Origin of the sequence: Pseudomonas sp. P135, assembly GCF_020312125.1 — a bacterium.
GTDB lineage: Bacteria > Pseudomonadota > Gammaproteobacteria > Pseudomonadales > Pseudomonadaceae > Aquipseudomonas > Aquipseudomonas fragariae.
The window spans coordinates 230,686-287,199 of the sequence record NZ_JAGPYR010000003.1 but is presented as its reverse complement, the minus strand read 5'-3'; the positions used below and the strand labels follow the sequence as shown (position 1 = coordinate 287,199).

Sequence of the window (56,514 nt, the reverse complement as noted above, 5' to 3'; positions counted from 1 at the left end):
GCAATGGATCGCCAGCAGATGGACTTCTTGTATGCGTGCCGTGACATTGGCGGGTACGCGGATCTCCACATCCTCGGGCAATAGCAGCGAGGCCATGCCGCCACCGTCGCGTCCCGTCAATGCTACGACAATCATTTCGCGATCATGTGCGGCCTGGATGGCCTGAATAATATTCGCCGAGTTGCCGCTGGTGGAAATGGCCAGCAACACATCGCCTGGCTGCCCCAGCGCGCGGATCTGTTTGGAGAAGATTTCGTTGTAGCTGTAATCGTTGGCGATCGAGGTGATCGTCGAGCTGTCGGTGGTCAGTGCAATCGCCGGCAGGCTCGGCCGCTCACGTTCGAAGCGGTTGAGCAGTTCCGAGGAAAAGTGCTGTGCATCGCCTGCTGATCCGCCGTTGCCGCACGCGAGCATCTTGCCCTCGTTGAGCAGGGCATTGACCATGACCTGACTGGCTTGCTCGATAAAGGGTGCTAGGACTTCCATCGCCTGTTGCTTGGTTTCGATGCTGGCCTGGAACAGCCGGCGAATTCGGGATTGCATGTCCATCAATGTGACCTTAATTAGAGCGTACGGCGGCGAGGCGGATGCGCCGGGTTCTCCCGGGAGCTATCCGGCACACAAGGTGTGCAGCCGGCAAAACAAATAGCGAAATCGGTGAGGGCTGTAGCGTATTGCATTCCTGGCTCAGGCTGGGCCGCTGCGCCAGCTCAGCTGTCAAAAGCGCTCTTGATCCAGTTCAGCGGTGCGGCATTGCCAGGCTCGCCTTCAATGGCGATCACGTCGAAACGGCAAGGATGATTGGCCCAGGCCGTTGCGTGCTGCAGAAAAAGCTGTGCGGCCGTGACGAGTTTCTCCTGCTTGCGAAAATCGACGCTTTCCATGGCGCCGCCCCAGCCTGAATGGCGCCGGTAGCGAACTTCGACGAATACTACTGTATCGCCGTCAAGCATGACTAGATCAAGCTCGCCGCGTTTGCATAACCAGTTTTGTTCAATCAGGCGCAGCCCCTGTCGTTGCAAAAACTGCAGGGCGAAGGCTTCAGCCTCGCGCCCTGCTTGCTGGCGGGTGCTGCGTTGCATCAAGGAGCCGTGTCCGGCAGGCGCTGGACCTTGCCGTCGACGAATTCGGCCCATGGCAGTTGGCGTTCGACGCGACGGCCAGGGTTCAGGCTGAGGCTGCCGGACAGCCCGTCAATGCGGCTGTCAGGCATTGCCTTGAGCTGGGCGAGGCGCGGTGCCAGACGATAGGCGTCGATACCCATCGCATACAGGCGACCCAGGCTGCCTGCGGCCTGCGGCCATTGCGCGGTGACCTGCTGGCGCAGCGGGTCTTCGGCGTTCAGCAGCCACGGCGTTTCGCAGAAGCGCACGCCATTCAGGTCCATGTATTGCGCGTGATCGTTGCTGTTGGTGAACAGGTGCGAAGTGGCGTAGACCGGAACGTCACCTGCGTACTGGAAGACCATGGTGGGTTTGATCTGCTGCGCTTGTTGCGGGGTCGCGGCGAGAAACATGAAGTCGATGTCCTGGCGACGGCTTGGCTGAGCGGCGATCTGAGTGCCGGCCGTGCTTTGCAGGCGTTGCGCGCGGCCTTCGCTGTTGCGCAGCTGGAACAGGTCGGCGACCTGCTGTGCCAGTTCTACGGGCTGATCAACGTGCTCTGCAGCGATCAGCGTGCCGCCCTTGGCCTGCCAGCTCTTGCGGAAGGCATCCAGCACGCGGTCGCCCCATTCGCCTTTCGGAACCATCGCTACGGCGCTGCGCTTGCCGTCCGCCCAGGCGCGACGTGCGACCTCGCGGGCTTCGTCTTCGGCGGCCAGGCCGAACTGATACAGCTGAGCAGGGCCTTCATTGCTGGTGTCGCTGTAGTTCAGCGCCAGGGTGGTGATAGGCAGCTGCTGACGGCTGTTCAGCTGTTTGACGAGGTTCTTTTCCAGCGGGCCGACGACCAGTTGCACACCAGCGGCCTGAGCCTGACGGTAAAACTCGTCCATCGAGGTGATTCGCGAGCTGTCGAAGACCTGAATGGCCGGCGGATTCTCGCCTGCTTGCTGAGCCTGGAAGTGCGCGGCCATGAAGCCTTCGCGCAACGCCTTGGCGACCGCGGCCAATTGACCATCCTGGGGCAGCAGCAGGGCGATTTTGGTAATCGGCTCGCTGGTCAGTGCACGCAGCTGCGCGAGGGCAGTAGGCAATTGCAGTGCAGCAGGGTGTTTCGGATTCTGCGCTTTCCAGTTGTCGATGGCAGCCTGTTGCTGCTCGAGCGTGCCTGCGCCCTTGATCGAGCGAGCCAGGTTCAGCCAGCCGCCCATATCGTCGGTGGCTGTGCTCTGCAGTTGCTCGGCAGGCAGGGCGGAGACCAGTGTCCAGATCGCGTCATTGTTGGCGCTGGCGTCTGTGCCTTGCAGCAGCGGGCCGGCGTAAACCCGCTCGTTGGCGGCTGCCAGAGCCTGACCATCGGCTTCCAGAGCGAGTGCCTTGACCATGTGAGTGCGAATCTGCTGCTCGACCGACAGTTCGCCAAGGCGCTGCATGCTTGGATGATTCAGGGCGGTCAGCGCTGCCTTGGGTTGATTGCGGCCCATCGCCAGCTCAGCGGACAGTGTGCTGGCGAAAACCTGCAAGCCGGGCTTGAGTTGATCGATTTGCACCTGTCCGAGGATTTGCGCGGCGCGCCCCGCGTCATTCTGGCGGCTGGCCAGATCGGCAGCACTCAAGCGCAGCGTTGCGGCCTGCTCGGGTGTTTTGGCGCTGGCGGCCTGCTCGAGCAATTGCTCGATACTGGCATCAGGGGTTCGAGGCAGCTCGCCAAGGCTGGACGAGGGCGAGCTGGCACAGGCTGCGAGGAGGGCAGCGAGGCAGAGGGCAGAGAGCAGCCGCAGACAAGCGATCATTGGTATGTTCCTGAAACTCGAGCGAATTAACGGGGGATTGTACCCAAGCGCTGGCCGGGGTGCGATGTCGAAGGTATTTAAAGCCGTGATATCAGTCGCGTTAAGGTCATCTGGCGGCCAAATCGTTCAATTCGAGAGGTGCGCCGCGCTTCTTGCTCGGGTCTGAACATGTTTTCATTCCTTTTTTGTCGGCATCCTGACGCGCGAACCGTTCCGCCGGGCCGCAGTCTGTACAATGCATTTTTTCCAAGTGCCTGTTTTAACCTGCGAGGTTTGCGTTTTGACTGTTCCGGTTGTTTCGAATTCCACTTCGGGTTCGCTTTATGTAGTGGCGACTCCTATCGGCAATCTGGACGACATGAGCGTGCGAGCCCTGAAGGTGTTGCGTGAGGTCGCGCTGATTGCGGCTGAAGACACGCGTCATTCCGCACGGCTGATGCAGCATTTCGGCATCTCTACGCCATTGGCGGCCTGTCACGAACATAATGAACGTGATGAGGGTAGTCGGTTCATCACGCGTCTGCTGGCCGGTGATGACGTCGCACTGATTTCCGATGCGGGCACGCCACTGATCTCCGATCCCGGTTACCACCTGGTGCGCCAGGCGCGCGCCGCGGGTGTGCCGGTCGTACCGGTGCCGGGCGCGTGCGCCTTGATCGCAGCGCTGTCTGCGGCCGGGCTGCCGTCGGATCGATTCATTTTCGAAGGCTTTCTTCCGGCCAAGTCTGCCGGTCGCAAGGCCAGGCTTGAGCGTGTCAGGGAAGAGCCGCGCACGCTGATCTATTATGAGGCGCCGCACCGCATCCTGGAGTGTCTGCAGGATATGGAACTGGTCTTCGGTGCTGACCGTCAGGCGTTGCTGGCGCGTGAAATAACCAAAACTTTCGAAACCCTCAAGGGTCTGCCTTTAGGTGAGCTGCGGGCGTTCGTCGAATCCGACAGTAATCAGCAGCGTGGCGAGTGCGTCGTGCTGGTGGCGGGCTGGACGCCGCCGGATGACGAGGACGTCATCGGTGATGAGGCCCGCAGGGTGCTGGATTTGCTGCTTGCCGAGATGCCGCTCAAGCGCGCCGCAGCGCTGGCTGCCGAAATAACCGGCGTGCGCAAGAACCTGCTGTATCAGGTGGCGCTGGAAAAACAGAAGGAGTAACACGCTGCTTTTGAAAGGGACAACCGGGACACGCATGCTATTAAAGCTTGTTCTTGATGGCGTGTGCCGCTAACCTTGTCGGCGGAGAGTCGATTGGACAGTCGCTGCCTCTTGTTGTTCCGCAACAAGGGGGGGAGGAAAGTCCGGGCTCCATAGGGCGGAGTGCCAGGTAACGCCTGGGAGGCGTGAGCCTACGGAAAGTGCCACAGAAAATAACCGCCTAAGCACTTCGGTGCCGGTAAGGGTGAAAAGGTGCGGTAAGAGCGCACCGCACGTCTGGTAACAGTTCGTGGCAAGGTAAACCCCACTCGGAGCAAGACCAAATAGGGTTCCTAGGCGTGGCCCGCGCTGGAACCGGGTAGGTTGCTAAAGACGTCCAGTGATGGCCGTCGTAGAGGAATGACTGTTCTCGACAGAACCCGGCTTACAGATCGACTCTCCACCTTTTTTCTTCCCCTTCGTTTCAAGCAGCAAAACCCCTCCGTAATACCAAAAAAATCTTACAGCTCATAAATTACATTAACTTCGAATCGCAACGATTTGAGTTGCGTGGGATTTATCCGTCGGATCCTTCGCAAAATTACCCTTTTATCCCCAATACCTCTCCTAAATCTCCGAAATGTAAGGGTTTTCCTTAAGACCGTGCCTTGACGGTGTGGTGGGCGCGTTCCTATAGTGTGCGCAAGTGGCAGAAAGTGGCACGAAGTGGGTTTTTTTAGCGCAAAAAGCTAATATTCGGAGAATGCGCCTGTGTTCCGTGGTGCCAATGCGATCAATCTCGATGCCAAGGGCCGTCTCGCTATGCCGAGCCGGTACCGTGACGAGTTGGATTCGCGTAGCGCCGGCCAACTTATCGTGACCATTGATGCCGTTGATCCATGCCTTTGCCTTTACCCGCTTTCCGAATGGGAGCTGATAGAGGCAAAACTTCGTGATCTGGCGACGTTTCGTGAAGAGAACCGTCGTCTGCAAAGGCTTCTGATTGGTAATGCTGTCGATCTGGAACTCGATGGCAGCGGGCGTTTTCTGGTGCCGCCACGTCTTCGCGAATACGCGAAGCTCGACAAGCGCGTGATGTTGGTGGGCCAGCTCAACAAGTTTCAACTGTGGGACGAGGACGCCTGGAACGCTCTTGCTGACGCTGACCTGGCTGCCATTCAAAAACCTGGCGCGATGCCCGACGAATTACGTGATTTGATCCTGTGACTATGAATAGCGGCTTTACCCACATCACCGTGCTGCTTGAAGAAGCCGTGGAGGCTCTCGCGGTGCGCGCCGATGGCTGCTATCTGGACGGCACGTTCGGACGTGGCGGGCATAGTCGTCTGATACTCAGCCAGCTGGGCCCCGATGGTCGGCTTCTGGGATTCGACAAGGACCCTCAAGCGATTGCCACCGGGCAAGCGCTAGCGGCCGAAGACGGCCGCTTTGTCATTGTGCAGCGCAGCTTTGCCGAATTGGGATCCGAAACTCAGGAACGCGGTTTGGCCGGCAAGGTCAGTGGCATTCTGCTGGATCTGGGTGTGTCGTCCCCGCAGCTGGATGATCCCGAGCGCGGTTTCAGCTTCATGAACGACGGTCCTCTGGATATGCGCATGGACCCCGCCCGTGGCGTAAGCGCCGCCGAGTTCATCGCAACTGCACCGGCTGAAGAAATTGCCCGCGTCTTCAAGGAATACGGCGAAGAGCGGTTTGCCAAGCGGATGGCCAATGCGGTCGTTGCGCGTCGCGAAGTCCAGCCTTTCGAGCGCACAGCCGATCTGGCAGAAGTGCTCAAGGTTGCCAACCCTGCCTGGGAAAAGGGCAAGAATCCGGCAACGCGTGCCTTTCAGGGCCTGCGTATTCACGTAAACAACGAACTGGGCGATCTGGAAGCCGGCCTCGAAGCGGCACTGGATGCGCTGGAAGTGGGTGGCCGCCTGGTCGTCATCAGCTTTCACTCGCTGGAAGACCGCATCGTCAAGCTGTTCATGCGCAAGCTCGCCAAGGGCGAAGCCGACAACATGCCGCGCAATCTGCCGATCCAGTTCAAACCGTTCGAACCGAAAATCAAAATTCACGGCAAGGCTCAATTCGCCTCGGATGCCGAAACCAAAGCCAACCCGCGCTCGCGCAGTGCTGTCATGCGTGTAGCGGAGAAGCTCAGGTGAGCCGTCTGTTTCTGAAGCCTCTGCCCGGCGGCAGTTTCATTATGCTGCTGCTGTTCATTGCTGTCCTGATTTCGGCGATTGGCGTTTCCTATAGTGCACATTGGAATCGTCAACTGCTCAACTCGCTGTATTCGGAAATGAGCGTGCGCGACAAGGCGCAGGCAGAGTGGGGCCGGCTGATTCTTGAGCAGAGCACCTGGACTGCGCACAGCCGTATCGAAACTCTGGCCACCGAACAGCTGAAGATGCGCATCCCGAGCGCTGCCGAAGTGCGGATGGTGGCGCCATGATGAAACTTGATGGCGCTCTTTATCCATGGCGCTTTCGCGTAGTCGTAGGGCTGCTGGTGTCCCTCGTGCTCGCCATTTGCTGGCGCATTGTCGACCTGCAGGTCATCGACCATACCTTTCTCAAGGAACAGGGCGATGCACGCAGCCTTCGGCATATCCCTATTCCGGCGCACCGTGGCCTGATCACCGACCGTAACGGCGAGCCGCTGGCGGTCAGTACTCCGGTGACGACGCTGTGGGCCAACCCGCGTGAAATGCAGCAGGACAAGTCCAAGTGGCCGATGCTGGCCGCAGCGCTGGGCCAGGATCTCAAGGCATTGACCGAGCGTCTGGACTCGCAGGCAAACAAGGAATTCATCTACCTGGTCCGTGGCCTCACGCCAGAACAGGGCCAGTCGGTCATCGATCTGAAAGTGCCCGGCGTTTACGGCATCGAAGAGTTCCGCCGCTTTTATCCGGCCGGCGATGTCACTGCACACATGGTCGGCTTTACCGACCTTGACGACCATGGCCGGGAAGGCGTCGAGCTGGCGTATGACGACTGGCTCGCCGGTGTGCCCGGCAAGCGTCAGGTCATCAAGGACCGGCGCGGTCGACTGATCAAGGATGTTCAGGTCACCAAGAATGCCAAGGCCGGAAAGACCTTGGCTTTGTCTATTGACCTGCGCCTGCAGTACCTGGCGACCCGTGAACTGCGCAATGCCATCGTCGAGAACGAGGCCAAGGCCGGCAGCATGGTGATCATGGACGTCAAGACCGGTGAGGTTCTGGCGATGGTCAACCAGCCCACCTATAACCCGAACAACCGTCGCACCATGGTGCCTGCCGCCATGCGCAACCGGGCCATCATCGACGTGTTCGAACCCGGTTCGACCATGAAGCCGATCTCCATGACCGCAGCGCTGGACAGTGGCCGCTGGAAGCCTACCGACAAGGTCGAGGTTTATCCGGGCACCCTGCAGATCGGCAAGTACACGATTCGTGACGTGACCAAGACCGAAGGCCCGATCCTCGATCTGACCGGCATTCTGATCAACTCCAGTAACGTCGGCATGAGCAAGGTTGCGTTTGATGTGGGCGGTGAGGCGATCTTCCGTGCCATGCAGCGCGTCGGTTTCGGTCAGTACACCGGCCTCGGCTTCCCTGGCGAGCGCGTCGGCAACCTGCCCAACTACCGCGAATGGCGCAAGGCCGAAACCGCCACGCTGTCCTATGGCTACGGTCTGTCGGTCACGGCCTTGCAGCTGGTGCATGCCTACGGCGCGCTGGCCAACAATGGCCGCATCGTGCCGTTGACCATCCTGAAAACAGATAAAGAGCCGGAGTCGACCCAGGCCATTCCGGAGAAAACCGCGAAGACCCTGCAAGGCATGTTGCAGCAGGTTATCGAGGACCCACGCGGCGTCTATCGCGCCCGTGTGCCGTCCTACCACGTTGGCGGCAAGAGTGGTACGGCGCGCAAGACGTCCATTGGCACCAAGGGCTATGCGGAAAATTCCTATCGCTCGCTGTTCGCCGGTTTCGGCCCGATGAGTAACCCGCGTTACGCCATCGTGGTTGTCATCGACGAACCGAGCAAGGGTGGTTACTACGGTGGTCTGGTTTCGGCCCCGGTATTCAGCAAGGTCATGTCCGGCACGTTGCGTCTGATGAACGTGACGCCGGACAACCTTGCGCCACCCGAACAAGTCAACGCCGCACCGGCAGCCAAAGGAGGGCGTGGTTGATGGCATTTAATCTGAGCAAGATTTTCGCTCACACCGACCGCGATGCGCTGATTCGCGAGTTGACCCTCGACAGCCGCAATGTGCGCCCGGGCGACCTGTTTCTGGCAGTGCCGGGCATCAAGGTCGATGGCCGCGCGCATATCGCCGACGCGCTCAAGCGTGGCGCAGCTGCCGTAGCCTATGAAGTCGAAGGGTCGACCGTGCTGCCGATCACCGACGTGCCGCTGATCCCGGTCAAGGGGCTCGCCGGGCAGTTGTCCGCTATCGCCGGTCGCTTCTATGGCGATCCGAGCCGCAGTCTGAATCTGGTCGGTGTTACCGGCACCAACGGCAAGACCAGCGTGACCCAACTGGTGGCCCAGGCGCTTGATGTCCTCGGCCAACGTTGCGGGATCGTCGGTACCTTGGGCACCGGTTTCTACGGCTCGCTGCAAAGCGGTCGCCACACCACGCCCGACCCGATTGCCGTGCAGGCGACGCTGACCGACCTGAGAAAGGCCGGTGCGCGCGCAGTGGCGATGGAAGTCTCGTCCCACGGTCTTGATCAGGGACGCGCTACGGCGCTGGCCTTTGATGTGGCGGTGCTGACTAATCTGTCCCGTGACCATCTGGATTATCACGGCACCATGGAGGCCTACGCTGCCGCCAAGGCGAAGCTGTTCGCATGGTCCGATCTGAAATGCCGGGTGATCAACCTGGATGACGACTTCGGTCGTGAACTGGCCGCGGTCAAACAAGAGTCGCGGTTGATCACCTACAGCCAGCTGGACAGTTCGGCCTACCTGTATTGCCGCGATGCGAAGTTCGATGACGATGGCGTGCGTGCCACGCTGGTCACGCCGCAGGGCGAGCATTTCCTGCGCAGCAGCCTGCTGGGTCGTTTCAATCTGAGCAATGTGCTGGCTGCGGTCGGCGCGCTGCTGGGCCTGGATTACGCGCTGGACGAAATTCTCAAGGCGCTGCCGAAACTCGAAGGCCCGGTCGGACGCATGCAGCGTCTGGGGGGTGCCGACAAGCCTCTGGTGGTCGTGGATTACGCGCACACTCCGGACGCGCTGGAAAAAGTACTCGAAGCACTGCGCCCGCACGCCAAGGGCCGCTTGTTGTGCCTGTTCGGCTGCGGCGGTGATCGTGACCGTGGCAAGCGTCCGTTGATGGCTGGAGTGGTCGAGCGTCTGGCCGACGGCGTATGGGTCACTGATGACAATCCGCGCTCCGAATCGCCTGTCAGTATTTTTGACGATATACGCCCTGGCTTCGTTGCTGCGGACAAGGTGCGTTTCATCGAAGGTCGCGGTCAGGCCATTGCCGAGCTGATTGCCAGCGCCAATGCCGATGACGTGGTGGTGCTTGCTGGCAAGGGCCACGAGGACTACCAGGAAATCAACGGTCAGCGGCAGCCGTTCTCCGATTTGCAAGAAGCCGCCAGTGCGCTTGCCGTATGGGAGCCTGCGAATGCTTAAGCCAATGACCTTCCGCGAACTGGTTGTACCACTCGACGCCCGTCTGGTCGGCGGCGACTGCAGCTTTGCCGGCGTGAGCACCGACAGTCGTGGCATCGAGCCTGGGCAACTGTTCGTGGCCCTGACCGGCCCGCGTTTCGACGGTCATGAATACCTCGACCAAGTGGCTGCCAAAGGTGCGGTCGGTGCGCTGGTCGAGCGCGAAGTGCAGGGCGCCGCCTTGCCGCAAATGGTCGTGCTGGATACCCGCAAGGCACTTGCCCAGCTGGGTGCCATGAATCGCAATGCGTTCGTCGACCGGCCGGTTGCTGCCGTCACCGGGTCGAGTGGCAAAACCACGGTCAAGGAGATGCTCGCGAGCATCCTGCGCACGCGCGGGCCTGTGCTGGCGACCCGAGGCAACCTGAACAACGAATTGGGCGTTCCACTGACGCTGCTGGAACTGGCTCCCGAATACACGTCCGCTGTGATCGAACTGGGTGCATCGCGGGTTGGCGAGATTGCCTACACCGTGAGCCTTGCCAAGCCGCACGTCGCCATGATTACCAACGCCGGCACCGCCCATGTTGGCGAGTTTGGCGGCCCGGACAGGATTGTCGAAGCCAAGGGCGAGATTCTGGAAGGTCTCGACGCGGGTGGCACTGCAGTCTTGAACCTGGAAGACAAGGCGTTTCCGATCTGGCGCAAGCGCGCCGGCAATCGCAATATCCTGACCTTCGCACTGACCGACTCTGCAGCGGATGTGTACGCCAGCGAGCTCAGCCGTGATGCTCGGGGCTGCCCGGCTTTCAACCTCAACAGCCCGCTCGGCACCGCCCGGGTTCAGCTGAACCTGCTCGGCACGCACAATGTGTCCAACGCCCTGGCCGCTGCGGCTGCCGGCTGCGCAATGGGTGTGCCGCTGGAAGGGATCGTTACCGGGCTGAACAACGTGCAGCCGGTCAAGGGCCGTGCCGTGGCGCAAATCGCCAGCAATGGCACGCGCGTCATTGATGATACTTACAACGCCAACCCTGCCTCGATCAACGCGGCCGTCGACATCCTCACCGGCTTCACCGGTCGTACCGTACTGGTGCTGGGCGATATCGGCGAGCTGGGCGACTGGGCCGAGCAGGGCCATCGCGAAGTCGGTGCCTATGCCGCTGGCAAGGTGTCGGCGCTGTATGCCGTCGGCCCGTTGATGACTCACGCCGTCAGCGCCTTTGGCGAGCACGCTTACCACTTTGCCAGTCAGGCTGAACTGATTGCGGCGCTGGGCGCCGAGCAGGACCCCGATACCACTTTACTGATCAAGGGCTCGCGTAGCGCTGCGATGGAACACGTCGTGGCTGCCTTGTGCGGTTCTAGCCTGGAGAAACATTAATGCTGCTGCTGTTGGCCGAGTTTTTACAACAGTTCTACAAAGGCTTCGCGGTCTTTCAGTACCTGTCATTGCGCGGGATTCTTGGCGTGCTCACTGCACTGACGCTGTCGCTGTGCCTGGGGCCGTGGATGATCCGCACCCTGCAGATGCGTCAGATCGGTCAGTCGGTGCGTAACGACGGTCCGCAGTCGCACCTGTCCAAGTCCGGCACGCCGACCATGGGCGGGGCGCTGATCCTGTCGTCCATTGGTATCAGTACGTTGCTGTGGGCTGACCTGAGCAACCGTTACGTGTGGGTCGTGTTGCTGGTGACCTTCCTGTTCGGCGCGATCGGTTGGGTCGATGACTACCGCAAGGTGATCGAAAAGAATTCGCGGGGCCTGCCGAGCCGCTGGAAGTATTTCTGGCAGTCGGTATTCGGCCTCTGTGCCGCGATCTTCCTTTACACGACTGCGCCGTCGGCAACCGAAACCACGCTGATCGTGCCGATGCTCAAGGATGTGCGCATCCCGCTGGGTATCGGTTTCATCGTACTGACCTATTTCGTGATCGTCGGCTCCAGCAACGCAGTCAACCTGACTGACGGCCTGGACGGTCTGGCGATCATGCCAACGGTGATGGTGGGCGGTGCTTTGGGCATTTTCTGCTACCTGTCGGGTAACGTTAAATTTGCTGAATACCTGCTGATTCCCTACGTGCCGGGGGCGGGCGAGCTGATTGTGTTTTCTGGCGCGCTGATTGGCGCCGGGCTGGGGTTCCTCTGGTTCAACACGTATCCGGCGCAGGTGTTCATGGGCGACGTCGGTGCGCTGGCACTCGGCGCGGCGCTGGGCACCATGGCGGTGATCGTTCGTCAGGAAATGGTCCTGTTCATCATGGGCGGCGTGTTCGTGATGGAAACCCTTTCAGTGGTCATTCAGGTTGCGTCTTTCAAACTTACCGGCCGCCGCGTATTCCGCATGGCGCCGATCCACCACCACTTTGAACTCAAAGGCTGGCCCGAGCCACGTGTGATCGTCCGTTTCTGGATCATCACCGTGATTCTGGTGCTCATTGGCCTTGCCACGCTGAAACTGAGGTAGAACGAGTGTCCCTGATCGTTTCCGACCGCTTCCGCATTGTCGTGGGTCTAGGCAAAAGCGGCATGTCCCTGGTTCGCTTCCTGGCGAACCAGGGCGTGTCCTTTGCCGTGGCCGACACGCGGGAGAATCCTCCTGAGCTGGCGACCTTGCGTCGCGACTATCCGCAGGTGGAAGTGCGTTGTGGCGAGCTGGACGTGGATTTCCTCTGCCGTGCCGATGAGCTGTATGTCAGCCCCGGTCTGGCCCTGGCCACCCCGGCCCTGCAGCAGGCGCACGCACGCGGCGTCAAACTGTCGGGTGACATCGAACTGTTCGCGCGTTACGCGAAGGCGCCGGTGATTGCCATTACCGGCTCGAATGCAAAAAGCACCGTGACCACGCTGGTCGGCGAGATGGCCGCTGCCGCTGGAAAGCGTGTGGCAGCGGGCGGCAATCTTGGCACTCCGGCGCTGGACCTGCTCAGCGACGATGTCGAGCTTTACGTGATGGAGCTTTCCAGCTTTCAGCTCGAAACCACCGACCAGCTCAATGCTGAAGTGGCGACCGTGCTGAATATCAGCGAAGACCACATGGACCGCTACACCGGCTTGCCTGCCTACCACCTGGCCAAGCACCGGATTTTCCGTGGCGCGCGGCAAGTGGTGGTCAATCGTCAGGATGCGCTGTCCCGTCCGCTGATTGGCGAAGGCCTGCCGTGCTGGACATTCGGCCTCAACAAGCCCGACTTCCATGGTTTCGGCCTGCGTGAAGAGAGCGGCGAAAAGTACCTGGCGTTCCAGTTTGAAAACCTCATGCCGGTGCGTGAGCTGAAAGTGCGCGGTGCGCACAATCAGGCTAACGCGCTTGCCGCCCTGGCGCTCGGGCATGCGGTCGGCCTGCCGTTCGACGCCATGCTCGCCAGCCTGCGTGAATTCACCGGCCTGGAGCATCGCTGCCAGTGGCTGCGCGAGCACGATGGCGTTCATTACTACAACGACTCCAAAGCCACCAATGTCGGTGCCGCACTGGCTGCCATCGAAGGGCTGGGCTCGGATATCGATGGCAAGCTGGTGCTGATCGCCGGCGGCGATGGCAAAGGCGCCGATTTCAGCGGTTTGCGTGCGCCAGTCGCCAGGCATTGCCGCGCGGCGGTCTTGCTCGGTCGCGATGCCGAACTGATTGCCCAGGCATTGGGCGACGCCGTCCCGCTGCTGCGTGTCGATACCGTCCAGGCGGCTGTCGAGCACAGCGCCAAACTGGCGCAGCGTGGCGATGCCGTATTGCTTTCTCCTGCATGCGCCAGTCTGGACATGTTCAAGAATTATGAAGAGCGCGGACGTGTGTTCGCGCAGGCAGTGGAGTGCTTGTCATGATCTTCGGTGTGATCAAGCCTTATCCATCGCCACTGATCAGCGGGCGCGGCATCGACCTCGATTTCCCGATGCTGGTCGGCTGCCTGGCGCTGCTCGGCCTTGGCCTGGTAATGATTACCTCGGCTTCTTCGGAAGTGGCCGCGGTGCAGTCGGGCAACACGCTGTACATGATGACCCGTCACCTGGTTTATCTGCTGATCGGCCTGGGTGCCTGCGGCGTGACCATGATGATTCCGGTGGCCACCTGGCAGCGCCTGGGCTGGATGATGCTGCTCGGTGCGTTCGGCCTGTTGCTGCTGGTACTGGTGCCGGGAATCGGGCGCGAGGTGAACGGTTCGATGCGCTGGATCGGCTTCGGCGCGTTCAACGTGCAGCCGTCGGAGATCGCCAAGGTGTTTGTAGTGATCTTCCTTGCCGGCTACCTGATCCGTCAGCAGCAGGAAGTTCGCGAAAGCTGGATGGGCTTTTTCAAGCCGTTCATCGTGCTGCTGCCGATGGCCGGTCTGCTGCTCATGGAGCCTGACTTCGGTGCCACCGTGGTCATGATGGGCGCGGCGGCGGCCATGCTGTTTCTTGGCGGGGTCGGCCTGTTCCGCTTCTCGCTGATGGTGGTACTGGCGGTCGCTTCTGTGGTGGTGCTGGTTCAGGCCCAACCTTACCGGATGGCGCGTCTGACCAACTTTACCGACCCGTGGGCCGACCAGTTCGGTTCAGGCTATCAATTGACCCAGGCGCTGATCGCCTTTGGTCGCGGCGAGTGGTTCGGCGTCGGGCTGGGCAACAGCGTGCAGAAGCAGTTCTATCTGCCGGAAGCGCACACCGACTTCGTGTTCTCGGTCCTTGCAGAAGAGCTGGGCGTCGTGGGTTCGCTGATCACCGTCGCGCTGTTCCTGTTCGTCAGTATTCGCGGCATGTACATCGGCATGTGGGCCGAGCGCGCCAAGCAGTTCTTCGGTGCCTACGTTGCCTACGGTCTGTCGTTCCTGTGGATCGGTCAGTTCCTGATCAACATCGGTGTGAACGTCGGCTTGCTGCCCACCAAGGGCCTGACCCTGCCGTTCCTCAGCTACGGTGGCAGCTCGTTGGTGATCTGCTGCGCGAGCCTCGGGCTGCTGCTGCGCATCGAGTGGGAATCGCGCAACAACATGGGCAGTGAAGAAGCCGAGTTCAAGGAAAGCGACTTCGCCGAGGAGACGCCCCATGGACGCTAATGTGCTGATCATGGCGGGCGGGACCGGCGGGCATGTATTCCCGGCGCTGGCCTGTGCCCGCGAGTTTCAGGCACGCGGCTACAAGGTCCATTGGCTGGGCACGCCGCGCGGTATCGAAAACGAACTGGTACCGCAAGCCGGTCTGACGCTGCACCTGATCAACGTCACCGGTCTGCGTGGCAAGGGCCGCTTGTCGCTGCTCAAGGCGCCTTTGATGTTGCTCAAGGCCCTGATGCAGGCACGCAAGGTCGTGCGTCAGGTGAAACCGGTCTGTGTGGTCGGCTTTGGTGGCTATGTCACCGGCCCCGGCGGTCTGGCGGCGAAGCTGGCTGGCGTACCGTTGATCATTCACGAGCAGAACGCCGTGGCCGGTACCGCCAACCGCAGTCTGGCGTCGTTCGCCAGCCGGGTGTGCGAAGCGTTCCCGAACACTTTTGCGGATTCGTCCAAGCGTCGCACCACCGGCAACCCGGTGCGTGTCGAGCTGTTTCTGGAAACACCGCGTCAGGCACTGGCCGGACGCAAGGCTCGTCTGCTGGTACTGGGCGGCAGCCTGGGCGCGGAGCCGTTGAACAAATTACTGCCCGAGGCGCTATCTCAGCTGCCTCAGGACATCCAGCCCGAAGTCTTTCATCAGTCGGGCAAGAATCATGACGCAGTCACCGCCGAGCGCTATCGCAACGTGGGCGTCGAGGCGCAGGTTGCGCCGTTCATCCAGAACATGGCCCAAGCCTATGGCTGGGCCGATCTGGTGGTCTGCCGCGCAGGCGCATTGACCATCAGCGAACTGGCCGCCGCCGGCCTGCCGTCGTTGCTGATACCGCTGCCCCACGCGATTGATGACCATCAGTCACGTAACGCTGACTATCTGGCTCGCGAAGGCGCAGCCTTCGTCATGCCGCAAGCGACAACTGGCGCCGCCGAGATGGCAGCACGCCTGAAAGAGGTTTTGATGCAACCCGAACAATTGAACAGCATGGCCCGCACTGCACGCAGCCTGGCCAAGCCTGATGCAACCCGCACCGTCGTCAACGTCTGCGTGGAGGTGGCCCATGGTTGAGAATCAACGCGCCATGCCACAACCTGAAATGCGCCGTATCCGTCGTATCCACTTCGTCGGTATCGGCGGCGTAGGCATGTGCGGGATCGCCGAGGTGTTGTTGAACCTGGGCTACGAAGTCTCGGGCTCCGACCTGAAGGGCTCGGCCGTGACCGAACGCCTGGAATCGTTCGGCGCACAGATTTTCATCGGCCATCGTGCCGAGAACACCATCGGTGCCGACGTGCTGGTAGTGTCCAGTGCCGTCAACACCTCCAACCCGGAAGTGGCCACTGCCCTGGAGCGCCGCATTCCGGTCGTACCGCGTGCCGAGATGCTCGCCGAGCTGATGCGTTATCGCCACGGCATCGCCGTTGCCGGTACGCATGGCAAGACCACCACCACCAGCCTGATCGCTTCGGTATTCGCTGCCGGCGGCCTGGACCCGACCTTCGTGATTGGCGGCCGTCTCAATGCGGCAGGCACCAATGCGCAGTTGGGCACCAGCCGCTACCTGATCGCCGAAGCCGATGAAAGCGACGCCAGCTTCCTGCACCTGCAGCCTCTGGTCGCAGTGGTCACCAATATCGACGCCGATCACATGGCGACCTACGAAGGCGACTTCAACAAACTGAAGAAGACCTTCGTCGAGTTCCTGCACAACCTGCCGTTCTACGGGCTGGCAGTCATGTGCATCGACGACCCGGTGGTGCGTGAGATTCTGCCGCTGGTCAAGCGTCCGACGCTGACCTACGGCTTCAGCGAGTCTGCCGATATACGCGCAATCAATGTGCGTCAGGACGGCATGCTGACCTTCTTCACCGTACTGCGCCGCGACCGCGAGCCGCTGGATGTGTCGGTGAACATGCCCGGCAATCACAACGTACTCAACTCGCTGGCGACCATTGCCATCGCCACTGATGAGGGTGTCAGCGACGAGGCCATCGTTCAGGGCCTTTCCGGGTTCCAGGGCGTCGGTCGGCGCTTCCAGGTTTACGGCGAGCTGCCGGTCGACGGTGGTCACGTGATGCTGGTCGATGACTACGGTCACCACCCGCGCGAAGTCGCAGCCGTGATTAACGCTGTGCGTGGCGGCTGGCCTGATCGTCGTCTGGTAATGGTTTACCAGCCACACCGTTTCAGCCGCACCCGTGACCTGTACGACGACTTCGTGCAGGTCCTGGCCGAAGCCAATGTTCTGTTGTTGATGGAAGTCTACCCGGCCGGTGAAGAGCCTGTTCCCGGTGCGGACAGCCGCAACCTGTGCCACAGCATTCGTCAGCGCGGCCAGCTGGACCCGATCTACATCGAACGCGGTGTAGAGCTGGCGCCGCTGGTCAAGCCGTTGCTGCGTGCCGGCGACATCCTGTTGTGTCAGGGCGCCGGTGACATCGCTGGTCTCGCACCGCAGTTACTCAAGAGCCCGCTGTTCGCCGGTGCCAAAGTGGCCTCCACCGAAGGGAAGCTGAAATGACAGCCGTTGCCCAGTCGTCCCTGCGCTCGACACTCGAGCCGAAAAGCTTCGGCCGTGTCGCCGTGCTCTTCGGTGGCAAGAGTGCCGAGCGTGCGGTCTCGCTGAACTCGGGTAATGCCGTGCTCGGCGCGTTGCTCGAGGCTGGTGTGGATGCGTTCGGCATCGATGTGGGCGATGACTTCCTGCAGCGACTGGTCAGCGAGAAAATCGACCGTGCCTTTATTGTTCTGCACGGACGCGGCGGTGAAGACGGCACCATGCAAGGCCTGCTGGAATGCCTGGAAATCCCTTATACCGGCAGTGGCGTACTGGCTTCTGCGCTGGCGATGGACAAGTTGCGCACCAAGCAGGTCTGGCAGAGTCTCGGCCTTGCTACACCGGCGCATGCCGTTCTTGAAAACGAGAGTGATTGTATTTGCGCGGCGACGGAACTGGGCTTGCCTTTGATCGTCAAACCGGCCCATGAAGGTTCAAGTATCGGTATGGCAAAGGTGAACAGCGTCGATGAATTGATCGCCGCCTGGAAAGCCGCCAGTACCTACGATTCGCAAGTATTAGTCGAACAATGGATTCAGGGACCTGAGTTCACTGTGGCGTCTCTGCGTGGCCAGGTGTTGCCTCCCATCGGCCTGGGCACTCCTCACAGTTTTTATGATTACGATGCCAAGTACCTGGCGTCCGATACCCAGTATCGGATTCCGTGCGGACTTGGCGATGCGCAGGAACAGGAACTCAAACAACTTGCAGCACGTGCTTGCGAAGCCATCGGCATTGCAGGGTGGGCGCGCACGGATGTCATGCAGGACGCACAAGGCAAGTTCTGGTTACTGGAAGTCAATACTGTACCGGGCATGACCGATCACAGTCTGGTGCCTATGGCGGCCCGTGCGGCAGGTCTGGATTTTCAACAACTGGTGTTGGCGATTCTGGCCGACAGCGTTCAGGCGAGGGGTTAAGGCATGTACGGCCCGTCGACACGTCCTCAGCCACCTGCACCCGGCCGCAACAAGCCGGTGCCGCGCGGCGCCAGCCGTATGGTGGCCAAGGAGCCCTTGTCGGCGCGCCTGCCCAAGGCCAACTTCAGTTTTCTGAAGCGTCTGCTCTGGCCTGTGCTGTTGGTGGTTCTGGGCTTCGGTACTTATGAGGCGGCACAGCGTCTGCTGCCGTACGCCGACCGCCCGATCACCCGCATCAACGTGCAGGGCGATTTGAGTTACATCAGCCAGCAGGCTGTGCAGCAGCGGATTGCGCCTTATGTGGCGTCGAGCTTTTTCAAGATCGATCTGGCGGCCATGCGCACCGAGCTTGAGCAGATGCCATGGATCGCGCACGCCGAGGTCCGTCGTGTATGGCCGGATCAGGTAGTGATTCGTCTTGAAGAGCAGTTGCCGGTTGCCCGTTGGGGCGATGAAGCGCTGCTGAATAACCAGGGGCAGGCTTTCACACCGCGTGAACTGTCCAATTACGAACATCTTCCCCAGTTGTTCGGCCCGCAGCGGGCCCAACAGCAGGTGATGCAGCAGTATCAGGTGTTGAGTCAGATGTTGCGCCCGCTGGGCTTCTCCATCGTGCGCCTGGAACTGCGCGAGCGTGGCAGCTGGTTCCTGACGACAGGTGCCGGTAGTGCTGGCCCGGGTATCGAATTGTTGCTTGGACGCGACCACCTTGTCGAAAAAATGCGCCGCTTCATCGCGATTTACGACAAAACGCTGAAAGACCAAATAACGAATATCGCGCGCGTCGACTTGCGTTACTCCAACGGCCTTGCGGTCGGTTGGCGCGAACAGGCAGCGCCGGCGACGGAAAAACCCGCCGTCGCGAAGAATTGATAAGAGGCAGGACCATGGCAAATGTGCAAAGCGGCAAAATGATCGTCGGGCTGGATATCGGTACCTCCAAGGTGGTGGCACTGGTAGGCGAAGTCGCGGCCGATGGCTTGCTGGAAATCGTGGGTATCGGTACCCATCCCTCCCGCGGCCTGAAAAAGGGCGTGGTGGTGAATATCGAATCGACCGTGCAGTCGATCCAGCGCGCAATCGAAGAAGCTCAGCTGATGGCCGGCTGCCGTATCCACTCGGCATTCGTGGGCGTTGCAGGCAGCCACATTCGCAGCCTGAACTCGCACGGCATCGTGGCGATTCGTGATCGCGAAGTCAGCTCTGCGGACCTGGAGCGTGTGCTCGATGCTGCTCAGGCGGTGGCCATTCCTGCCGACCAGCGCGTGTTGCACACCCTGCCTCAGGATTACGTGATCGATAACCAGGAAGGCGTGCGTGAGCCCCTGGGCATGTCCGGCGTACGTCTGGAAGCCAAGGTCCACGTGGTGACCTGTGCAGTGAACGCGGCGCAGAACATCGAGAAGTGCGTGCGTCGCTGCGGTCTGGAAGTCGACGACATCATCCTCGAGCAGCTGGCCTCGGCGTATTCCGTGCTGACCGATGACGAGAAAGAACTGGGTGTGTGCCTGGTGGACATCGGTGGCGGCACCACCGACATCGCGATCTTCACCGAGGGCGCCATTCGCCACACGGCGGTCATCCCGATTGCGGGTGACCAGGTGACCAACGACATCGCCATGGCGTTGCGCACTCCGACCCAGTACGCCGAAGAAATCAAGATTCGTTATGCCTGTGCGCTGGCCAAGCTGGCCGGTGCAGGCGAAACCATCAAAGTGCCGAGCGTGGGCGACCGTCCACCTCGCGAGCTGTCGCGTCAGGCCCTGGCCGAAGTGGTAGAGCCTCGTTACGACGAGCTGTTCACCCTGATCCAGGCCGAACTGCGCCGCAGCGGCTACGAAGATCTGATCCCGGCCGGCATCGTGCTGACCGGGGGCACAGCGAAAATGGAAGGTGCGGTCGAACTGGCCGAGGAAATCTTCCACATGCCGGTCCGCCTGGGCGTACCGCACAGCGTCAAAGGGCTCGCTGATGTCGTGCGCAACCCGATCTACTCAACCGGCGTAGGCCTGTTGATGTACGGGCTGCAAAAACAATCGGATGGCATTTCGCTGTCCGGGATTGTCGGCAACAGCAGTTACAGCGACGAAACCAAGGCACCGGTGCTTGAGCGTATCAAGCGTTGGGTGCAGGGCAATTTCTAGGTTTCAACGTTCAACGGTTTCACAGCTTCAGATTCAGGGCTTCACCAGCAATATCGGCAGGCAGTAGGCAAAACTAACTAGAAAGCGGAAGGAGAGAGAAAATGTTCGAACTCGTAGACAACGTCCCGCAAAGCCCGGTTATCAAGGTTATCGGCGTAGGCGGTGGTGGCGGCAACGCTGTCAATCACATGGTCAAGAGCAACATCGAAGGCGTGGAATTCATCTGCGCCAACACTGATGCTCAAGCGCTGAAAAACATCGGCGCGCGGACCATTCTGCAACTGGGCACCGGCGTGACCAAGGGCCTTGGCGCTGGCGCCAACCCTGAAGTCGGTCGTCAGGCCGCACTGGAAGATCGTGAGCGCATTGCAGAAGTTCTGCAGGGCACCAACATGGTTTTCATCACCACTGGCATGGGCGGCGGTACCGGTACCGGTGCAGCCCCGATCATTGCTGAAGTGGCCAAGGAAATGGGCATTCTGACGGTCGCAGTCGTGACCCGTCCGTTCCCGTTCGAAGGTCGCAAGCGTATGCAGATCGCCGATGAAGGCATCCGCATGCTGTCCGAAAGCGTCGACTCGTTGATCACCATCCCCAACGAGAAGCTGCTGACCATCCTCGGTAAAGACGCCAGCCTGCTGTCGGCTTTCGCCAAGGCTGACGATGTACTGGCCGGTGCCGTTCGCGGTATCTCCGACATCATCAAGCGTCCGGGCATGATCAACGTCGACTTCGCCGACGTGCGTACCGTGATGAGCGAAATGGGCATGGCGATGATGGGCACTGGCTGCGCCAGTGGTCCTAACCGTGCACGTGAAGCGACTGAAGCGGCCATCCGCAACCCGTTGCTCGAAGACGTCAACCTGCAGGGCGCTCGCGGCATCCTGGTCAACATCACTGCCGGTCCTGACCTGTCTCTGGGTGAGTACTCGGACGTGGGTAGCATCATCGAAGCGTTCGCTTCCGAGCACGCGATGGTCAAGGTCGGTACTGTTATCGATCCGGACATGCGTGACGAGTTGCACGTGACCGTGGTTGCCACCGGCCTGGGCGCGAAAATCGAGAAACCTGTCAAGGTCATCGACAACACGTTGCAGACCACCCAGCAGGCTCCTGCACAGCAGGCGTCCCGCCAGGAAGCACCGTCGGTCAACTACCGTGACCTGGATCGTCCTACCGTGATGCGCAATCAGGCACACGCAGGCGCTACAGCCGCGGCGAAGATGAATCCCAACGATGATCTTGATTACCTGGACATCCCGGCTTTCCTGCGTCGTCAGGCCGATTGATGAAATGTATCAGGGGTATTAGGGTGATTGGTGTTCAGCAAAGGCATGGTCTGCTATCATCGCCAGCCTTTGTTGATACCAGTTCGCAACTTGCGCTGAAGCGGCCCATGCCATGATTAAACAACGCACCCTGAAAAATATTATCCGTGCCACAGGTGTAGGCCTGCACTCCGGGGAGAAGGTTTACCTGACCCTCAAGCCCGCACCTGTGAATACCGGCATTGTGTTTTGCCGAGCTGACCTTGACCCCGTCGTGCAGATCCCTGCGCGTGCGGAAAACGTCGGTGACACCACTCTGTCGACCACTCTGGTCAATGGTGATGTCAAAGTCGACACGGTAGAACACTTGCTCTCGGCCATGGCTGGCCTTGGCATCGATAACGCCTACGTCGAGCTCTCTGCCTCCGAAGTTCCTATCATGGACGGCAGCGCAGGCCCTTTCGTATTCCTGATTCAATCGGCAGGCCTGGAAGAACAGGACGCGCCGAAGAAATTCATCCGTATCCTGCGTGAAGTCACGGTGGAGGAGGGCGGTAAACGCGCTACCTTCGTGCCTTTCGAAGGGTTCAAGGTCAGTTTCGAGATCGATTTCGATCACCCCGTCTTCCGTGACCGCACCCAGAGTGCAAGCGTGGACTTTTCCAGCACTTCCTTTGTGAAGGAAGTCAGCCGTGCCCGGACCTTCGGGTTCATGAGTGATATCGAGTACCTGCGCAAGCACAACCTCGCACTCGGCGGCAGCGTGGAAAACGCCATCGTGGTCGACAAGGACGGTGTACTGAACGAAGACGGCCTGCGTTACGAGGACGAATTCGTCAAACACAAAATCCTCGACGCCATCGGTGACCTCTACCTGCTGGGCAACAGCCTGATAGGTGAGTTCCGGGGTTTCAAATCGGGGCATGCACTGAACAACCGTCTGCTGCGCACGTTGATCGAGCAGAAAGACGCTTGGGAAGTGGTGACTTTCGAGGATGCCAGTACGGCACCAATTTCTTACATGCGCCCTGTCGCGGCCGTGTAAGCAAGCTTTACTCTCTTTCCTTTTGTTCTTTAAAGGCTGCCCTCGGGTGGCCTTTTTTTATGGGTTTATTCAGGGGAAGTCAGTGTTCGTGGAGGCCTTGCAGCGATCAGGCAGGGTTACTTCCTGTCCTTTGCATGGCTGGCCAGTCGTTCAAGTGCGGCACGCAGGCGTGGATCGGTGATGCCTTCGGCGGTGGCCTGAATGTTTTCGGCAGCCACTGCCGACAGGTCGATCGTGTGCGTGGCCGCCCCGCGTGGCGCTTCAGGCGGCTGCACCTTGAACACAATGCGGGTCAGGTTGATGAATTCGTCGAAGGCCATCATTTGCCGGTGCAGGCGTTTCTGCTGGTAGCGCAGGCGCGTGGCCCAGTGACCGTCCGTCACGATCAGCAACAAGGTGCCCTCGCGCCACGAGGCCACGCGACAATGCTCGCGAGCCGCAGGCTGCAGCTGGCTTTCGAGCAGGCGCTGCAGATGGCTGAGGCGTTCGGCGTGGCGAAATATAGCCTTCAGGGGCTTGGCTTCACGCAGCAGAACAGCGGGCGGGCGGGCGTTCAGAGGACGAAAGGCCATGGAGGGATGCCTGGGTAACAAGATGAACATCTTAACAGAAAGCGTTCTGACGGCTGCTTTTCAGGGCATTTCCGTGCTTTCATATGCAAATCAATGAGTAACTTCCCCGGATAACGGGTTGAAGTGCTTGAAAATGGCCCCATTGTAAACCTGCCCCGTCACAGCGCTGTGCCAGCATCGTGGAATAACGCCACTTTCCTCACCATCGTTTCCGGGTAGAATGCTCGTTCGCATGCGGCCATCTGGGCTGCACGGGCGACTCACGGGGCCGCCCTCCATTCCTATGTGTGGAAGATCCTGTCGATATGTTTGCGCCTTTGTTGAAAAAACTTTTTGGAAGCAAGAACGAGCGTGAAGTAAAACGCATGCTCAAGACGGTACAGATCGTCAATGCCTTCGAAGAGCAAATGGTGGCCCTTTCGGACGAGCAACTGCGCGCCAAGACCGAAGAGTTCAAGGCCCGCATAGCCAAAGGCGAGACCCTCGATCAATTGCTCCCGGAAGCCTTTGCTGTCGCTCGTGAAGCGGGCAAGCGCGTCATGGGCATGCGCCACTTCGACGTCCAGTTGATCGGCGGCATGACCCTGCACGAAGGTCAGATCGCGGAAATGCGTACCGGTGAAGGTAAAACCCTGGTCGGTACGCTGGCTGTCTACCTCAACGCATTGTCCGGCAAGGGCGTTCACGTGGTTACCGTGAACGACTACCTCGCTCGCCGCGATGCCAACTGGATGCGTCCGCTGTACGAATTCCTCGGCCTGACCGTAGGCATCGTCACGCCATTCCAGCCGCCAGAAGAGAAGCGCGCCGCCTACGCTGCCGATATCACGTACGGCACCAACAACGAATACGGTTTCGATTACCTGCGCGACAACATGGCGTTCAGCATGGACGACAAGTTCCAGCGTGAACTCAATTTTGCCGTGATCGACGAAGTCGACTCGATTCTGATCGACGAAGCGCGTACGCCGCTGATCATCTCCGGTCAGGCTGAAGACAGCTCCAAGCTGTACACCGAAATCAACCGCCTGATCCCCAAGCTCGAGCAGCATATCGAGGAAGTGGAAGGCGAAGTCACCAAGCCGGGTCATTTCACCGTTGACGAGAAAACCCGTCAGGTCGAACTGAACGAAGCCGGTCACCAGTTCATCGAGGAAATGCTCACCGAAGTCGGCCTGCTGGCCGAAGGCGAGAGCCTCTACTCGGCGCATAACCTGGGCCTGCTGACTCACGTCTATGCCGGTCTGCGTGCGCACAAGCTGTTCAACCGCAACGTCGAATACATCGTTTCGGACGGTCAGGTGCTGCTGGTCGACGAACACACCGGCCGGACCATGCCGGGCCGTCGTCTGTCCGAAGGTCTGCACCAGGCCATCGAAGCCAAGGAAGGTCTGAACATCCAGGCTGAAAGCCAGACTCTGGCATCGACCACGTTCCAGAACTACTTCCGTCTGTACAACAAGCTGTCCGGCATGACCGGTACCGCCGACACCGAAGCGTTCGAATTCCACCAGATCTACAACCTGGCCGTCATGGTCATCCCGCCGAACAAGCCTTTGGCGCGTAAGGACTTCAACGACCTGGTCTATCTGACGGCGGAAGAGAAGTACGCCGCCATCGTCACCGACATCAAGGCCTGCATCGCGGAAAACCGTCCGGTACTGGTCGGTACGGCGACCATCGAAACTTCCGAGCACATGTCCAATCTGCTCAACAAGGAAGGCATCGAGCACAAGGTTCTGAACGCCAAGTTCCACGAAAAGGAAGCGGAAATCATTGCGCAGGCCGGTCGTCCGGGTGCGTTGACCATCGCCACCAACATGGCCGGTCGTGGTACCGACATCCTGCTGGGCGGCAATTGGGAAGTCGAGGTCGCCAATCTGGAAGACCCGACTCCCGAGCAGATCGCACAGATCAAGGCTGACTGGCAGAAGCGCCATCAGCAGGTGATCGAAGCGGGCGGCCTGCATGTCATCGCTTCCGAGCGTCACGAATCGCGTCGTATCGACAACCAGCTGCGCGGTCGTGCCGGCCGTCAGGGCGACACCGGCTCCAGCCGTTTCTACCTGTCGCTCGAAGACAGCCTGATGCGCATCTTTGCCTCTGACCGGGTGAAGAACTTCATGAAGGCGCTGGGTATGCAGTCCGGCGAGGCCATCGAGCATCGCATGGTGACCAACGCCATCGAAAAAGCGCAGCGCAAGGTGGAAGGTCGCAACTTCGACATCCGCAAACAGTTGCTTGAATTCGATGACGTGGCCAACGAGCAGCGTAAAGTGATTTATCACATGCGTAACACGTTGTTGGCTGCCGAGAACATTGGCGAGACCATTGCCGACTTCCGCGAGGAAGTGCTCAACAACCTGATCAGCCAGCACATTCCGCCACAGTCGCTGCCGGAGCAGTGGAATGTTGCAGGCCTGGAATCGGCGCTCAATACCGACTTCGCGGTTCAACTGCCGATCCAGCAGTGGCTCGACGAAGACGACAAGCTGCACGAAGACAGCCTGCGCGAAAAAATCATGGCGCAGTTGCTGGTGGCGTACAACGAGAAGGAAGACCAGGCCAGCGCCGAAGCGCTGCGCTCCTTCGAGAAGCAGATCCTCCTGCGCGTGCTGGACGACCTGTGGAAAGATCACCTGTCGACCATGGACCACCTGCGTCACGGTATCCACCTGCGCGGCTACGCTCAGAAGAACCCGAAGCAGGAATACAAGCGCGAGTCCTTCACGCTGTTCCAGGAACTGCTCGACTCGATCAAGCGCGACACCATCCGTGTGCTCTCGCATGTTCAGGTTCGTCGCGAAGATCCAGAGGAAGAAGAGGCACGCCTGCGTCAGGACGCCGAAGAGCTGGCCAGTCGCATGCAGTTCGAACACGCGCCTGCCCCGGGCATCGAGCAACCGCTGCTCGACGAAGAGGGTGGCGAAGCGCCTGTTGCCGTTGCATCCGAGCCGGTTCGCAACGACCAGAAGCTGGGTCGCAACGAGCTGTGCTGGTGTGGTTCGGGCAAGAAATTCAAGCACTGTCACGGCCAGATCAACTAAGCCTTTGACTGTGTAATACCTGCGCCGCGACCGGCTTGCCCGTCGCGGCGTTTTTTCATTGAGCGCCGTACCGATGCGGACGGCGCCACACTCCATGAGGAGCACCCCGATGGCTGTTGGTCTTGGTCCTTTGCCTGCGTTGCACCCGGTTCCCGGTTTTGAACTTGGCATTTCTTCTGCCGGCATCAAACGCCCGGGGCGCAAGGATGTTGTGGTCATGCGCTGTGCCGAAGGCTCCAGCGTTGCCGGTGTTTTCACCTTGAATGCGTTCTGCGCAGCGCCGGTCATTCTGGCCAAACAGCGCGTCCAGGGCACTGTGCGTTATCTGCTGACCAACACCGGCAATGCCAATGCGGGCACGGGCGAACCGGGTCTGGTGGCGGCGCGGCGTACCTGCGAGAAGCTGGCGCAACTGACTGGCGTCGATGCTTCGGCGGTGCTGCCCTACTCGACGGGCGTGATCGGCGAGCCGTTGCCGGTGGAAAAGATCGAAGGCGCCCTGCAAGCCGCGCTGGATGATCTGTCTGTGGATAACTGGGCCGCTGCGGCGACCGGGATCATGACCACCGACACCCTGCCCAAAGGCGCCAGCCGTCAGTTCAGCCATGACGGCGTGACCGTCACTGTGACCGGCATCAGCAAGGGCGCAGGCATGATTCGCCCGAACATGGCGACCATGCTCGGTTACATCGCCACCGACGCCAAAGTGGCGCAGAGCGTGCTTCAGGACCTGATTCGTGACGGCGCCAACAAGTCGTTCAACCGCATCACCATCGATGGCGACACCTCGACCAACGATTGCTGCATGCTGATCGCCACCGGTCAGGCTGACCTGCCGGAAATTACCGAGGCCAAAGGTCCGTTGTTCGAGGCGTTGAAGAAAGCCGTGTTCGACGTGTGCATGGAGGTCGCTCAGGCCATCGTGCGTGACGGTGAAGGTGCGACCAAGTTCGTGACCGTGGAAGTCAACGGTGGCGGCAATCATCAGGAATGCCTGGACGTAGGTTATGCCGTGGCCCACTCGCCGCTGATCAAGACCGCGCTGTTCGCCTCCGACCCGAACTGGGGACGTATCCTGGCGGCGGTCGGCCGTGCCGGTGTGCCGGATCTTGACGTGAGCAAGATCGACGTATTCCTGAGTGGCGTATGCATCGCCAGCCAGGGCTGCCGCGCCACGACCTACACCGAAGAGCAGGGCTCGGCGGTGATGGCCGAAGAAGAAATCACTATCCGTATCGAGCTGGGCCGCGGCGATTGCAGCGAAACGATCTGGACCACCGATCTTTCTCACGAGTACGTGAAGATCAATGCGGAATACCGCACCTGATTCAATGCCCGGCGCGCCGGCATCCTGTCTTCGCGCCGGGCTCAATGGAGCTGAACCATGAGCCTGCATCTGATTATCGGCGACAAACGCTACTCCTCCTGGTCGCTGCGTCCCTGGCTGGTGCTGGAAATGACCGGTGCTCCGTTCACCGATCAGGTTATCCGCCTCAACCAGCCTGACACCCGCGCGAACATTCTCAAGTATTCACCGACCGGCAAGGTCCCTGCGTTGCAGTGCGAGCACGGCACGATCATCGATTCGCTGGCCATTTGCGAATACCTGGTCGAGCGTTTTCCGGACGCTGACCTGTGGCCGAGCGACACCGCCGCGCGTGCCCAGGCGCGTTCTGCCTGCGCGCAGATGCACAGCGGTTTTGTCAGCCTGCGTTCGAACATGCCGATGGACCTGCGTCAGGATCAGGCACTGGAAGTGATTCCGGTCAATACCCAGAACGACATCGACCGTATCGTCGAGCTGTGGGCCGAATGCCGCAATGCGGCGGCCGAAAGCGGTCCGTTTCTGTTCGGCAAGCCGAGCATTGCCGATGCGTTCTTCGCGCCGGTGGCGATTCGTCTGCGCAGCTATCGTGTCGAGTTGCCCGCAGAAGCGCTGGCTTACATCGAAACCATCTACCAATGGCCTGCCTTCAAACGCTGGCAGCAGGCCGGTCTGGAGGAGTCCTGATCGTGAAACGAGTGCATGTGGCCGCCGCCGTCATTCGTGGTGCTGACGGCAGCGTATTGATTGCCCGACGTGCCGATACCCAGCATCAAGGTGGCCTCTGGGAGTTTCCCGGCGGTAAGGTCGAGGAGGGCGAGACCGTCCAGGCGGCGCTCACACGTGAACTGCAGGAAGAGCTGGGTATCCTGGTGACGGCTGCGCGTCCGCTGATCAAGGTCTGCCACGACTATCCGGACAAGCAGGTGCTCCTGGACGTCTGGGAAGTCTCGGCCTTCACTGGCCAGGCGCATGGCGCCGAAGGGCAGCCGCTGGTCTGGGCCACCCCGCGCGAGCTGGCCAATTATGACTTTCCAGCCGCCAATCAGCCGATCGTCGCGGCGGCACGTTTGCCTGGCGAGTATCTGATCACGCCTGACGGGCTGGACACTATCGAGCTGTTGCGCGGTATGCAGAAAGCCATCGCCGGTGGCATCAAGCTGGTCCAGTTGCGTGCGCCGGGTGGTTACGACCCGAAGTACCGCGACCTGGCCGTGGATGCGGCGGGCCTGTGTGCCGGCAAGGCGCAACTCATGCTCAAAGGGCCTCTGGAGTGGCTGGGCGACTTTCCGTCCGCCGGCTGGCACCTGACGGCGGAGCAACTGCGCAAGTACGCCAGTCGCGGCCGTCCGTTCCCGGAGAACCGCTGGCTGGCGGCGTCATGCCATAACGCCGAAGAGCTGGCTCTGGCCGAGCAGATGGGCGTGGATTTCGTCACCCTGTCGCCCGTTCAGCCAACCCTGACCCACCCTGATGCACAGCCGCTGGGCTGGCAGCAGGCAACGCAATTGATCGCAGGCTTCAACAAGCCGGTCTTTCTGTTGGGCGGAGTGGGCCCTGCCGAGCGTCAACAGGCCTGGGAGAGCGGCGCACAGGGCGTGGCCGGGATTCGCGCGTTCTGGCCTGACGAGATCGTCTGACGCTCAGCAGAGGACACAGAGCGTCCAGAACGGCATGCCCACGCAGAGTAACTAGCGTTATACACAAGTCTGCTCTTGATTCTGGCCGCAGGCCGTGGGAGCGAGCTTGCTCGCGAAGAGGCCAGTAAAACCCCTGAAAATGGGGCGTCTGGACCGACGTCTTCGTGAGCCCGCCTCGCTCACTCCCACAAGACCTATACCTAACGCCAGGACGCTGGCGTGAGGATGTCTTCTGTGCTGCTCCGTTTAATGGATATGTCCATCAAAGCGGCTTGGCCGCGGGCTGCCAAAGGATCTCGGCAATGCCCTGTCGTCTGGCGATCAATCGGGCTGCGACGAACAGCAGGTCCGACAGCCTGTTGATGTACGCCAGCCCTGCGCCTTCCAGCGGCTCGACGGCATTCAGATGCTGACAGCGACGTTCTGCACTGCGCGCCAGGCTACGGCAGATGTGCGCTTGGGCGATCAGCGATGAACCGCCTGGCAAAATGAAATTCTCCAGCGGGCCAAGTTCCTCATTCCAGACATCAATGGCGGCTTCCAGCCGCTCGACCTCGGCTTCGTTCAGCGCCTTGTAGGTCGGCATGGCCAGTTCCCCGCCCAGATCGAACAGTCGGTGCTGGCAGGGTGCGAGTACCTCGATCACTTCGTTGAGCGCCGGGACGCGCTGAGCTTCATCGATCAACCCCGCCAGCAACAGTCCCAGTTGGCTGTTGAGCGTGTCGACCTCACCGATGGCCTCGACGCGCGGATGATCCTTGGAGACCCGACGGCCATCGCCCAGACCGGTTTCACCGGCATCGCCGGTGCGCGTGTAAATCTTCGACAAACGAAAGCCCATTGATGCGATTCCTGATCAGGATTTTGAAATGACCTGCTGCTGAACGCTGACCGGGTTGGCCACCAGCGGTAGACGCAGCGTAAAGCAGGTGCCTGTGCCGAGAGAGGAATGTACCTCCATCTGGCCTTTGTGGTTGTTGGTGACAATGAAGTAGGACACCGACAGACCCAGCCCGGTGCCCTGGCCGATTTCCTTGGTGGTGAAAAACGGCTCGAACGTACGCTTGCGGATGCTCTCCGACATGCCGATGCCATTGTCCTCCACCTGAATCTCGGCCCACGGCGGATTGAGACGCGTGCGCAGGGTAATGCGCCCAGGCTCTTCGCTCTCCGGCCGCTGGTGGATGGCCTGCGCGGCGTTCTTCAGCAGGTTCAGCAGCACCTGCTCCAGCTCGTTGGCAATGCACGGCACCGGACCCAGTTCGGGGTCGAACTGACGGATGATGTGCTGACCCTTGAAGTCGAAGCCGATGGTCAGATCGAAGTCGTTACTGGCGATCTCCACGGCCTGATCGATCAAGGCCGGCAAGTCACAGGGCGATAACTGCCGACTGCTCAGGCGGCTGAAATTGAGCATGTGGCTGACAATTTTTGCGGCCCTGGCACCGGCCTGTTGAATACCGTCGAGCAGTTTCGGCACTTCGCGGCTTTCCAGGTAATGGTTGACCTGCGCCAGATCGATGCCGTCGGCCTCAGCCTGCTCGATGTTCTTCGGCAGTTCCGGGGACAGCCGCCGACGTATGTTCTGTACATTGTGCAGTATGGCGCCCAGCGGGTTGTTGATCTCATGCGCCATGCCTGCTGCCAGACCGCCGACAGACAGCATTTTTTCCGACTGCACCATCATTTCTTCCAGCGATATGCGCTGGGTGATGTCATCGATCCGGATCACCACGCCGCGCCCGGCATCGCCAGTCAACGGGTAGAACGTCAGAGCGTAGTGGCGGGGCTCGTCATTCTTGATCCAGGTCACGCGCTCGATCTTGGTCACGCTGTGACGCTCGACGGTGTGTTTGATCTGCGGCAGAAACGAGCGCATCGGCTCGAAGGCCAGGAAGATCGGCTGGTTCAGCGCTTCGTCCAGTGTGGTGCCGGACAATGCTGTGGCTTCCTGATTCCACTGGGTGACGTACAGCTGTTCATCCAGCGCAATCATCGCCGACGGCATCGAGTCGATGATGCTGTTGAGGTAATTCTGAAAGCCGGTGAGCTTCTTCTCAATCTTGCTGCGCACCTGGACTTCCAGCTCCAGCTTGCGGTTGGTGTGGCGGGTTTCCTCGGCCAGCCCCTGGGCCTGATCGTAGGCTTCCTGCGAGTCGTCGCGCGCGCGCTTGAGTTGCTGTTCACGCGCTTCGATACGCGACAGCATGGTGTTGAACGCCTCGGCCAGACTGCCGATTTCATCTTCGTTACCGGGTTCTGCGCGCAGTGCGTAGTTCTCTTCGCGGGTCACCTGCCGGGACAATTCTTCCAGTTGGTAAATGGGCTCGGTGATCAGTCGGCGAATCTGCCGCGCCACCACCAGCCACAGCAACACGCTGAACACCAGAATGCCCAGGCTGGCGGTCAGCGTGCCGGTGTAGAAGGCCGGTGGCAGCTCGCTGCTGGCCACCAGCAGCAGATGCCCTGGCGGCTCGCCACCTTTGGGGACGGTGATGACTTGCGTGCTGCGAAATTCGGTGAGGCGCCAGCTGTCCAGGTCTTTGAAGCGTCTGGGCAGCTCAAGGCTTTCGCCCTGATGCATCTGTTCAAGCCGCTCGCCGTTGTTGTCATACAGGGCTGCGGCACGCAACGGCCCATAGCTTCTCAGCTCCTTGAGCAGCGCGCGCGCCTCATCAGGCGAGTACAAGGCCCGCTCGTTGAGGTTGGCGCTGCTGATCAGCCTGCCGATGGTCTGCAGGGCCTGCGGAGCCATCGCCTCCTGAGAGATGTAATAGGCCGCGCTGATGAAGGTCAGGTTGGCGACCAGCAGTACGGTGGTCATCAGGACCAGCAGGGCGGCCAGCAGTTTCTGGCCGACGGGCAGGTTTTCCAGGCGTTGGCGCAAGGGCATTGGGCAAGTCGCAGTGACGGGTGATGCGAGCAGGGTAGCGCGGGCTAGTCGGTACGCAAACCCTTGCTTGCCAGATGAGCGGTCAGACGCGTCTGCAAATGCTGCAGGTGCGGTGCCGGGCAGCCATGACGTACTGCGGCTGCACACGCGTAACCCAGCAGGTAGCTGATTTCGGTGCGTCGCCCGTGAAGCACATCCTGATACATGGAAGAGTAGTTGGCGGCGGTCGCCTGGATGACCCGTAGCACTTCCGCATGCAGTTCCTGCGCAGCCGCTGGCTGGCCGCAGCGGCCCAGCAGGTCGCTCAGCTCGGCGCACAGCGTGGCGACCTCGCAGGCGTGCTCGAGCAGGCCACCATTACGGCAGTCGTGCAGGACCGTCAGCGGGTTGATCGCGCAGTTGAGGGCCAGCTTGCGCCACAGGCGGGTCAGGATGTCCGGCGTCCATTCGTGGGGAATGCCACTGTCGTGCAAATCCTGCACAAGCGCGGGGGCTGTCGGGTTGGATGCATCACCCAGCCAGTTGAAACCATGGCCAGCGAACCTGACGCGCCAGTCCGACTCCAGAAACGCGCCTTCGGTGCTGGACGTGAACAGGCAGCGCGCGTGGGGGATTTGCGCCGCCACAGCGTCCTGGCTGCCCAGGCCGTTCTGCAACAGGATGACGTCGGCCTGCGCCGTCAGTCGCGGAGCCAGTTGAGCGACAGCCTGCTCGGCCTCGTAAGCCTTGCAGGCCACCAGCAGCCGTTCGATGGGCTGTCGATGGTCGGCGGTCTGTGCTTCGACCGGGTACGCATGGGCGATATCGTTTTCGACCAGCGTCACGCAGCTGCCATTGGCTTGATAGGCGGCCAGCCGATCCGCGTTGCGAAGGATCAACCGCACCGGCAGATTCGCGCGTGCCAGTCGCGTCGCCCAGAGACTGCCCAGGCTGCCCGCACCGAGAACATGCCATGTCACCGCCATCACAGCGGCACGTTATGGCGCTGAAGCGGTCTGCAGAAGATGAAAACAAGGATGTGCATGGAAGGCTCACAGTGAACGCCGGAAAAGTCTCGTTATAATGAGCGTTCTTTCACACCGTCAAGTCATGCGTGCCCGAATTGTGCGCACGCCGTTTATCTGGAGAACATACATGCCCTCGTTCGACGTAGTGTCCGAATTGGATAAACACGAAGTCACGAATGCCGTCGACAACGCTATCAAAGAGCTGGACCGTCGCTACGACCTCAAAGGCAAAGGCACGTTCGAGTTCAAGGAGCTGACTGTCACGCTGACCGCAGAAGCAGACTTCCAGCTGGAGGCCATGATCGAAATCCTCAAGCTGGCGCTGGTCAAACGCAAGATCGACGCGAAGTGCCTCGAGATCAAGGACGCCTACGCCTCCGGCAAATTGATGAAGCAGGAAGTCATCCTGCGTGAAGGCATCGACAAGGAGCTGGCGAAGAAAATCGTCGCTCACATCAAGGAAGCCAAGCTCAAGGTCCAGGCCGCCATTCAGGGCGAGCAGGTGCGGGTGACCGGCAAGAAGCGCGACGACCTGCAAGAAGCCATCGCAGCGCTGCGTGCCTACGATTCTGGCATGCCTTTGCAATTCAACAACTTCCGCGACTGATCGTTGCATTGAAAGCCGGGGAACCCTGCGTTCCCCCGCCAGTCCGAATCGCCCTGAGCATTGAAATGACGGCAGGTCGCCGTGGTTTTGATCGCAGTTCGTGACGAGTAAGGAGATAACGATGGATTTAAACGCAGAAGTCGGTCATCTGTGGCAAGCGTCGCAGGCCTGGATTCCGATGATCATGGAGTACGGCAGCCGCTTGCTGCTGGCAGTCGTCACACTTTGCGTAGGCTGGTGGCTGATCAACCGGCTGACCGGCAAACTGGGCGCCTTGCTGGCCTTGCGACACGCCGATCTGGCCTTGCAGGGCTTCGTCAGTAATCTGGCCAACGTCATTCTTAAAATCCTGCTGGTGGTCAGCGTCGCGTCGATGATCGGCGTGGAAACCACCTCGTTCGTGGCGGCGATCGGTGCGGCCGGTCTGGCGATCGGTCTGGCCCTGCAAGGCAGCCTGGCAAACTTCGCCGGTGGTGTGCTGATTCTGTTGTTCCGCCCGTTCCGTATCGGTGACTGGATCGAAGCCCAGGGTGTGTCGGGAACCGTCGACAACATCCAGATCTTCCACACCGTGCTGCGCACCGGCGACAACCGTACCGTGATCATTCCCAACGGCAACCTGTCCAACGGCATCATCACCAACACCAACCGTCAGCCGACCCGCAAGATCACCTTCGACATCGGCGTCAGCCATGACGCCGATCTCAAGAAGGCCTTGCAGGTCCTGCTGGACATGGCCGACGACCCGCGCGTCCTCAAGGACCCGGCCCCCCAGGCTGTGGTGGCTGCGCTGGGGGAGAACGCAATTACCTTGTCCCTGCGTGTCTGGACCAGCAGTGGCGACATGGGCGACGTGACGTCGATGTTCAACATCGAAGCGCGCGACCGCCTGAAGGACGCAGGCATCGAGATCCCACTGCCGCAACGGATTGTGCGGGTGGTTCAGGAATAGTGGTTTGTGCGGTATGACAAAGCCCTGGCTCGTGAGAGTCGGGGCTTTTTTGTATGCGTTCGTTAAAGGCTGGTATTTGTGGCGAGTACCGCTTTTGTGGCCGACTCATCATCGTCTTCTTGAATATTGCGTCTACATAGATCAGATATTTTTGGGTGTGACTTTTGGGACTCATTGCAGCTTGATGATTAAAAAGCACACAAAGGCTGACGTTGCCGTCAGGCCTCCCGCCAAGGCATGTATGAAAAAAACTGTTCGGATTTTTCTGGAGCGTCTCCACGGTTTCTTCAAATATGCATATATAAGCAACATTCCAGTTGCGACAAACTCTATGCCCAGGAGTGAGAATATCGTTCCGACGACAGTCAGCGCTCCCATGCCTAAATTACTGGCCGTTTGAAGCACGTATATACAAAGGGCTATACCGCTAATGGGCAGCCAGATTCCCAAGCCAATGAGCGTGAGAAGAAAATAGTGGCCGATATGATTTTCAGCTTCTGTTGTCATTGTTCGATCCTTGTTTTTCTATCCAGTTGGCGTGCAGGTTTTTTCTTCGATAGTGAAACGTCACACCTCTGTAAGGGTCCGGCCAAGTCATCTACCCAGCCCCGCAAAGCCAGGACATGGTGTGCACTTAAATTTAAGTGGGCACCAGTCCTAGCCTTTTAAGCGGGTATTTCATGCAGCCAAAACGCCGCTCCTATTCCAAGTCCTTCAAAGCCCAGGTCATTCAAGAGTGTGCCCAGCCCGGCGCTTCGATTTCCTGCACCGCTGTCTTGCTGCAATCTTCGATCAAAATTGTTTGTCGAAGCTTTCGACAGATGGCAGACGGGTCGTGCAGGGGCCGTACTCCACGCTGTGCCCCGTCAGATGACTATCCACCGGCTTTACCTTGAACTGCTGGCCGTCGATGAGCCCCGTAGTGGCCAGCGAAAGCAAGGAATACCGGCGCATGGCCTTGGGGTCTGTGTTATCGCAAGGCTCGACGACCTGGACATTCAGCCCGCCAAAATACTCGATAGTGATGTCCAGTGAACCACTGGCAGGATAATCGCCCTCGAACAGCGACCATTTCTTGAAGGTACCGCATCCCCTGCCACCATAGAGCGCGATGTTCAGGCAAAAGAACCGGTCGCCGGCCGGTGCGCTTTGTTGAACACGTACCACCGTATTGGCAAGGGGCTGGTCGTTTTCATCGACCACTTGCACGGTAATGTGCACCGGTTTAGGCATACGGCTTTTTTCTACGCCCGACGTGCATCCGGCCACGGACAAGATCAGTACGGCCGCCGTGGCCAGCAGGGGAAATGCTTTCATTGAGAGGTCTTCTATAAAGGATCCCATCCCGGACAGCCATGCCCTTTGGATCACGGTACCCGGGTTGATCGTGCGGCATTGTTGCATGTTCCGTGCGGGTTCGGCCCTGTGGTCATTTCGTGAGGGCCACAAAGGGTGTAATAACACACCTCTCGCACGGCTCGTACTTACGGTGAGCCATAGGTGAACGGATCTGCGCCGCGGTTCTGGCTGTTCTTCGCTTTACGGGCTTCATCGGGCGGGCGGACCATTTGTACGGTCAGGCTGCCATCGGTGCCTGCGTAGACCACTGCACTGACGCCGCCATCCTTGTAACTGGCTATGGTCGCCAGATTGATTTCGACCAGCGCACCGCTGACCCCGGTATTGCCCAGACGACGACCAATGTCGTAGCCCTCTTCGACATTGCCGAGCTCAAGACCATGGCCGTCCTTGTTCAGGTCGTGCAGGGCGTTGTTCAGCGCGATTTCCGCTTCCGGGTTGTTGGTGCTGTCATAGAACACCCGCACAGGTTTCTGACCGTCGGGCAGCGTGTCCAGCGCCTGTACCCAAGCTGCTTGTAGGGCTTTGGCTTGCAATGCAGGTTTCAGGCGCTTGCCGTTTTCATCCTGCATGGGCGCCTTGATCGGGCGGTGCAGATAACCGAGTACCGGCGCAGCATCCAACTCCTTGACCTGATGCTGATTCCAGCGGATCGGCAGCCAAGGGGAAGGCTCGAAGTTGCCGGGACCACGGTTGCTGATGGTTTTCCAGAGCGTGGGGAGTTGGGATTGCCAGTAGGCGGTTGATATGGTGCCTGGGCCTAATGGATCTTTAATTCCTTTAGTTTTCTGCGCGTCCTCATAGATTTTTCTGAATTTACGCGGCTGCTCCCAGTAGAAAGCCCAGAGCTTGCCCAGATCGGTATCTTTGTTCTGGTTGTCTTCTGCGTCGTTGGTCGCATAAGGACGAACGTAGCGATCCACTCGGTCCGAGCGAGTAATCAGCAGGCCTGTCATGCTTTCGAATACTGTTGGCACTACTTGAGTATTTTTTTGCAAGCCTGGAGTACCGCGTTCGCGATATAGGTTCCGCGTTACGTCCCCGTCTTCGCTTGCGATAAGTGCCTGTGGCACTTTCGGGTTATCTTCAAAAAAAATAAACAGCCGCTCAATCATACCTTGTGCGTAGTTGGTATTTTCGTCTTCTTGCCAGAGAAACTGTGTGACTCCTAGCGTCGCTGCATTTCGGCCTGAGTTGATAATACTTGCAGCGCGGTAGGGCTTCTTGTAGGGGTTTGGAGGCCCGAGCGCAAAAACAGGAATTGGCCAGTAAGCTACTGATGGGCTTGCCGCATGCTGAAAAGCTACCCGAGTATTGATATCTGCAGTCGTCTCTCGCGAGCTTAACGATGGATCGTAGGCTTTGGCTTGTGAAGGAAATATCGATAAAAAGTTGTTATTTTTTTTAACAATTTCTCGCCAGACAGACGATTGATGAAAGTCATTTACCGCAAGGCCTACTCCTCGTATTTCTAGCGAGTATGTTCGTGCTTGCGCAGCCTGTTGTTCTGCATTTTTAGCAATAATCTCGGATTTATAAGCCGCCAGTTCGTGCTTTTCATTGGCAATAGCGTTGCCCCACCAATGCCCGCTGTAGCTAAGCAGAACCGCACTTAAAATCCCTGCAATGCCCCAGCGGGTCACCGAATGTATGTTACGCAATTCCATATGGTTTTCCTGTGCTTCCCTTGCATAGCCTGATCACAAATAAAACCCCTAGACCACTCGCACATTCATGGCATGGCTGGCCACACCCTGGCAGCCGCACGCCAGTCGATGGCCGTGCAGGACCACCGGGATGCCGTTCAGCTTTCGGGTGGGGTGGCCTTCGATAAAGGCGAACTCACCCGCATGAAGCGTGCAGGTGGCTTTGTCGCCCAGCACGGCCGGAGGCTTGCCATTGAGGGTGTGGGTGCCTGCCAGTTGGCAGGACACCACTCGGCCACCGCTGCTGGTGGCGTCGCCCAGGCAGACCGGATAACTCACTCTGCAGGTGCCCCGCCGGTTGGCGAGCCGAAGGTGAACGGATCTGCGCCTCGGTTCTGGCTGTTCTTCGCTTTACGGGCTTCATCGGGCGGGCGGATCATTTGTACGGTCAGGCTGCCATCGGTGCCGGCGTAGACCACGGCGCTGACGCCGCCATCCTTGTAACTGGCGATGGTTGCCAGATTGATCTCGACCAGCGCACCGCTAACCCCGGTATTACCCAGACGACGACCGATGTCGTAGCCCTCTTCGACATTGCCCAGCTCAAGACCGTGGCCGTCCTTGTTCAGGTCGTGCAGGGCGTTGTTCAGGGCGATTTCGGCTTCCGGGTTATTGGTGCTGTCGTAGAACACCCGCACAGGTTTCTGACCATCTGGCAAGGTATCCAGCGCCTGCACCCAGGCGGCTTGCAGCGCTTTGGCTTGCAACGCAGGTTTCAGGCGCTTGCCGTTTTCATCCTGCATGGGCGCCTTGATCGGGCGGTGCAGATAGCCGAGTACCGGCGCAGCATCGAACTCCTTGACCTGATGCTGACCCCAACGGATCGGCAGCCAAGGGGAGGGCTCGAAGTTGCCGGGGCCACGGTTGCTGATGGTTTTCCAGAGCGTGGGGAGTTGGGATTGCCAGTAGGCGGTCGATATCGTACCAGGGGCGAGTGGAGCTTTAACCCCTTTGGCCTTTTCTGCATCCTCATATATTTTTCTAAATTTTCGCGGCTGTTCCCAGTAGAAAGCCCACAGTTTGCCCAGGTCAGTATTTTTGTTTTGATTGTCTTCCGGCTCTTGAGTCGCGTAAGGGCGAATATACCTGTCCACCCGGTCCGAACGAGCGACCAGCAGTCCGGTCATACTTTCGAATATTGTCGGTACTACTTGGGCGTTTTGCAGTGCCGGTGTCCCAGGCTTTCGATAAACGTCACGAGTAATATCCCCATCTCTGCTTGCGATGAGGGCCTGTGGCACCTGTGAATTGTCGTCGAAAAAATTAAATAGTCGTTCGATCATGGCCTGTGCATGGGTAGTGCTTTCATCGTCCTGCCAGAGAAACAGCGCAACTCCCAGTGTTGCTGCATTTCGGCCAGAGTTGATCAAGCCTGCAGCTCTATAGGCTTTATCGAACAGATTCGGAGGCCCCAGTGCGAACACGGGTATTGGCCAATAGGCGATCGCGTCGCCAGCCGAATGCTGGAAAGCTGCACGAATTTTTATATCTCTGCTAATTTTGCGTGAGTCAAGCGACGCATCATAGTCCTTGGCGTCATTGGAGTAGATGGATGTAAAATTATTGTTTTTCTTCTTTATAAAACTCCAAATTTCTGATTGGCTATCGTGAAAAATGGCGATTCCCGCTCCTCTTATTTCCAGCGAATATGTCCGTTGCTGAGTTGCCATTTGCTCGTTCTTTTGAGCTGTAACCTCTGTTCTATAAGCTGCCAGCTCAGCTTTCTCATGGGCGATGGCTTTCCCCCACCAGTGTCCGCTATAGACCAGCAAAACCAAGCCTAAAATGCCTGCGATGCCCCACCGCAATACCGGGTTTATGTCACGAAGTTGCATATCGTTTTCCTGTGCTTTTAGGTAGACAAGCAGGACAAATCCAAGCCAAAGGACCTGCAAAACAATGGTCACCCATAAATATCTTTTCAATTTCGGGCGAAGTAGCACGCTTTGTGGACGATTGATCATTGGACACCCCGAAATTTGGGGGCGCTCTGGATGAGTTGCGGCGGTGTTAGTGACACTAGATTCGTTGAAGGGAATTCCCCTTCCTCATAGTACAGGTAGCTAGCTTTGACTAGAGCCCGAGCTTCTTCACTGAGCCTTTCCCAGCCTGGTGATTCACTAATTGTGAGAAATTGCGCCTCGTCGATCTTCCAATCCGCAATCGCCACCAGCACATCACGCATTGCCGGATCATCCAAGCATTTAGCTTGGCCAATAGCGATGTCCATTGCAGTCACCCAGCGATGATTTTCCGGGCTACGTAGTATGCCTGAGTGATAGGAGTTTTCGCTCCATGCATCACGGTTTTTCTCCATACGATCTCGAGCTTCTTTTGGCGTTTCTTCCCTTTGGTAAATATACCCTGTTAAAACGTTGGCATAGTTTCTGGGTCTTCCTACCCGTACTTGGCGGGTTTTTTTTTCTGGATCATCAGAAAGCGCGTTGAAGCGTTCTAATGCTTGGCGCTTCGTCACTTTTGGACCGTCATATTCAGTGGGCATTTCTATCCATAAGAACGTAGCGGCGTCCTTCCCTAACGCAACGCTTTTGCCAACGTCGTCTGGTCTATCCAAGCCTGAAGTTGTTGGTGTGCCAGTTTCCGCTTCGCCGCCGAACATTTCTGGTTCATGAGGCGGAGTCAGCGCTTCGGCATTAATAAGGCGTTCTTGCCTCTCTGGGATGGGCGCGCGGGCAATCATACCGGCTCCAAATGAGCTACCTGGGTATCGAGCTTCGCCTGAGGCACGCATGAGTTCGGGTTGTGGCGTGTTGCCGATCAGGATCGGCTCACCATAGCGATGGCGCTTAGTCCACATGCGTTGATAGAAGCGTAGTTGCTGGAGCACCATCATTGCCATTCGTCCATCAGGTAGAGCATCAGGCATTCCATAGGTCCCGATGCCTTGGACGTCATCCAGTGAGACAGTGGTGTCATCCGGGCAGAAATACAGATACACCTTTCCTCGGTTATCCCGCTCGGGAAAGACTGTCATGCTGCCCACTTTATTTTTGCGGATACCTTGAGTGGGTGACCATCGCGAACCGCTTCTGCCGCAGTAGGTTTTAGCGTCCCTGAGTTCTGACATGGCTGGTTGTGTGTGTGGCTTATTTGTTATTGCAGTTACGATCCCAACTAGCGTTGAAAATGTGTCTTGGTCTTTGGGAGTGTTACCAGGCAACACACAATAAGGCGTATCAACCATGATAAAAGTATCTGCGCAACGGTCTCCTCCATCTACCAGCAACGCTTGCGCCAGCAAGGTGACTATCGTGCCTTGGCTGTGGCCCATGATTGTTATTGTCTCGTCAGGCGACACGCGACGGATCTCGCGTATCAGCATAGCCAAGCGGTGAGCCGCTAATACGCAATAGTGCCGCGCTGGCGAGTGACCAAAATATAAAGCGTTGTCTGGCTTAAACGTTTCAAGAGCGATGCTTTTCAGATTGGGCTTAAAGCCTTCTCCGTAGACATCCGGTATGTTATTGGTCGCGTTGGCAATAAAACCTCCCGCCTTGGCAAAGTGGCGGTCCAGACGGTTGCCGTTGATGTCCTGAAACTGGTTACGCATTCTGAACGGATCGCCCGCGTTATCACGCTTGATTTGATCGGGTGCTGCCCGATGTCCCCAATAAAAGGGAATCAACAGGCTATGGGTTTTCGGGTCAGATGCGTCGCGCCGATAAAGATAGGTGTCAGGATCATCGAGCATGGCTTTCTGATCACTGTCCCTTTCCTCGTAGGGCACTTTTTTTGCCTCGTTGTACCTTACCCCATACCTTCCAGCCACCAGATCCGGCCGATCCAGCCGCTCATTCACCCCCTGACACAACCCGGTCTCCACCGACTCATAAGAAGCCCCCGGGTCATTCACACCGTGCAGAAAGATCACTACGCCTGGCAAGTCGGCGGGCACTTCCATTTTGCTGGTGGTGTTGAGGTTGGGGATCAGGCGCGTATTGCCTTGGGCAACGGCGTATTCATCGGCGCCGTTCATTGCGCACCTCCTTTCGGTGTGCCGCTGCGCAGTGCCGATACTTGCGCCTGATGCATCATTTCGCGTTCCACGCGCTCGGTCAGTCCGTCTGCGTTTGTCATTCCTTTCACCAGGCTGCCATCTTCCAGTTTGATTTCATACGAGTGATCCGCTGCTGCCCGCGGGCTTTGTTCGCTGTGGCCGGGGTAGTGGAAGGTGACCTGCTGGGCGGCGGGGTCGCGGCCGAATGAGGGGATCGACGCGCTGTCGGTCTTGGGGCCGATCCAGTCGTGTTCGCTGGCGTGCACAGTGACTTTGCCTTGCGAGCCAATCTCGACGCCGCCGCCAATCTTGATGTAACTGCCGTCATCGGCGACCAGGCGGATGGTCGGCGCGGTGATGACCACTTCGCCTTCGACGGCCGAGACGTGCAGGTTTTTCTGGGCATTGAGGGCGATGTCGTCTTCCTGCGCTTGCACCAGCACTTTGCCGCGGTTGGCGATGGCGCTGATGCCAGCGTCCTGGGCGAAGGCCGACAGCCCTTTGCCCGCTTGCAGGTGCATGGCCGCGCCGCTGGTCAATTGCAGGTTGTCCTGCGCGGTGGTGTCGTGATTTTCACCCGCGTAGTGAACCTGTGAGCGTGGTGTGGCGCTGGCAATGCCGGCGGCGGCGGTCATGGCCAGTACCGGGTCGCCCAGGCCGTTATTGTCCGGCGCGGGCCATTGGTCGAGCGACTGGCGCAAGGCTTCCATACCTTTGACATCCACCGCCTGACTGCCACATGCGGCTGCGGTTTCGCCGAGGGATTTGAACAGCTCGCCGCACTCGGCCAGCAGTTTGAGCAGCTCTTCGCGATCCAGCTGTGAGCCTTTTGCGTCGGTACGCGCGTAGGTGGTCAGCAACATGCCTTGCGCGGCACGCAGGGCGATGGCGGCATCGGTGCGCAGTTCTGCGCCGTTGCCGCGTGGCTGGGCGGTGCCGTCAGTACGCGGGTCGGTCAGTTTGCCCAGGTTGAGGGCGGTGGCCTGATGGGTCGTGCCCATGCGTGCGCGCAGTGAGCCTGGCGTGTCATCGAACAGCAGTTCGTTGAAGCCGCTGCCTTTGTGTTCCTGGGTGCGGATCCCCGACAGCGTGCGGTTGCCGGGCAGCCCCGAGGCCTTGCTGAAGCGTGGTGGCAGATTAATGTTGTTATAGAGCACCGACGTCACCAGAGGCCGGTCGATATCGCCTGCCAGAAACGTCACCAGCACTTCCTGGCCAATGCGTGGCATGAACTGATGCCCGAAGCCGCTACCGGCACTGGGCATCGCCACCCTTAACCAGGTGGTGCCTTGCGGCAGGCTGTCGCCGCGCTGCCAGTGGAACCTGACCTGTATCCGCGCCAGTTCATCAGTGAACACTTCCTCACCGTCCGGCCCGACCACGATGGCGCTCAGTGGGCCGTTAATGCTCGGGCGCGGGACGGTGATCGGATGACGGTAGGGAATCTTGTGGCGAATGCACACGAACTCGTTCGTGTAGCCCGCGCCTGCGTCCGACAGGTAATTGTTGCTGCCCTCATGCTTGACCGTTATCAGCAGAAAACTGCGATCTTCAGCAGAGCCGCGGTCATGATCAAAATGCTGGGTCAGCTCAAAGGTGTGGCCAGGGTACATGGCGCGGCAGTTACTGTTGCCGGTGAATGTCTTGCCCTGAACCTCAATGGCCTCCAGACGCTGACGTACCAGGCGTTCACCGTCATTGAAGGTGCCGTGGCTGTAGTGATCGAGCACGTCATACACTTCATACGAATCGACGTTGCCCTGCTCGTTGAGGCTCGGCATGCCAACCGGCAGCGAATTGCGCGGCTGCTTGTAATCGAAAGTCTGAATGGACATGCGCCCCGATTGCAGACGTCGATGGCTGCGCCATTCGGTAATCGAATCCGCTGTCTCGGTAACGGATGCACTGTGATAACGAATGGTGGGCTGTTGCGGCAGGGGCGAGAGGTCGCGCGAGTGATCAAGAATGATCAGCGTGTGCCCTTCCTGATTGTGATCGAAATAGAAGAACAGCCCTTCGTGTTCCAGCAAGCGCAATACAAAGGTCAGATCGCTTTCACGGTACTGGGTGATGTAACTGTGCGTCTTGAGTGGCTGGCTGAGTTGAAACTCGAAATCGGGCAACGCACCATAGGCCGCAAATACCGTTCGGATAACGGCTTCGATGGTCTGTTCCTGGAATATCCGCGAGTCGACGCGCCGCGAGAGCATCCACAGCCAGGGGCTCAGTGTGGCGCTGTAACGTGCCAGACCGCCGTCGCTGCCTTCCAGGCTGAAGGCACTGATATAGCCATTGATGTAACGCGATTCGCCGGTGGCCAGTTCTATTGCCAGTTGTGCAGGCTGGCCGATCTGCGATTTGAGCTCCAGGCCGGCATCGCGGCTGATCATCGACAACTCGAAGCTGAACAGCTCGGACAGGCTTTCAGTACCGGAAAAGCTTTCCAGCAGCAGTTCCTGTTCGTCACGGGCAACGGTCGTCAGCTTGATCAGGCGACGGTTTTGTGGCGCAAACAGCGCCGTTAGATCCTTTAACATTGTTGCTCCGTTATATAACGCCAGCCGCTCGTTCCGGTCGAGAGTGCTGATATAGAGAGGTGTGTGAGTCTATAGACTTCTTTCCGGGGGCACACATTTAAATTGCAAGGGTCCGTCACCGAGCGACATTACTATTGATGGCGCGGTGAGAAAGTGAGGAATGGCTAACGATATCGTCGGCCAATTCACAAGAAGCTGTAGTGCGTTTCTTACGGCGTAATGAGAGGCGCCAGGATGCAAGACTGTAAGGGGAGGGCGCGCTATATGAAAAAAGCCCTGGCGCTTGAGCGTCAGGGCTTTTTTAGTCGACGATTACTGCAGGCTTATATTGGCCAGCGTAACGATAATGCCGATTGCCGCGACGACGGCGGCGACTGCGTTGATCGAGAACACCGTGCGTATGGTTTTGGAGAGTCTCCACGGTTTTACGGCGAACGCATAAATCAGCAGGAAGATGATGGCGAAGATCTCCACCTGTGCGAGCAGAACCACCGCGCCACCGAAGGCCATCGGCCCGGACGGAGTCGCGGGATCCTGTGACAGGTAGGAGCTAAGCAGGGTGCCGATGATCGGCAGCCAGATCCCCAGGCTGATAAGGATCAGGGGAACGGGGTTGAAAGCGCGTGCTTTGTTTTCGGTGTCCAATGTTGTTCCTTGATGAGGTAGCCAGAGATCAGGGCTTGTCGATAACGGAAGCCTCTTGAGGCGGCTCGGTCTTCGCCGTGCGTATCTCTCGGTTCCATTGCAGGATGATCATCACCAGCGTCGGAATGCCCAACAGCGCGGTGATCAGGAAGAAGTTGTGGTAGCCGTACTTTTCCACCACCACACCGGAATAGCCGCCCAGCAGGCGCGGTAGCAGCAGCATTATGGAGCTGAGCAAGGCATATTGCGTGGCAGAGAATTTCAGGTTGGTGAGGCTCGACAGGTAGGCGACGAACGCCGATGTCGCCAGCCCGGAGCTGAGGTTGTCCAGCGAGATGGTGACGATCAGCATCTTCACGTTCGGGCCCATGTCCGCCAGCAACAGGAACAGGATATTGGTCGAAGCCGAGGCCAGTCCGCCGATGAACAGGATCGGCATGATGCCGAAGCGCACGATCAGCAGTCCGCCGATACCGGCCCCCAGCAGGGTCATGATCAGGCCGAAGATTTTGCTGACGCTGGCGATCTGGTCCTTGGTAAAGCCCTGGTCGATGTAGAACACGTTGGCCATGACGCCCATCACCGTGTCGGACATCCGGTAGGTCGCGATCAGGCCCAGCAACAGCAGCGCCTGCCAGCGGTAGCGCATGATGAAATCGTTGATCGGGGTGAGAACCGGTGCCAGCCCGCGGCGACCCATCGAGGACAGGCAGGCGATGGTCAGGAGCGTGTAGAGAATCGCGCGTAAAAACGCCCGGTCTTCCAGCAACAGGTCCATCCAGCTGGTGCCGTTGAACAGCACGCTGGCGAAGTCGGTATTGTAAAGTTGGGTAAACATCGCCGGTACGGAGACCAGCAGCACAATCAGCACGAACACCGAGGCCAACTGGTGCGTGAAGCCATAGCGCGCGGCCGACAGCTGGGTGCGCAGCGGCACCGGCGGCTCACGCATGATCAGTGTGGTGACCAGCGCGGGCAGCATCAGCAGTCCGAACAACACATAGGTGCCAGTCCAAGCTGAATGCTTGTAGGCAAAGCCTGTAGAGCCGAAGCCCTCGGCGAAATACAGCGCACCCGCAGTCGCCAGCAGTGCAGCGACCCGGTAGCCGGACATGTAGCTGGCGGCCAGGGCAGCCTGTTGGGTGTCCTGGGCAATTTCCAGGCGATAGGCATCAATGGCGATGTCTTGCGTGGCGGACGAGAAGGCGACCACCACGGCAATCGCGATCAGCCACGAGAGATGCTTTTGCGGGTCGCAGAAGCCCATGCCGATCAGGCCCAGAATCACCAGGCTCTGTGCAAGCACCAACCATGAGCGACGACGTCCCAGCTTGCCGAGCAGGGGCAGACGCCATTGGTCGAGCAATGGTGACCAGACCCATTTAAAGGCGTAGGCAAGGCCGATCAGGCTCGCATAGCCGATGGTCTCGCGAGCGACACCGGCTTCGCGCAACCACACGGATAATGTCGAAAAGACCAGCATATAAGGCATGCCCGCAGCGAATCCGAGCAGCAGTAACACTAATGTCGACGGGCTGGCATATGCGGCGAGCGCGGCGCGCCAGGTTTTACGGGGCATGGGCTGGAATCTGCCTCAGGTTACGAAAACAAAGGGCGCACTCTAACCGCTGTGCTATAGGGGACGCCAGCCATGGCGCTGCATATCAACCCGATTATTCACAATGGTAACGCCCTCGGCGCGTAAACGTGCCCGTTGTTCGTCGCCGGAAACGCTGCCAGGCGGCAGACTGAGCCGACCGCCAGCCCCCAGAACCCGGTGCCAGGGCAGGGAAGAACCGTCCGGCAACTGGCTCAAGGTACGCCCCACCCAGCGTGCCGCGCGACCCAGGCCTGCCAGTTCGGCAAGTTGCCCGTAGGCGACCACTTTGCCTTCGGGTATCTGCGCCATCGTCAGGTAAAGGGCGGTGCGTCGCGCCTCGTTTGGCGATTGTCCCGCTGGGTAAAGTAATGTTAAGTCCGGATCTGTCACGCGATAATCCTGTATAAAACGCTATTGATTGTCGTTCGCTGAACTTTCGATGGTCCGGGCTGTCTGTTACCACCGTGCTTGGTGGTACATGGATCGCCCCGACACCTCCCCGCAGGAAAATGCCCGATTCCCGCCTTACAGAGCCTAGTTATCGCTTATGTTGTCCAGAACCCTGTTGTGCCTTGCAATCACCGCTGTTTCCACTCCATTGCTTGCCGATACCGTCTGGTTGAAGAATGGCGACCGCCTGACCGGCACAATCAAGGTGTTCGACGGCGGCAAGTTGCTGCTGCAGACCGAATACGGTGGCGCCATCGCGCTGGACTGGAAACAGGTCAAGACCCTGAAAAGCGATCAGCCGTTGCTGGTCAAGCAGGATGAGCATGGCGGTGAGGTCTCCAATTCGCTGCAGGCTGCGGATGACGGCAAGGTCGTGCTGGCCAATGGCGATGCACCCAAGACCGTCGATCTGGCAAGTATCCATCAGATCATCAAGCCCAAGCCGGTTATCACGGATCTTGTCTGGAAAGGCAACATCGATGCGGCGCTGGATTTCCAGCAGGCCGAAAACGATACCAATGATTACAACGTCGCTTTCAAGACCTCGGCTCGTCATGGCGACTGGCGTCACAACGCCAAGGGCGATTACAACCGCGAGACCACCGACGACGTGGTCGGCACTGACAACTGGAGCGCCGAGTACTCGCTGGACCGCTTCCTGACCGAGAAATTCTTCTGGGACGGTCGCATCAGCTACAAACGCGACAAGGTCGAGGATCTGTCTCGTCAGCGCGTAGTCGGTACCGGTCCGGGTTACCAGCTGTGGGATGACGAACTGGGTGCATTCAAGGTCGGTGCGCTGCTTAACCGTACCGATTTCGAGTTCTCCAACGACGAGAAGGAAAACTTCTATTCCGTTGCCGGCACCTGGGATTACAACCGCTACCTGATCGGCAAGAAGGTCGAATTCTTCACCAACGGCGAGCTGGGCAAGCCGCTGAGCTCGGTCGCCGACTACTCGCTGGATGTCGAAGCCGGGCTGCGCTACAAGGTGACCGACTGGGCGTCGCTTAACCTGAAAGCCGAGAAGAACGTCATCAGTGGTTCGAGCAATGGCGATGTTGACAAGACACGCTACACCGCTGGCTTCGGCGTAAGCTGGTAAGCGAAGAGCAGGCGACGCACACCCTGTGCGTCGCCTGCTGCTTCTACGGGCTGACTAGATCCGCATTGCGCCATCCAGCTCCAGGATGCGTCCGCTGAAATAATCGTTTTCCAGAATATAAGCCACCGAGTGTGCAATCTCGTCCGGCCTGCCCATGCGCTTGAGCGGGATCTCCGAGGTCATCTTCTCGAGGGCTTCGGGGCGCATGCTGCCGGTCATTTCGGTTTCAATGAACCCCGGCGCCACGCCTGCCACACGGATGCCGTAGCGGGCGAGTTCCCTTGCCCAGGTAACCGTCGCAGCCGCCACACCGGCCTTGGCTGCCGAGTAGTTGGTCTGTCCGATATTCCCTGCACGTGAAATCGACGAGATATTGATGATCGCGCCCTGACTCTTCTGCTCGATCATTTTCGCCGCCACTTCGCGGGTGCAGAGGAAGACGCCGGTCAGATTGACGTCAATCACCGCCTGCCATTGCGCGAGGCTCAGTTTGGTCATCTCGCCATCCTTGACCTTGACCAGCAGGCCGTCACGCAGAATGCCAGCGTTGTTGACCAAGCCATGAATGGCGCCGAAATCCTCGGCGACCTTGCTGGCCGTGTCGACGACCTGTTCTTCATTGGCGACATTGCACAGATAAGCGCGAGCCTTGACCCCGAGTGCCTCACAGGCGGCGACAGCCTGATCGAGTTTCTCCTGATTGAGGTCCAATAGCGCCAGGTTGGCGCCTTTGCCGGCCAGGTATTCGGCCATGGCTCTGCCCAACCCCTGGCAGCCGCCGGTGATGATTATCAGCTTGTCTTTCAATTCCATATGCGTGCCCAATCACAGTTGATCGTTTCCATGGCATCACTGGCGGGTTGCGAGTGCTTATGCCATAGCCAGAGCACGTTATAGGCTGTTTTTGCGCGTTCGTCTCGGGTCTGCCGCGAGCCCTGAAATACACCGATACACGTTTGTGAAGGCCTGGTTCAGCTCACTTGTGCGCATAATTTAGCGGCAAGCCAGGTGCAGGGAGCTTGAATTAACGACCTTCTGACATCACATACGGTCTACTCGGAAGGCATTCTTCCCTTGAGGAACTCATTTGATGCGTGTTTTTTTGCTGCTGTTTCTATTATTCCCGGTACTTGAGCTGTTTCTGCTGGTTCGTGTCGGGATGTCCATCGGCTTTCTCTGGACCTTTCTGCTGGTCGTCGCGACGTCGATGCTCGGCTTGTTCGTGATGCGCGTGGCCGGTTTTGCGACGGCGCTGCGTGCACGCGAAAGCCTGGCGCGTGGCGAGCTGCCTGCGCAGGAAATGCTCGAAGGCCTGATGGTTGCCGTGGGCGGCGGCCTGCTGCTGTTGCCCGGTTTCATCAGCGACATTCTGGGTGTGATCTGCCTGCTGCCGATCACCCGTCGTCTGCTGATCAACAAGGTCCGCCAGCGCGCCGAGGATCAGGCCATGCGTCAGCGGGCCTTCGCCGATGATTTGCAGACGCCTGCCAATCAGGGAACGTCCAGCCATCGCCCAACTGCAATTCACCAGCCTACCCGCGAGCCCGACGTCATCGAAGGCGAGTTCGAGCATCGCGACAAGTAATCTCCACACCCCCCCGGCAGCGCGGCACCTCAGGGTGCCGCGTTCGTTTTGACCAGCCGGTTCGGGTGTAAAAAATTTCTATCCAAGACTTGTAATCACTTTGCTCGCCCTTATGTATGGGTCACCGCAAGGTTTCTGGCCTGAAGGCCAGACCGTATTCTGCGGTTCGCGCGTCGAACCGTAACCGGCAAGTCCGGATTTAAACCGGCCGGTGCACTCACCGGACGATCAAACAAACATAATCAGGAGATCGACAATGAAGCTTCGTCCTCTGCATGACCGCGTCGTCATCCGTCGCAGTGAAGAAGAAACGAAAACTGCCGGCGGTATCGTTCTGCCAGGTTCGGCTGCTGAAAAGCCTAACCGCGGCGAGATCGTTGCTGTGGGTACCGGCCGCGTGCTGGACAACGGCGAAGTACGTGCGCTGGCTGTGAAAGTGGGTGACAAGGTTGTGTTCGGCCCTTATTCCGGCAGCAACACAGTGAAAGTAGACGGCGAAGACCTGCTGGTGATGAGCGAGAACGAGATTCTTGCTGTCGTCGAAGGCTGAGTGCTCCCGCTGACTTCCGTTACTACTAAGTATTCAAGGAATAATGATCATGGCTGCTAAAGAAGTTAAATTCGGCGATTCTGGCCGCAAAAAAATGCTCGCCGGTGTAAACGTCCTGGCTGACGCAGTTAAAGCGACCCTGGGCCCTAAAGGCCGCAACGTTATCATCGAGAAAAGCTTTGGCGCTCCGCTGATCACCAAAGACGGTGTTTCGGTTGCCAAGGAAATCGAGCTTAAAGACCGTTTCGAAAACATGGGCGCGCAGCTGGTCAAAGACGTTGCTTCCCGTGCTAACGATGATGCAGGCGACGGTACCACTACCGCTACCGTTCTGGCTCAGGCCATCGTCAACGAAGGCCTGAAGGCTGTCGCTGCCGGCATGAACCCGATGGACCTCAAGCGCGGCATCGACAAGGCGACCATCGCCATTGTTGCCGAGCTGAAAAAGCTGTCCAAGCCATGCACCGACACCAAGGCAATCGCCCAGGTCGGCACCATCTCGGCCAACTCTGATCACTCCATCGGCGACATCATTGCCGAAGCCATGGAAAAAGTGACCAAAGACGGCGTTATCACCGTTGAAGAAGGTTCCGGCCTGGAAAACGAGCTGTCTGTTGTAGAAGGCATGCAGTTTGACCGTGGTTACCTGTCCCCTTACTTCATCAACAAGCCGGACACCATGGTTGCCGAGCTGGACAGCCCGCTGCTGTTGCTGGTCGACAAGAAGATCTCCAACATTCGCGAAATGCTGCCGGTTCTGGAAGCAGTCGCCAAGGCTGGCCGTCCTCTGCTGATCGTTGCCGAAGACGTTGAAGGCGAAGCGCTGGCGACTCTGGTAGTCAACAACATGCGCGGTATCGTGAAAGTTGCAGCCGTCAAGGCTCCAGGTTTCGGCGATCGTCGCAAGGCCATGCTGCAGGACATCGCTGTTCTGACTGGCGGTACCGTTATCTCCGAAGAGATCGGCCTGAGCCTGGAAACCACTACCCTGGAACACCTGGGTAATGCCAAGCGCGTTATCCTGAACAAGGAAAACACCACCATCATCGATGGTGCAGGCGTGAAAACCGATATCGACTCGCGTATCTCCCAGATCCGTCAGCAAATCGGTGACACCAGCTCGGACTACGACAAGGAAAAACTGCAAGAGCGTCTGGCCAAGCTGTCTGGCGGCGTTGCAGTGATCAAGGTCGGTGCCGGTTCCGAAGTCGAGATGAAAGAGAAGAAAGCCCGCGTTGAAGACGCCCTGCACGCAACCCGCGCAGCCGTTGAAGAAGGCGTGGTACCTGGCGGTGGCGTGGCACTGGTTCGCTCGCTGCAGGCTATCGAAGGTCTGAAAGGCGACAACGCTGATCAGGACGTCGGTATCGCTCTGCTGCGTCGTGCAGTCGAAGCGCCTCTGCGCCAGATCGTTGCCAACTCCGGTGACGAGCCAAGTGTTGTTGTCGACAAGGTCAAGCAGGGTTCGGGTAACTACGGTTACAACGCTGCTTCCGGCGAATACGGCGACATGATCGAAATGGGTATCCTTGACCCGGCCAAAGTGACGCGCTCTGCTCTGCAGGCGGCGTCCTCCATCGCCAGCTTGATGATCACCACCGAAGCGATGATCGCTGACGTGCCTGAAGACAAGCCAGCAGGCGGCGGCATGCCGGACATGGGCGGCATGGGTGGTATGGGCGGCATGATGTAAGTCAGCTTTACCCCCAGCGTTACACCCATAAAGAACCCCGCCTTGTGCGGGGTTTTTTTATGGTCTTTGTGTGCCGGATCAATCAATGCGTCGGTTGTACCTTGCTGTTCTCGAGACCTTTGGGTTCGGGGCGGTAAAGCACGAAGTAATAAACCCCCAGACAGATCAGCCAGCAGAACACCGCCGTCCAGATGTTATGGGAAAAGAAGTGCGCACCTTGCAGCATCCGCCCGACAGAGAAGACCGTTCCCAGGCCAAACGCCAGAGCCAGCCCTATTTTCGCCATCCGTGGACGGCGGTCGCGAAGGGCGAAGAACAGTGCGAACAGGGTAAAGCCGGTCGCCGCATGACCGCCCGGCCAGCAGCGTCCCGGTTTATCGGTCGCAGGGCGTGGGCTCAGCAGTTCGCTGTAGGTTTCCTGACCACCGAATTCCTTCAGGCTCCAGGGGCATTGCACTGACGTCACCACTTTCACCGGGGTAACGAAGGCAGTTGAAAGCGCCATGGACAGCACCAGGCAACCCAGTTCTCTGCGCCACGGCATCAGCCGCTGTACCTTGAAGGATGCCGCAAAGCCGATCGTGGCCACCGCGCCGAATACCATGACCAGTTGTTTGGCGCGGTCGTGGAGAACGTCTTCGAGAAAATAACTGTGCCTGCCGATGAACTGTCCGCTGACCGGATCGAAGGCCAGTTTGGCGATGTCCATGTCCAGCGAAGTCAGTTCAAGCAGCATGAGGATCAGCGCTACGGCGACAGGGATACCCAGGTAAATCCACGGGTTGATCGAACGGGAGTAGGGTGGGGCGACGGTTTTCGACATATCGAATCCAGATCTTTGAAGGGCATGCCGCGATTATTGTGTGCGACGGTTCGTCTCAAAGTGTGTCATGAGCCTTATGAATCATAGGTGAAAAAATCGTCATGCCATTTCGGCGCTGGCCCTCACGCCCACTTCGTCTTAAGCTGCGCCAGCCCAAACTGCATATGAGAGTGCTTTATGCGAATTCTTCTGGTTGAAGACAACCGCGACATCCTGGCGAACATGGCCGATTACCTGGGCATGAAAGGCTATACCGTCGATTGCGCCCAGGATGGCCTCTCAGGACTGCATCTGGCAGCCACCGAGCACTACGACCTGATCGTCCTCGACATCATGCTGCCCGGTATCGACGGCTACACCTTGTGCAAGCGCCTGCGCGAAGATGCCCGGCGTGATACGCCGGTCATCATGCTCACCGCCCGCGATCAACTGGACGACCGTCTGCAGGGTTTCCGCTCCGGTGCCGACGACTACCTGCTCAAGCCGTTTGCCCTGTCTGAACTGGCCGCGCGGATCGAAGCGGTATTGCGTCGTGCCCAAGGCGGCGGGCGGCGTACCTTGCAGGTGGCCGATCTGGTCTACGACCTCGACACCCTTGAAGTGACGCGTGAGGGGCGCATGCTCAAGCTCAACCCGGTCGGGCTCAAGCTGCTCGCCGTCCTGATGCAGAAAAGCCCGCACGTGCTGCGTCGTGAGATTCTCGAAGAAGCGCTGTGGGGCGATGACTGCCCGGACAGCGACAGCCTGCGCAGCCATGTGCATCAGTTGCGTCAGGTGATCGACAAACCGTTTGGCAAACCGCTGTTGCAGACCGTGCATGGCGTGGGCTATCGCTTGGCCGAGGGCCGGGATGGAGTTTAAACAGAGTCTTGCGCAACGGATCATCATTGCCTTCGCATTGATGAGTGCACTGGTCGCCGGGTCGTTCGCCATCGGGATCATCTCCACCGTCCACCTGGTCGAAGAAAAGCTGATTTCCGCCGGACTCGGTGGTGACCTCAACCGTCTGATGCTGATGGACAGCGTCAGCGACTGGAGCCACCGGCCCAAGCCCGACCAGTTGTTCTATTTCAGCAATGGTCCTGGCGACTTCGACCTGCCCAAGGATATTCGTCACCTTGAGCCAGGTTTCCATGAGGTGTTCCGTGGGCCGTTGTCATACCACGCCATGATCGAGGTGGTGGATGGCCGGCATTACGCCCTGTTGCAGGATCAGAGCGATTTTGAAGAGCGTGAGCGGGTGCTGTTCGCCGTCGTGCTGGTCGGTTTCGTTCTGGCCCTGGCGCTGGCGGTATTTCTGGGTTGGGTGCTGGCGCGCCGGGTCATGGCACCTGTGGTGCGTCTGGCCCGGCAGGTTCGCCACCGTGACCAGTTGCTCGGACTGGCACCGCCACTGGCGCCCGACTACGCCGCTGACGAAGTCGGCGAGTTGGCGGTGGCCTTCGATGCGACATTGGGCCGTTTGCGGCAGGCGCTGATTCGCGAGCGTATGTTTACCAGTGACGTGAGCCATGAACTGCGTACGCCGTTGATGGTGCTGGCCAGCTCTTGTGAGCTGCTGCTGGAAAACCCTGCGCTTGATTTGCGCGGCCGTCGACAGGTCGAGCGTATCGGCCGTGCCTGCGAAGAAATGCGCGATCTGGTACAAACCTTCCTGATGCTCGCTCGCACCCAGCGCGAAGACCCGGCCATGACGCCCAAGGCCACGCTGGTCGGGGTGGCCGAACAATTGATCTCCCAGTGGCGTGACCCGATAGAGAGCAAGGGGCTGCAGTTGACCTACACGCCACCGGCCGATGACCAGTTGTCCGATATTCGTTACAACGCGACCTTCCTGCATGCCGTGATGGGCAACTTGCTGCGCAATGCCCTGCACTACACCGATCACGGATTCATTGCGCTGACCCTGCACGCCGAAAGCTTCACCGTCGAAGACAGTGGTGTGGGCATTCCCGAGGAGAAGCGCGAGGCAATGTTCGAGCCTTTCGTACGCGGCAACGAGCAGCGCGGAGAGGGGCTGGGCCTCGGGCTGTCACTGGTGCAGCGCATTTGTACCAACCAGGGATGGAGCGTCGATCTCACCCCTATGGAACCTCATGGTTGCCGGTTCAAGGTAACGCTCAACGTAATCAAACCCTGACCTTTCTCCCGAGTAGACCGGCCTCATTGTGTAGCGGCCAATTGACTGCACTTCGTCGATTGGCCACACACGGCCTCTAACTCTCTGTAAAATCTCGAAACACCTGACGTTAAAAGGTAACATTTTTTTCACATTCAGATGACCTGACGGTGACGGCGGTGCCTTTAGTTTGGCCCCCATCAACATCAGGAGCTGCTCTCATGAGCGATCGCATCGAACTCGAGTTTTCCCGAAAGTACGACAAGACTCACGCCCGCCAGTACCTCGAAAAGCATCAGGACGGTATCTGGCGCAAGCTGTCGCATCATCGCGATGAACAGTTGGCGAGAAAGGCGCTGCACATGGCCGGAGACCCGGGCCTGGTGCTGGACCTGCCTTGTGGTGCCGGACGCTTCTGGCCGTTATTGGCCGAGAAGCCGAACCGCTCGATCATCGGTGCCGATAACTCCGCAGACATGCTCAGTACCGCCTGTGCCTCGCAGCCGGCAGACGTTGTAAAAAGGGTACAACCTTTGCAGACATCTGCCTTTGCCATCGACCTGCCGGATAACGCAGTAGACAGCATTTTCTGCATGCGCTTGTTGCACCATGTCGGTCAGTCCAGCGACCGGATGGCTCTATTGCGCGAGTTTCAGCGCGTGACCCGTGACAGCGTGATCGTCTCCCTCTGGGTTGATGGCAATTTCAAGGCATGGAAGCGTGCGCGCCTGGAGAACAAGCGCCAGCAAAAAAGCGGGCGGGAAAGTTACCAGAATCGTTTTGTGTTACCTGTTGTTACCGCAGAAACCGAATTTGAGCAGGCAGGATTTCGCATCCAGAACCGAATGGATTTCCTGCCCATGTACGCCATGTGGCGAGTCTATGTCCTACGTAAAAGGTAAAAAGATGGGTTTGCAGTCCGTGAAAGAACCAGTTGTGAACCCGATCCAGAATGAGTTCGATCAGTTCTGGAGCCAGCGTGGCGAATGGGTTGAAGAACCCAATGTGCGTCGCGGTGGCGAAAGTGGTGTGCAGCGGCTGGTCATGGACGATGGGCAGACCCTTTATGCCAAGCGTCAGACAGGTCATATCTACCGCAGCCTGCTGCACCCGTTGGGCCGCCCCACCGTACTGCGCGAGCGCGAGGCGCTTGAAGGCCTGCGCAAGCTTGGCGTCGTCGTCCCCGAAGTGGTGTTTTGCGGTGCTGAACGGGGTGAGGATAACGCCTGGCGGGCATTGCTGGTCACCGTGGCGCTGGAAGGCTTCGAGGAAATTGAAAAGTGGCAGGCTGCCGGAGGGCGCGAGCGCCATGGCGAGCTGTTCTATGAGCGGGTGCTCAAGGAAGTGGCAGCCACGCTGGCGCGCATGCACCTGGGCCGTTGGCAGCACAGCTGTCTGTACATCAAGCACATTTTCGTGCGCGTGACAGGGGAAGGGCCGGACGCCAACGTCGAGGTCGCCTTGCTCGATCTCGAGAAGGGCCGTCGTCGCCTTACCGCTCAAGGCGCAGCCCAGCATGATATGAAACAGCTACGACGCCATTCGTCATTCAGCGCTGCAGACTGGCAGAAGTTGATCTACTTTTATCAGGCAGCGTTTGGCAGCTCTATCAAAGGTTTAGAGTCATGAAGCTAGAAATGGCAAGAGGTCTGTTTATCTTCGGTGCACTGGC

Annotated in this window: 51 protein-coding genes and 1 other RNA gene (2 of these 52 cut by a window edge); 33 read left to right on the top strand and 19 right to left on the bottom strand. The window is 59.0% G+C overall.

The window, feature by feature from the left end; genetic code table 11:
• From KBY08_RS06075 to KBY08_RS06065, 3 genes are all read right to left on the bottom strand, one after another.
• Positions 1–549, bottom strand: the 5' portion of a protein-coding gene (locus KBY08_RS06075) for a phosphoheptose isomerase (protein WP_003418801.1). 45 nt of this gene lie to the left of the window's left edge; the window shows 549 of its 594 coding nt (coding positions 1–549); the start codon lies at positions 547–549; the stop codon falls past the left edge of the window.
• A 161-nt stretch (positions 550–710) separates the two neighbouring features.
• Positions 711–1,085, bottom strand: a complete 375-nt coding sequence (locus tag KBY08_RS06070; RefSeq protein WP_024638357.1) for a YraN family protein — start codon at positions 1,083–1,085, stop codon at positions 711–713.
• Positions 1,082–2,896: a penicillin-binding protein activator gene (locus KBY08_RS06065; RefSeq protein ID WP_111522102.1), complete on the bottom strand. Its 1,815-nt coding sequence runs from the start codon at positions 2,894–2,896 to the stop codon at positions 1,082–1,084. The genes KBY08_RS06070 and KBY08_RS06065 overlap by 4 nt, the downstream gene beginning before the upstream one ends.
• Before the next feature lie 280 nt (positions 2,897–3,176).
• Here KBY08_RS06065 and rsmI point away from each other — a divergent pair, with 280 nt between their 5' ends.
• The 18 genes from rsmI to lpxC all read left to right on the top strand — a co-directional run bounded on the left by rsmI (position 3,177) and on the right by lpxC (position 22,610).
• The gene (gene rsmI / locus KBY08_RS06060; protein ID WP_024641908.1) at positions 3,177–4,046 is read left to right on the top strand and encodes a 16S rRNA (cytidine(1402)-2'-O)-methyltransferase; all 870 of its coding nucleotides are present in this window, start codon (positions 3,177–3,179) and stop codon (positions 4,044–4,046) included.
• Between the two features lie 85 nt (positions 4,047–4,131).
• Positions 4,132–4,489, top strand: an RNA gene (rnpB, locus tag KBY08_RS06055) — RNase P RNA component class A.
• A 307-nt stretch (positions 4,490–4,796) separates the two neighbouring features.
• Positions 4,797–5,252 (top strand): division/cell wall cluster transcriptional repressor MraZ, encoded by a 456-nt coding sequence (gene mraZ, locus KBY08_RS06050; protein ID WP_003406034.1) that lies wholly within the window; start codon positions 4,797–4,799, stop codon positions 5,250–5,252.
• A 2-nt stretch (positions 5,253–5,254) separates the two neighbouring features.
• A complete protein-coding gene (gene rsmH, locus KBY08_RS06045) occupies positions 5,255–6,196 on the top strand; it encodes a 16S rRNA (cytosine(1402)-N(4))-methyltransferase RsmH (RefSeq protein ID WP_003406031.1) in 942 nt (313 codons plus the stop codon).
• Positions 6,193–6,486, top strand: a complete 294-nt coding sequence (gene ftsL, locus KBY08_RS06040; RefSeq protein WP_003340690.1) for a cell division protein FtsL — start codon at positions 6,193–6,195, stop codon at positions 6,484–6,486. Before rsmH ends, ftsL begins: the two co-directional genes overlap by 4 nt.
• Complete coding sequence (locus tag KBY08_RS06035; protein WP_010427469.1) at positions 6,486–8,213, top strand: peptidoglycan D,D-transpeptidase FtsI family protein; 1,728 nt, start codon at positions 6,486–6,488, stop codon at positions 8,211–8,213. The genes ftsL and KBY08_RS06035 overlap by 1 nt, the downstream gene beginning before the upstream one ends.
• A complete protein-coding gene (locus KBY08_RS06030) occupies positions 8,213–9,676 on the top strand; it encodes a UDP-N-acetylmuramoyl-L-alanyl-D-glutamate--2,6-diaminopimelate ligase (protein WP_024638353.1) in 1,464 nt (487 codons plus the stop codon). Before KBY08_RS06035 ends, KBY08_RS06030 begins: the two co-directional genes overlap by 1 nt.
• Positions 9,669–11,039: a UDP-N-acetylmuramoyl-tripeptide--D-alanyl-D-alanine ligase gene (locus tag KBY08_RS06025; RefSeq protein WP_111522101.1), complete on the top strand. Its 1,371-nt coding sequence runs from the start codon at positions 9,669–9,671 to the stop codon at positions 11,037–11,039. Before KBY08_RS06030 ends, KBY08_RS06025 begins: the two co-directional genes overlap by 8 nt.
• Entirely contained in the window at positions 11,039–12,121 is a 1,083-nt protein-coding gene (gene mraY, locus KBY08_RS06020; protein ID WP_003313553.1) for a phospho-N-acetylmuramoyl-pentapeptide-transferase, read from the top strand. Before KBY08_RS06025 ends, mraY begins: the two co-directional genes overlap by 1 nt.
• 5 nt (positions 12,122–12,126) lie before the next feature.
• Positions 12,127–13,473 carry a UDP-N-acetylmuramoyl-L-alanine--D-glutamate ligase gene (gene murD / locus KBY08_RS06015; protein ID WP_111522100.1) on the top strand — a complete coding sequence of 449 codons (1,347 nt, stop codon included), beginning with the start codon at positions 12,127–12,129 and terminating at the stop codon, positions 13,471–13,473.
• Positions 13,470–14,684: a putative lipid II flippase FtsW gene (ftsW, locus tag KBY08_RS06010; RefSeq protein ID WP_003406017.1), complete on the top strand. Its 1,215-nt coding sequence runs from the start codon at positions 13,470–13,472 to the stop codon at positions 14,682–14,684. The genes murD and ftsW overlap by 4 nt, the downstream gene beginning before the upstream one ends.
• Positions 14,674–15,744, top strand: a complete 1,071-nt coding sequence (gene murG / locus KBY08_RS06005) for an undecaprenyldiphospho-muramoylpentapeptide beta-N-acetylglucosaminyltransferase (protein ID WP_003406015.1) — start codon at positions 14,674–14,676, stop codon at positions 15,742–15,744. Before ftsW ends, murG begins: the two co-directional genes overlap by 11 nt.
• Positions 15,737–17,197: a UDP-N-acetylmuramate--L-alanine ligase gene (gene murC / locus KBY08_RS06000; RefSeq protein ID WP_058398861.1), complete on the top strand. Its 1,461-nt coding sequence runs from the start codon at positions 15,737–15,739 to the stop codon at positions 17,195–17,197. The genes murG and murC overlap by 8 nt, the downstream gene beginning before the upstream one ends.
• A complete protein-coding gene (locus KBY08_RS05995; RefSeq protein ID WP_003406011.1) occupies positions 17,194–18,153 on the top strand; it encodes a D-alanine--D-alanine ligase in 960 nt (319 codons plus the stop codon). The genes murC and KBY08_RS05995 overlap by 4 nt, the downstream gene beginning before the upstream one ends.
• A 3-nt stretch (positions 18,154–18,156) precedes the next feature.
• The gene (locus tag KBY08_RS05990; protein WP_003395370.1) at positions 18,157–19,026 is read left to right on the top strand and encodes a cell division protein FtsQ/DivIB; all 870 of its coding nucleotides are present in this window, start codon (positions 18,157–18,159) and stop codon (positions 19,024–19,026) included.
• A gap of 14 nt (positions 19,027–19,040) precedes the next feature.
• Complete coding sequence (gene ftsA, locus KBY08_RS05985) at positions 19,041–20,297, top strand: cell division protein FtsA (RefSeq protein WP_111522099.1); 1,257 nt, start codon at positions 19,041–19,043, stop codon at positions 20,295–20,297.
• Positions 20,298–20,398: 101 nt separating this feature from the next.
• Positions 20,399–21,586 (top strand): cell division protein FtsZ, encoded by a 1,188-nt coding sequence (gene ftsZ / locus KBY08_RS05980; protein WP_002555041.1) that lies wholly within the window; start codon positions 20,399–20,401, stop codon positions 21,584–21,586.
• Between the two features lie 112 nt (positions 21,587–21,698).
• Positions 21,699–22,610: a UDP-3-O-acyl-N-acetylglucosamine deacetylase gene (lpxC, locus tag KBY08_RS05975; RefSeq protein WP_002555040.1), complete on the top strand. Its 912-nt coding sequence runs from the start codon at positions 21,699–21,701 to the stop codon at positions 22,608–22,610.
• 116 nt (positions 22,611–22,726) lie between these two features.
• Here the strand turns inward: lpxC and KBY08_RS05970 are convergent, their stop codons facing one another.
• Complete coding sequence (locus KBY08_RS05970; RefSeq protein WP_003313540.1) at positions 22,727–23,182, bottom strand: DUF721 domain-containing protein; 456 nt, start codon at positions 23,180–23,182, stop codon at positions 22,727–22,729.
• Between the two features lie 305 nt (positions 23,183–23,487).
• Here KBY08_RS05970 and secA point away from each other — a divergent pair, with 305 nt between their 5' ends.
• From secA to KBY08_RS05950, 4 genes are all read left to right on the top strand, one after another.
• Positions 23,488–26,229: a preprotein translocase subunit SecA gene (gene secA / locus KBY08_RS05965; protein ID WP_053275758.1), complete on the top strand. Its 2,742-nt coding sequence runs from the start codon at positions 23,488–23,490 to the stop codon at positions 26,227–26,229.
• A gap of 109 nt (positions 26,230–26,338) precedes the next feature.
• Positions 26,339–27,556: a bifunctional glutamate N-acetyltransferase/amino-acid acetyltransferase ArgJ gene (gene argJ, locus KBY08_RS05960; RefSeq protein ID WP_111522098.1), complete on the top strand. Its 1,218-nt coding sequence runs from the start codon at positions 26,339–26,341 to the stop codon at positions 27,554–27,556.
• 57 nt (positions 27,557–27,613) lie between these two features.
• Complete coding sequence (locus KBY08_RS05955; RefSeq protein WP_225651090.1) at positions 27,614–28,240, top strand: glutathione S-transferase family protein; 627 nt, start codon at positions 27,614–27,616, stop codon at positions 28,238–28,240.
• A gap of 2 nt (positions 28,241–28,242) precedes the next feature.
• Positions 28,243–29,193, top strand: a complete 951-nt coding sequence (locus tag KBY08_RS05950; protein WP_032654356.1) for a Nudix family hydrolase — start codon at positions 28,243–28,245, stop codon at positions 29,191–29,193.
• Between the two features lie 262 nt (positions 29,194–29,455).
• Here the strand turns inward: KBY08_RS05950 and KBY08_RS05945 are convergent, their stop codons facing one another.
• From KBY08_RS05945 to KBY08_RS05935, 3 genes are read right to left on the bottom strand one after another with little or no spacing between them, the layout of a single operon-like run.
• Positions 29,456–30,034 carry a cob(I)yrinic acid a,c-diamide adenosyltransferase gene (locus KBY08_RS05945; RefSeq protein WP_024638345.1) on the bottom strand — a complete coding sequence of 193 codons (579 nt, stop codon included), beginning with the start codon at positions 30,032–30,034 and terminating at the stop codon, positions 29,456–29,458.
• A gap of 15 nt (positions 30,035–30,049) precedes the next feature.
• Entirely contained in the window at positions 30,050–32,086 is a 2,037-nt protein-coding gene (locus KBY08_RS05940; RefSeq protein ID WP_111522097.1) for a sensor histidine kinase, read from the bottom strand.
• A 44-nt stretch (positions 32,087–32,130) separates the two neighbouring features.
• Positions 32,131–33,051: a putative 2-dehydropantoate 2-reductase gene (locus KBY08_RS05935; protein WP_111522096.1), complete on the bottom strand. Its 921-nt coding sequence runs from the start codon at positions 33,049–33,051 to the stop codon at positions 32,131–32,133.
• A 169-nt stretch (positions 33,052–33,220) separates the two neighbouring features.
• Between KBY08_RS05935 and KBY08_RS05930 the strand changes: the two genes are divergently transcribed.
• Entirely contained in the window at positions 33,221–33,700 is a 480-nt protein-coding gene (locus tag KBY08_RS05930) for a YajQ family cyclic di-GMP-binding protein (protein WP_003304827.1), read from the top strand.
• 121 nt (positions 33,701–33,821) lie between these two features.
• A complete protein-coding gene (locus KBY08_RS05925; RefSeq protein WP_003395337.1) occupies positions 33,822–34,652 on the top strand; it encodes a mechanosensitive ion channel family protein in 831 nt (276 codons plus the stop codon).
• 171 nt (positions 34,653–34,823) lie between these two features.
• Here KBY08_RS05925 and KBY08_RS05920 read toward each other — a convergent pair whose 3' ends face one another.
• The 10 genes from KBY08_RS05920 to KBY08_RS05875 form a co-directional block, all read right to left on the bottom strand.
• A complete protein-coding gene (locus KBY08_RS05920; protein WP_024640913.1) occupies positions 34,824–35,159 on the bottom strand; it encodes a hypothetical protein in 336 nt (111 codons plus the stop codon).
• A gap of 285 nt (positions 35,160–35,444) precedes the next feature.
• A complete protein-coding gene (locus tag KBY08_RS05915) occupies positions 35,445–35,969 on the bottom strand; it encodes a hypothetical protein (protein WP_024640914.1) in 525 nt (174 codons plus the stop codon).
• 167 nt (positions 35,970–36,136) lie between these two features.
• A complete protein-coding gene (locus KBY08_RS05910; RefSeq protein ID WP_080266954.1) occupies positions 36,137–37,678 on the bottom strand; it encodes a DUF2875 family protein in 1,542 nt (513 codons plus the stop codon).
• Between the two features lie 48 nt (positions 37,679–37,726).
• Positions 37,727–37,996 carry a PAAR domain-containing protein gene (locus tag KBY08_RS05905; RefSeq protein WP_024640916.1) on the bottom strand — a complete coding sequence of 90 codons (270 nt, stop codon included), beginning with the start codon at positions 37,994–37,996 and terminating at the stop codon, positions 37,727–37,729.
• The gene (locus KBY08_RS05900) at positions 37,993–39,681 is read right to left on the bottom strand and encodes a DUF2875 family protein (RefSeq protein WP_164990120.1); all 1,689 of its coding nucleotides are present in this window, start codon (positions 39,679–39,681) and stop codon (positions 37,993–37,995) included. The genes KBY08_RS05905 and KBY08_RS05900 overlap by 4 nt, the downstream gene beginning before the upstream one ends.
• Positions 39,678–41,714, bottom strand: a complete 2,037-nt coding sequence (locus KBY08_RS05895) for a DUF3274 domain-containing protein (RefSeq protein ID WP_060401030.1) — start codon at positions 41,712–41,714, stop codon at positions 39,678–39,680. The genes KBY08_RS05900 and KBY08_RS05895 overlap by 4 nt, the downstream gene beginning before the upstream one ends.
• Positions 41,711–44,272: a type VI secretion system Vgr family protein gene (locus KBY08_RS05890; RefSeq protein WP_060401029.1), complete on the bottom strand. Its 2,562-nt coding sequence runs from the start codon at positions 44,270–44,272 to the stop codon at positions 41,711–41,713. Before KBY08_RS05890 ends, KBY08_RS05895 begins: the two co-directional genes overlap by 4 nt.
• Before the next feature lie 312 nt (positions 44,273–44,584).
• Positions 44,585–44,917 carry a hypothetical protein gene (locus KBY08_RS05885; RefSeq protein WP_024659796.1) on the bottom strand — a complete coding sequence of 111 codons (333 nt, stop codon included), beginning with the start codon at positions 44,915–44,917 and terminating at the stop codon, positions 44,585–44,587.
• Positions 44,918–44,945: 28 nt separating this feature from the next.
• On the bottom strand, positions 44,946–46,496 hold the full coding sequence (locus tag KBY08_RS05880; RefSeq protein ID WP_011268831.1) for an AmpG family muropeptide MFS transporter: 1,551 nt from the start codon (positions 46,494–46,496) through the stop codon (positions 44,946–44,948).
• 54 nt (positions 46,497–46,550) lie between these two features.
• On the bottom strand, positions 46,551–46,907 hold the full coding sequence (locus tag KBY08_RS05875) for an MGMT family protein (RefSeq protein WP_024638335.1): 357 nt from the start codon (positions 46,905–46,907) through the stop codon (positions 46,551–46,553).
• 157 nt (positions 46,908–47,064) lie between these two features.
• On the opposite strand from KBY08_RS05875, the gene KBY08_RS05870 reads away from it, so the two are divergent.
• Positions 47,065–48,072 (top strand): DUF481 domain-containing protein, encoded by a 1,008-nt coding sequence (locus KBY08_RS05870; RefSeq protein WP_003405967.1) that lies wholly within the window; start codon positions 47,065–47,067, stop codon positions 48,070–48,072.
• A 54-nt stretch (positions 48,073–48,126) separates the two neighbouring features.
• On the opposite strand, the gene KBY08_RS05865 is transcribed toward KBY08_RS05870, so the two are convergent.
• A complete protein-coding gene (locus KBY08_RS05865; RefSeq protein WP_060406349.1) occupies positions 48,127–48,885 on the bottom strand; it encodes an SDR family oxidoreductase in 759 nt (252 codons plus the stop codon).
• Between the two features lie 277 nt (positions 48,886–49,162).
• Here KBY08_RS05865 and KBY08_RS05860 point away from each other — a divergent pair, with 277 nt between their 5' ends.
• The 3 genes from KBY08_RS05860 (at position 49,163) to groL (ending at position 51,900) form a co-directional block, all read left to right on the top strand.
• Positions 49,163–49,657, top strand: a complete 495-nt coding sequence (locus tag KBY08_RS05860) for an FxsA family protein (protein WP_003405962.1) — start codon at positions 49,163–49,165, stop codon at positions 49,655–49,657.
• Positions 49,658–49,913: 256 nt separating this feature from the next.
• A complete protein-coding gene (locus KBY08_RS05855) occupies positions 49,914–50,207 on the top strand; it encodes a co-chaperone GroES (protein WP_003304675.1) in 294 nt (97 codons plus the stop codon).
• Between the two features lie 49 nt (positions 50,208–50,256).
• Positions 50,257–51,900, top strand: coding sequence for a chaperonin GroEL (groL, locus tag KBY08_RS05850; RefSeq protein WP_010439729.1), 1,644 nt, complete (start codon positions 50,257–50,259; stop codon positions 51,898–51,900).
• 82 nt (positions 51,901–51,982) lie between these two features.
• Here groL and KBY08_RS05845 read toward each other — a convergent pair whose 3' ends face one another.
• The gene (locus KBY08_RS05845) at positions 51,983–52,723 is read right to left on the bottom strand and encodes a phosphatase PAP2 family protein (RefSeq protein ID WP_111522094.1); all 741 of its coding nucleotides are present in this window, start codon (positions 52,721–52,723) and stop codon (positions 51,983–51,985) included.
• A 177-nt stretch (positions 52,724–52,900) separates the two neighbouring features.
• Here KBY08_RS05845 and colR point away from each other — a divergent pair, with 177 nt between their 5' ends.
• The 5 genes from colR to KBY08_RS05820 all read left to right on the top strand — a co-directional run.
• Positions 52,901–53,584 (top strand): two-component system response regulator ColR, encoded by a 684-nt coding sequence (colR, locus tag KBY08_RS05840; protein WP_002555020.1) that lies wholly within the window; start codon positions 52,901–52,903, stop codon positions 53,582–53,584.
• Complete coding sequence (locus KBY08_RS05835; RefSeq protein ID WP_011268827.1) at positions 53,574–54,863, top strand: sensor histidine kinase; 1,290 nt, start codon at positions 53,574–53,576, stop codon at positions 54,861–54,863. Before colR ends, KBY08_RS05835 begins: the two co-directional genes overlap by 11 nt.
• A 200-nt stretch (positions 54,864–55,063) precedes the next feature.
• Positions 55,064–55,744 carry a class I SAM-dependent methyltransferase gene (locus KBY08_RS05830; protein ID WP_032654372.1) on the top strand — a complete coding sequence of 227 codons (681 nt, stop codon included), beginning with the start codon at positions 55,064–55,066 and terminating at the stop codon, positions 55,742–55,744.
• Between the two features lie 4 nt (positions 55,745–55,748).
• Positions 55,749–56,471 carry a lipopolysaccharide kinase InaA family protein gene (locus KBY08_RS05825; RefSeq protein WP_003405954.1) on the top strand — a complete coding sequence of 241 codons (723 nt, stop codon included), beginning with the start codon at positions 55,749–55,751 and terminating at the stop codon, positions 56,469–56,471.
• Positions 56,468–56,514 carry the 5' portion of a hypothetical protein gene (locus KBY08_RS05820; RefSeq protein WP_024652476.1) on the top strand. Its footprint extends 181 nt past the window's final position, so only the first 47 of its 228 coding nucleotides appear in the window; it begins with the start codon at positions 56,468–56,470; its stop codon lies off the right edge, out of view. Before KBY08_RS05825 ends, KBY08_RS05820 begins: the two co-directional genes overlap by 4 nt.

What these genes read in the sequence shown, in the direction of transcription:
- KBY08_RS06030 (WP_024638353.1), top strand. Translation starts at nt 8,213, where the DNA reads ATGGCATTTAATCTGAGCAAGATTTTCGCTCACACCGACCGCGATGCG.
- KBY08_RS05990 (WP_003395370.1), top strand. Translation starts at nt 18,157, where the DNA reads ATGTACGGCCCGTCGACACGTCCTCAGCCACCTGCACCCGGCCGCAAC.
- KBY08_RS05855 (WP_003304675.1), top strand. Translation starts at nt 49,914, where the DNA reads ATGAAGCTTCGTCCTCTGCATGACCGCGTCGTCATCCGTCGCAGTGAA.
- murC (WP_058398861.1), top strand. Translation starts at nt 15,737, where the DNA reads ATGGTTGAGAATCAACGCGCCATGCCACAACCTGAAATGCGCCGTATC.
- KBY08_RS05860 (WP_003405962.1), top strand. Translation starts at nt 49,163, where the DNA reads ATGCGTGTTTTTTTGCTGCTGTTTCTATTATTCCCGGTACTTGAGCTG.
- KBY08_RS05915 (WP_024640914.1), bottom strand. Translation starts at nt 35,969, where the DNA reads ATGAAAGCATTTCCCCTGCTGGCCACGGCGGCCGTACTGATCTTGTCC.
- lpxC (WP_002555040.1), top strand. Translation starts at nt 21,699, where the DNA reads ATGATTAAACAACGCACCCTGAAAAATATTATCCGTGCCACAGGTGTA.
- KBY08_RS05925 (WP_003395337.1), top strand. Translation starts at nt 33,822, where the DNA reads ATGGATTTAAACGCAGAAGTCGGTCATCTGTGGCAAGCGTCGCAGGCC.
- KBY08_RS05920 (WP_024640913.1), bottom strand. Translation starts at nt 35,159, where the DNA reads ATGACAACAGAAGCTGAAAATCATATCGGCCACTATTTTCTTCTCACG.
- KBY08_RS05865 (WP_060406349.1), bottom strand. Translation starts at nt 48,885, where the DNA reads ATGGAATTGAAAGACAAGCTGATAATCATCACCGGCGGCTGCCAGGGG.
- ftsW (WP_003406017.1), top strand. Translation starts at nt 13,470, where the DNA reads ATGATCTTCGGTGTGATCAAGCCTTATCCATCGCCACTGATCAGCGGG.
- colR (WP_002555020.1), top strand. Translation starts at nt 52,901, where the DNA reads ATGCGAATTCTTCTGGTTGAAGACAACCGCGACATCCTGGCGAACATG.
- KBY08_RS05845 (WP_111522094.1), bottom strand. Translation starts at nt 52,723, where the DNA reads ATGTCGAAAACCGTCGCCCCACCCTACTCCCGTTCGATCAACCCGTGG.
- KBY08_RS05895 (WP_060401030.1), bottom strand. Translation starts at nt 41,714, where the DNA reads ATGAACGGCGCCGATGAATACGCCGTTGCCCAAGGCAATACGCGCCTG.
- KBY08_RS05835 (WP_011268827.1), top strand. Translation starts at nt 53,574, where the DNA reads ATGGAGTTTAAACAGAGTCTTGCGCAACGGATCATCATTGCCTTCGCA.
- murG (WP_003406015.1), top strand. Translation starts at nt 14,674, where the DNA reads ATGGACGCTAATGTGCTGATCATGGCGGGCGGGACCGGCGGGCATGTA.
- KBY08_RS06035 (WP_010427469.1), top strand. Translation starts at nt 6,486, where the DNA reads ATGAAACTTGATGGCGCTCTTTATCCATGGCGCTTTCGCGTAGTCGTA.
- KBY08_RS05900 (WP_164990120.1), bottom strand. Translation starts at nt 39,681, where the DNA reads ATGATCAATCGTCCACAAAGCGTGCTACTTCGCCCGAAATTGAAAAGA.
- secA (WP_053275758.1), top strand. Translation starts at nt 23,488, where the DNA reads ATGTTTGCGCCTTTGTTGAAAAAACTTTTTGGAAGCAAGAACGAGCGT.
- KBY08_RS05890 (WP_060401029.1), bottom strand. Translation starts at nt 44,272, where the DNA reads ATGTTAAAGGATCTAACGGCGCTGTTTGCGCCACAAAACCGTCGCCTG.
- KBY08_RS05995 (WP_003406011.1), top strand. Translation starts at nt 17,194, where the DNA reads ATGACAGCCGTTGCCCAGTCGTCCCTGCGCTCGACACTCGAGCCGAAA.
- KBY08_RS05970 (WP_003313540.1), bottom strand. Translation starts at nt 23,182, where the DNA reads ATGGCCTTTCGTCCTCTGAACGCCCGCCCGCCCGCTGTTCTGCTGCGT.
- KBY08_RS05930 (WP_003304827.1), top strand. Translation starts at nt 33,221, where the DNA reads ATGCCCTCGTTCGACGTAGTGTCCGAATTGGATAAACACGAAGTCACG.
- KBY08_RS05870 (WP_003405967.1), top strand. Translation starts at nt 47,065, where the DNA reads ATGTTGTCCAGAACCCTGTTGTGCCTTGCAATCACCGCTGTTTCCACT.
- KBY08_RS05935 (WP_111522096.1), bottom strand. Translation starts at nt 33,051, where the DNA reads ATGGCGGTGACATGGCATGTTCTCGGTGCGGGCAGCCTGGGCAGTCTC.
- KBY08_RS05880 (WP_011268831.1), bottom strand. Translation starts at nt 46,496, where the DNA reads ATGCCCCGTAAAACCTGGCGCGCCGCGCTCGCCGCATATGCCAGCCCG.
- KBY08_RS05825 (WP_003405954.1), top strand. Translation starts at nt 55,749, where the DNA reads ATGGGTTTGCAGTCCGTGAAAGAACCAGTTGTGAACCCGATCCAGAAT.
- argJ (WP_111522098.1), top strand. Translation starts at nt 26,339, where the DNA reads ATGGCTGTTGGTCTTGGTCCTTTGCCTGCGTTGCACCCGGTTCCCGGT.
- ftsZ (WP_002555041.1), top strand. Translation starts at nt 20,399, where the DNA reads ATGTTCGAACTCGTAGACAACGTCCCGCAAAGCCCGGTTATCAAGGTT.
- groL (WP_010439729.1), top strand. Translation starts at nt 50,257, where the DNA reads ATGGCTGCTAAAGAAGTTAAATTCGGCGATTCTGGCCGCAAAAAAATG.
- KBY08_RS05955 (WP_225651090.1), top strand. Translation starts at nt 27,614, where the DNA reads ATGAGCCTGCATCTGATTATCGGCGACAAACGCTACTCCTCCTGGTCG.
- KBY08_RS06065 (WP_111522102.1), bottom strand. Translation starts at nt 2,896, where the DNA reads ATGATCGCTTGTCTGCGGCTGCTCTCTGCCCTCTGCCTCGCTGCCCTC.
- KBY08_RS05940 (WP_111522097.1), bottom strand. Translation starts at nt 32,086, where the DNA reads ATGCCCTTGCGCCAACGCCTGGAAAACCTGCCCGTCGGCCAGAAACTG.
- rsmH (WP_003406031.1), top strand. Translation starts at nt 5,255, where the DNA reads ATGAATAGCGGCTTTACCCACATCACCGTGCTGCTTGAAGAAGCCGTG.
- mraY (WP_003313553.1), top strand. Translation starts at nt 11,039, where the DNA reads ATGCTGCTGCTGTTGGCCGAGTTTTTACAACAGTTCTACAAAGGCTTC.
- KBY08_RS05830 (WP_032654372.1), top strand. Translation starts at nt 55,064, where the DNA reads ATGAGCGATCGCATCGAACTCGAGTTTTCCCGAAAGTACGACAAGACT.
- KBY08_RS05945 (WP_024638345.1), bottom strand. Translation starts at nt 30,034, where the DNA reads ATGGGCTTTCGTTTGTCGAAGATTTACACGCGCACCGGCGATGCCGGT.
- ftsA (WP_111522099.1), top strand. Translation starts at nt 19,041, where the DNA reads ATGGCAAATGTGCAAAGCGGCAAAATGATCGTCGGGCTGGATATCGGT.
- KBY08_RS06025 (WP_111522101.1), top strand. Translation starts at nt 9,669, where the DNA reads ATGCTTAAGCCAATGACCTTCCGCGAACTGGTTGTACCACTCGACGCC.
- KBY08_RS05910 (WP_080266954.1), bottom strand. Translation starts at nt 37,678, where the DNA reads ATGGAATTGCGTAACATACATTCGGTGACCCGCTGGGGCATTGCAGGG.